The organism is Devosia ginsengisoli (assembly GCF_007859655.1).
Classification (GTDB): Bacteria; Pseudomonadota; Alphaproteobacteria; order Rhizobiales; family Devosiaceae; genus Devosia; species Devosia ginsengisoli.
On the sequence record NZ_CP042304.1, the window covers coordinates 2,203,360 to 2,261,030 of the forward strand.

Below are 57,671 nucleotides of genomic sequence, written 5' to 3' on the forward strand. Positions count from 1 at the left end.
GTCGCGCGCACCCACCACGATGGGGTCGAATTGCCCGACCAGCTCGATATTGTCGGCTTCGCTGGCAGTCGACGCGATGTCTTCCAGCACGGCGTCGAGGAATTCATCGGCGCTGGCGGTCTCCAGGTCGTCCCCCAGCCGCAGCCGGCGATGAGCCGAGGCGACAGCATGCACACGCGATCGCGCCGCTTCCAGCGCCACCCGCACTTCATCGGATTTGGTGCGCAACAATTGCAGCCCGAGCAGCGAGGACACGGTGGCCAGCGAATTGCCGATGCGATGGTTCGCATCCTGCAGCAGAGCCTCGACCCGCTGCCGCTCCCGCTCGGCATGCTCGCGCGCTTCCTCCAGGGCCTGCGTGCGCTCCGCCACATGGGCTTCCAGCACCTCGTTTTCCGTCGCCAGTAACTGCCTGCTCCGCGCCAGCGCGCTGAACTGCCGTTGGGTGCGGGAAAGCAGCATATAGGCCAGCAGCACGGCACCGGCCAAGGCGACGATGATCGCCCCTACCAGCCAGCGCCGGGACTGGTTGATCTGCCTGTTGCGATCGAGCAGCTTGCCGTTTTCCTCGCCGATGAACTGCTCCAGCGTGATGCGCAGGCTGTCCACTGCCCGCTCGCCGGTGCGCGACTGGATCAGCATCAGCGCCTCGCTCACCCGGTTGGCATCGACCAGCTCGATGGTTCGCGCCATCTTGGCGGTCTTGCCGGCGATTTCGCTGGCGATGGCGCTCACCGTCGCCGACTGCTCGCTATCGTCGCGTGTCGCGGCAGCCAGTGAGAGCAAGCGCGTATCGATCGAGGCCACGGCCCGCCGATACGGCTCGAGATAGCGCTTGTCGCTGGTCAGCAGATAGCTGCGCTCGCTGCTTTCCGCCTCGCTGAGCGAAATGGTGAGTTCATGAGCGTGGTTGCGCACTTCATAGGTGTGCAGCACGTCGCCGATCTGCCGGTCGATGCCCTGCACCAGCACCAGCGCCGCCCCGGCCGCCAGCACGACCAGCGTCAACGATACAAGAACCGCCAGGCGCCGGCCGAAGCGCCTCTGCGTATCCTGCACCCGGCTGGCCAATCCGCTCGCAATGCTCATCAAGCTCATCTACCCGGCGCCGCCAGCTGCCCGCGGCCTTTCTCCTGCCCCGCAATGGAGGATGGCGATGGCGGATTTGAGGCTGCAAACCCGCTCATATCAGCGGTCTCCGGCGCTCCGGCGGCCCGTCCCAGCCCGCCAGTTCCATCAGCCCCGATACATCGAGCACCTCGCAGGAGCGATCGAGCCAGCGGATCAGCGAGCGATCGGCAAGCTTGCGCAGCGTCTTGTTGGTATGGACGATGGACAGGCCCAACGTATCGGCCACATGCATCTGCGTGATCGGCAGGTAGAGATTGCGCGACGAGGTCAGCCCCACCGAGGCGGCGCGGTGGTAGAGGAACGCAATCAGATAGGCCGCCCGCTCCATCGCCGTGCGGCGGCCCAGGCTGAGCAGGTGATCGTCCAGCATCCGCTCTTCCTGCGCCGCCAGCCAGGTGATGTCAAAGCCCAGGCCCGGATGATTGCGGAACAGGTCGTTCAGCCGGTCACGCTGGAACACGCACAGCACCAGCGGCGACAGGGCCTCCACCGAATGCTGCATCTCCCCGATCACCGAGCCCTGCAGGCCGACCAGGTCGCCGGGCAGCATGTAGTTCAGGATTTGCCGGCGCCCATCCGGCAGGGTCTTGTAACGGAATGCCCAGCCCGACAGCAGGGTGTAGAGATGAGCGCTGTGGCTCCCCTCGGACAGCAGCGTCGTGCCGCTCTCGGCGACCAGTTCGCCCGTCTTGAACGAGGAAATGAAGGTCAGTTCCATCGGTTCGAATGCGCGGAACCCGGGCATGGCCCGCAGCGGGCATTGCTCGCAGGGCACCCTGCGTCCGGAACTGGGAAGAACGAGGCTCAAGCAGCACCATCGACGCTGAAATGGATGTCACCACGCCAACGCAATGCGACACAACCCGTTCCCGGACATGTCAAACTTAAATGACAGTTGCCTCGATTGAGCGCCATCAGTGGCCAAAAGGTTGCGGAAACACATGCTCAACGGCCGGACTGCGCTTATCGTTGAAGAAGAGTTCCTGATCGCGCTGGATGTTCAGCGCATGCTCGAAACGCTGGGCGTGGGCCAGACCCTGTTCGCCCGCATGCCGGCCGAGGCCGAACAATTGCGCGCCCGTTGGCCCGAAATCGCCATTGCCATCATCGAAGCCCGCATGGGTGATCCCCTGGCCATGCAACTGGCAAAGGACCTGGCGGCCGCGCGCATCCCGATCGTGCTCGTCACCGGCGACCTTGACGTGCAGCATAGCTTTGCCGACCGGCCTGATCTGCCGGTCGTCATCAAGCCGGTGCCGGAAGGCGCCCTGGCGGACGCTGTCCGCCAGGCGCTTGCCGTTCACTCCTAGAACGAATGATTATTCGTGGTGACCTGCGCCGAGACCGCGTCCGGGCCGTAATCGGCCTCGCCGCTGATCTTGAGGATATCCTGCAGTCGCGTGCGGGCCCGGCTCACCCGGCTCTTCATCGTGCCCACGGCACAATCGCAAATCTCCGCCGCCTCTTCATAGGAAAAGCCGGAGGCGCCGATGAGGATGACCGCTTCGCGCTGGTCGTCGGGCAATTGGGCCAGGGCTTTCTTGAAGTCCTGCATGTCCATCGAGCCATACTGTGCCGGATGCACCGACAGCCGCTCGGTGAAGATGCCGTCGCTATCCTGCACCTCACGGCCGCGCTTGCGCATCTGGCTATAGAATTCGTTGCGCAGGATGGTGAAGAGCCAGGCCTTGATATTGGTGCCCATTTCGAAGCTGGACTGCTTGGCCCAGGCCTTCATCACGGTGTCCTGCACCAGGTCGTCTGCCTTGTCATGCTTGCCGGTCAGCGACACGGCGAAGGCGCGCAGGCTGGGCAGCGTCGCCAGCATCTCGCGCTTGAACGTCGTTGGTTCTCCGGTCACGCCGTCACTCCCCGTCACGGCCAGCATTCTTGGTCTTTTGCGCCTGCTCGGCGCTATCAAGCTTTTCCAGCAGATCGAGCAGTTGATCGGGGACGCCTTCGTCCTGGACCGCTCCGTATAGCGCGCGCAGCCGTGCGCCAATGTCCGTATTCGGACCCAGCCCGTCGTCTGCCCGCACCGCCTGCGTCCGCATACGTTGCTGGGTCACCAGTTTTTCCTTCATCATGCCGTGTTCTGACCGCCAGAGTGTTGTGCGTTATGCCGTATTTGGCGATCTTAATGCGTGCCAGTCAAAAAAGTTCCGCGAAACCGGGAACTTTTGGTAGCGAAACCTCGTTTTCCGGTTTCGTGTAATCACGAGCCGAAAGCGTCACTGGGAGTTCACTTAATGACTTTGTCCACGCGGATCGCTCCGCACCTGCCGTATCTGCGGCGGTTTTCGCGCGCTGTCACCGGGTCGCAGACATCCGGCGACGCTTATGTGGCCGCCACCCTGGAAGCTCTCATAGCCGATATTTCGCTGTTTCCCGAAGCGAGCAACGATCGTATCGCGCTCTATAAGCTGTTCTCCGCCCTGTTCTCGTCAGCGGCCGTCAAAGTGCCCCAACCCACCTCATCCTATGCGTGGGAAAAGCGAGCTGCCACCAATCTTGCCAATCTGGCCGCTCGGCCGCGCCAGGCTTTCCTGCTGGTCGCCGTGGAAGGCTTTACCCACGCGCAGGCCGCCGAAATCCTCGGCATTCCCGATACTGAATTCGCCGCGCTGCTCGAGGAAGCCTCGATCGAGATTTCCCGCCAGGTGGCGACCGAGATCATGATCATCGAGGACGAACCGCTGATCGCCATGGATATCGAGCAACTGGTCGAGAGCCTGGGTCACAAGGTGGTGAGCGTCGCCCGCACCCATAAGGAAGCGGTCAATCTGTTTGCCCAGACCCAGCCCCGCATGATCTTGGCCGATATCCAGCTGGCCGATGGCAGCTCGGGCATCGACGCCGTCAACGACATTCTCAACCACCATTCGGTGCCGGTGATCTTCATCACCGCCTTCCCCGAACGGCTGCTGACGGGCGAACGCCCGGAGCCGACCTTCCTCGTCACCAAGCCCTTCAACCCCGACATGGTGAAGGCGCTGATCAGCCAGGCGCTGTTCTTCGACGAAGGCTCGCGCGCCGCCGCCTGACCGGTAACGCAAAAGGCATGAAAAAGGTCGGGTTATCCCGGCCTTTTTTGTTGCGCGTCAGGAACCGGAGAACGGCAGAACCGTTGTCACCTCAATAACTTCGCCCAAGGAGAGTGACATGCTCTACTACGCACTCGTCTTCCTCGTGATCGCGCTTATCGCCGGCGTTCTCGGCTTCGGTGGCATAGCCGGGGCCTCGGCCGGCATCGCGCAGATCCTGTTCTTCCTGTTCCTTGCTTTCCTGGTCATCTCTCTCGTCGTGGGCTTCTTCCGTCGTGCCTGATTTCACCCCGACGGCACGGCCCGGCGTTTGACACGGCTTCGCCCCGGCGAAGCCGTTCTCGTTCCTGCCGACTACACGAGTATTTTCCCAATGCCAGCCTCGATGCCCGACCGCCAGACGCAGACAAGGCTACGCGCCTTGTCACTCGGTCTGCGCCATGGGGGCATCTGCGTCCTGCACCAGGATGGCGAACACCACTTCGACTTCGTCGAGAACCTCCCCGCCAGGCTGGCCGCGCCAGGACATGGTCGGCCTGCGTGAAGCCGAGGCCCTGCCGGCGGAGATCGCGGCCGATTTTGCCGCCGCCCATGATCGCTGCCGCCGCGACAACGCCGAACAGCTGCTGGCAATTGAGCTCGGTGAAAGCCCCCATCGACGCCATTTCGAAATACGCCTGCTGCCCGATGACAATAGCGATGGCGTCACCGCCATCGTGACCGATACGACAGACCGGCGCGCCCGCGACCTGGCTGTTGCCTCCCTGCTGCGCGAAGTCAGCCACCGTTCCAAGAACCTGCTCGCCATCGTGCAATCGGTCGCGATGCAGACCGCCCGCCATAGCGCCGGCACCGAGGACTTCCTCGACAAGTTCCGCGGCCGCCTGCACGCCCTGTCCAGCACGCAGGATCTGGTGACTGAGAGCAACTGGCGCGGCGCCTATCTGCAGTCACTGGTGGCTTCGCAACTCGTCCGGCTGGGTCCGTCGGTCCTGGCCAATGTCAGGATTACCGGCGTCAATCCGCTGCTCGGCCCTAATGCCTCGCTCCATATCGGCCTGGCCATCCACGAATTGGGAGCAAATACCGTGCTGCATGGCGCCCTGGCCAATGGCGAGCCGGGCAAGGTCACGATCGATGCCCGCATGGTAGACCGGCCTGGCAGCGCCGCCGATCTCGTCATCGAATGGCGCGAGAGCGGCATTCCCGCCTGGCGCCTCGAGCACCAGCCCCATTTCGGTACGCTGGTTCTCGAACGCATCGTGCCCCTGTCGGTGGGCGGCACTGCCGATTTCGGCATCGAACCCGATGGCGTGCGCTATCGGCTTGTCGTGCCCGCCGATCAGTTCGAGGCCTGACCCGGCAGCAGATCATCCGTCCGCCCGGTCCAGTGATAGACCGCCAGCCCGATCCATTCCTTCATCGCCACGCTTGCCGTCAGCAGATTGGCCATGGGCTCGGCCACGTCGATCCCGAAACTCTCCGTGCCCGTGCTGCGATAGTCGGTCGGCCAAGCCATGGCTGATATGCCGACCTTGCGGAACAGCCCCATCGACCGCGGCATGTGGAAGGCCGAGGTCACCAGCAGCACATTGCCCGGCGCCGGCCCCAGCAGCGCCTTGGTATATTCGGCATTCTCGTCGGTGTTGCGCGCTTCGCCCTCCAGCACCACCCGCTCCGGCGCAATGCCGAAAGCCAGCAGCAGGCGCTGCATCGTCACCGCTTCGGATTCAGTCTCACCCAGGATGGCGGCCACCCCGCCGGTCAGCACGATCCGCGCCGCGGGATAGCGTTGTGCCAGCCAGATGGTCTCGATCAGCCGGTCGCCCGCCTCGCTGGTTTCGGTGACCTGCCGCGCCGTACTGACCCGGGCGGACGTCGCCCCGCCCAGCAGGACGATGGCACCCACGCTTTCGGGCAGTTCGGCCGGGCGCGCGAACCGGGCCTCGAGCGGCGCGATCACCACCGCTCCCACATTGGTGAAACTGGCGACACCCAGTACCAGCAGGCCCAGAACGCCCAGCACCACACCCGACCGCCGCCACCCCACCATGATCAGAACCAGCGCAGCGAGACCGAGCAGGAAGGCCAGGCTCACCGGTTGTGCCAGCAGCCAGAACACCTTGGAAATCGCATAGAACATGCCGCAGCCTCATCAATTTGCGGCGCACCATAAGTCAGACCCGCGGCACTGGCGAGCCGCACCTTCCTCAGTCACGTGCTGCCGAAAACATCATTTCCCTTGCTATATGTCGCGCTTTTGCTTTTCTTGACGGCGGTCAAGATTGCCAGCCTCAAGAAAAAGGCAATCACCGCTCAGGAAGGCGCCCGTTTCGGCGGGCCAGGGATGAATATGGCGCAAGCTGCTGCCGCCGTCGCGGAGAAGTGGCCTGTCGTGGCGATCCGCGACTTGCACAAATCGTTCGGCAAGCTGGAAGTGCTCAAGGGTATTTCATTTGCCGCAAGCGAGGGCGAAGTCGTCTCGCTGATCGGCTCCTCGGGCTCGGGCAAGTCGACCATGCTGCGCTGCATCAACATGCTCGAAGTGCCCGATAGCGGTTCGGTCGCCATCGATGGCGAGGAGATCAAGCTGCACGGCGCGGGGCCACACCGCCAGATTGCCGATGAAGGCCAGATCCGCCGCATTCGCTCCGAGCTGGGCATGGTGTTCCAGAGCTTCAACCTCTGGGCCCATCTCACCATCCTCGAAAACGTCATGGAGGCGCCGCTCATCGTACAGAAGCGCGCCCATGGCGAAGTGCGGGAAGAAGCGCTCGCCATGCTGGCCAAGGTCGGCATCAGCGAAAAGGCCGATGCCTACCCCGCCCAGCTTTCCGGCGGCCAGCAGCAGCGCGCCGCCATTGCCCGCGCCCTCTGCATCAATCCGCGCGTCATGCTGTTCGACGAGCCAACCTCGGCGCTCGACCCCGAACTCGAAGTCGAGGTGCTGCGCGTCATCAAGGTGCTGGCCGATGAAGGCCGAACCATGATCCTGGTCACCCATGACATGGAATTTGCCCGCTCGGTCAGCGACCGCGTCATCTTCCTGCATCAGGGCATGATCGAGGAAGAAGGCACGCCCGAACAGGTCTTCGGCGCCACGAAATCCACGCGCCTCAAGCAATTCCTCAACGCCGCCAGCCACGAATGAAGGCGCTGATGACAAAGCCCGGACAACGGGCACGACAACAAGAAAAACCAACGGAGAAACAGATGAAGAAGCTCATCCTCGCGGCAGTGGCCACATTGGCCCTCGGCTCTGCGACCCAGGCGCAGGAAACGGTGCGCATCGCCACCGAAGGCGCCTACGCGCCCTGGAACTTCCTCGACGACAGCGGCGCCCCTGCCGGCTTCGAAATCGACCTCGGCAACGCCATCTGCGCCCAGGCAGGCCTTACCTGCGAATGGATCACCAATGACTGGGATTCGATCATTCCGAACCTGCTCGCCGGCAACTACGACGTGATCATGGCCGGCATGTCGATCACCGACGAGCGTCTCGAAACCATCGACTTCACCCAGAACTACTTCCCGCCCGATCCGTCCAAGTTCATCGCCGCTGCCGGCTCCGACATCGACCCGTCCGCCCTTGAAGGCAAGCGCGTTGGCGTCCAGGGCGGCACCATCCAGGCCGCCTATGCCGAGGAAAACCTCGGCGCGACCAATACTGTGGTCTCCTTCGGCACCGCCGACCAGGCCATGGCCGATCTGGCCGCCGGCAATCTGGACACCATCCTGGCCGATGGCGCCTATCTCGAGCCGGTCGTCACCGCTTCGGGTGGCGCGATGGAATTCGTCGGCGAAGACGTGATGATCGGCGACGGCGTTGGCGCCGGCGTCCGCAAGGACGAAGCCGAACTCAAGGCCACGTTCAACGATGCCCTGACCGCGCTCAAGGCCGACGGCACCGTCGACAAGCTGATCGCCCAGTGGTTCGAGGGCCGCGGGCCGTATTTCGCCGAATAATCCGGCTTGCCGGGGTGGGTCGCCCACCCCGGCTTTCTCCTGAAAGACTGCCAATGCCAGCGTCATTGCCCCGGACCGTCAGCCCATGAGCGAAGATATCGCCTTCTGGCTGAGCTATCTCACCAATGGCAAGCACCTCACCTGGTATGCCAGTTTCCAGTTCACCATCTTCGCCGCTTTGTTCGGCGGAACGCTGGCCGTGGTCTTCGGCCTGATCGGCGCCACGCTCAAGAATTCGCGGTTCTTTCCGCTGCGCCTCATCGGCACGATCTATTCCTCGATCGTGCGCGGCGTGCCCGATGTGCTGTTCTTCCTGTTCTTTCCGCTGGCGTTCGAGCAGACGGTGGAATGGTTCATCGCCAGCCAGGTCTGCACGCCCGAGTTGATCGCGGCCCAGTCCGCCGCCTGGCCGCCCTGCAAGGAAGCCAACTGGTTCCTCGGCACGCCGGAATACCTGATCCTCGCTTCGGTCTCGCTCGGCCTGGTCTATGGCGCCTTTGCCACCAATGTCATCCATGGTGCGCTGCGCTCGGTGCCCAAGGGGCAGCTCGAAGCCGCGCGCGCCTATGGCATGAGTGCCAGCCAACTGCTCTGGCGCGTCCATATCCGCCAGATGTGGGTCTATGCCCTGCCCGGCCTCTCCAATGTCTGGATGCTGATCATCAAGGCGACCTCCCTGCTGAGCCTCTTGCAAATCGCCGATATCGTGCTGTGGGCCGATAGGCTCGGCGCGCCCAATTTCCTGCCCGCCGTAGGCCTCGTGCATGAGGACTGGCGCTGGCGCTACTACCTCGTGCTCTTCCTCTTCTACATTCTCGTGACCCTGCTCTCCGAAAAGGCCTTCGAAGCCATCATGCGTCGCGCCGGTCGCGGCATATTGAGCGAGGTGCGCGGCTGATGGAACGCCTCTTCCAGGAAATCGCGCTGTTCGGCCCAGCCGTGGCGTTCAATATCTATTTCGCCGCCGCCTCCATCCCCATCGGCTTCATCTTCGCCGTCTTCCTGGCGCTGGGCAAAGCTTCGCCCAATCCGCTGATGTCGCGGCTGAGCCGTGGCTATATCTACGCCTTCCGCGGCTCGCCGCTCTTCATCCAGTTCTTCATGCTCTATTCGCTGGCGCTCTCGTTCAATGTCAGCATCTGGAAGCCGATGGGCCTGTCCTGGTTCGTGCTGCACCCCTTGTTCATCGGCCCGCTGGTGCTGACCCTCAATACCGCCGCCTACACCGCCGAAATCTTCTATGGCGCACTGCGCGCCGTACCGCGCGGCGAAGTCGAGGCCGCCCGCGCCTATGGCATGAGCCGGAGCCAGCAGTTCCGCCGCGTCATCTGGCCCAATCTCATCCGCCTCGCCTGGCCGGCCTATACCAATGAAGTGGTGTTCCTGTTCCACGCCACGGCCATCGTCTATTTCGCTTTGCCCGTCATCGGCCAGCAGAAAGACCTGATGATAACGGCCAAGGAATTGTTCGAGCGCGACTATAATGCCTTCCTGCATTTCTCCGTCGCCGCGCTCTGGTTCCTCGCCGTGTCGCTGGTGGTTTTCTTCCTGTTCGGGCTGGTCTATCGCCGGCTGATGCGCCATATGCCGGCAGCGCCGGGTCTGCGCTTTGCGCCCAAATGGCTGCGCTGAGAGAAAAGATATGAGCTTTGAACTGCACCGCACGGTATTGACGGGCGATACGCCCGGCACCGCCACCGATCTCTACTGGTACACGGCCGGTCCCGCCGATGCCGAAACCCGCGTGCACCTGCAGGCAGCCCTTCATGCCGACGAACAGCCGGGCACCATGGCGCTACACCATCTGCTGCCCAAGCTGCGCGAGGCCGATGCCGCCGGGCAGCTCAAAGCGCAATTCACCATCTTCCCCTCGGTCAATCCGCTGGGCCTCGCCAACTATTCCCTGCGCCATCACATCGGCCGCTATGACGTCGAGACGGGCGTCAACTACAACCGCCGCTGGCCCGATCTCTATCCCCATATCGCTCAGGACATCGCCGGCAAGCTGACCGACGATCCCAAGGCCAATATCGCCACCATCCGCGCCGCCGTTGCCGCCTGGATCGACAGCCAGCAACCCGGCACCGCCATCCAGCGCCTGCGCCTGGCCGTGCTCAAATCGGCCGTTGCCGCCGATATCGTGCTGGACCTCCATTGCGACGACGACAGCCTCAAGCACATTTTCACCTCGCCCGAGCTGATGCCCTGCCTGCAGGACCTGGCCGACTGGATGGGTGTCGCCGCGACGCTGACCGCCGAGGATAGCGGCGGTGGCTCGTTCGATGAGGTGCTGCCGTCCCTCTATCGCAAGGCGCGCCTCGCCAATCCCGACCATCCGATTCCATCAGGCGCCGAAACCGCAACCCTCGAATATCGCGGCCGCGCCGACAGCTTCGACGCCATCGGCCAGGAAGATGCCGCCGGCCTATACGGCTTCTTTGCCAGCCGCGGCCTCATCGCCGCCGATCCCGGTCGCAAGCCTACCGCGGCGCCGGCACCAACGCCCTTCGAAGCCACCGAAGTGCTCCGCGCCGATGCGCCGGGCCTTTTGGCCTATCGTGTGGAACTCGGCGACCGGGTCAGCAAGGGTCAACCTATTGCCGACCTCATCGCCATGGACGGTCCGGAAGCCTTCGTCGCCCGCCGCCCGATCCTGTCGGGCACCGATGGCTTCGTGCTGTCACGCGTCATGGGCAAATACGTGGTGCGCGGCGGCGCCATCGCCAAGATCGTCGGCAAGGACATACTGCCGGCGCGTGCCGGCGGGTACCTGCTGGAAGACTGAGATATTGGAGTACCCCCTCCTAGCCTCCCCCTGATAGGGGGAGGAATCTGGCCAGTAGATGGAGCAACATCGCGCCGCACGCCCGATCTGTTCCTCCCCCTATCAGGGGGAGGTTAGGAGGGGGTATCCGGCAAGGACTCGTCTTCGCCCTAGCCCGCCAGCGCGGCGAGCTTGGCTTCCGCCTCGGCCTTCAGCGCCGGGGCTTGCGGCAGTACATGCGTCAGCAGGTAATGCGGCAGGTCGATATGGTCGAGCGGCCTGGCAAAGTAGAAGCCCTGCAACTGATGGCAGGCTATCCCGGACAGGAACTCCGCCTGCGCCTGCGTCTCCACGCCCTCGGCGGTGATCTTGAGCTTCAGCGTCTTGCCCAGCGAGGCGATGGCTTTGAGGATGTCGCGCGCCACTTCGTCGTCGCTCGAGGCATCGACGAAGCTCCGGTCGATCTTGATCTTGTCGAAGGGGAATTTGAGCAGGTAGCTCAGGCTCGAATAGCCGGTGCCGAAATCATCCATGGCAATGGTCACGCCCAGCGCGCGGATTTCGCCCAGCTTTTCCACCACCGCTTCCGGGTTCTCCATCAGCAGGCCTTCGGTGATTTCGATCTCCAGCCGCGGCGCGGCCAGCCCCGACATGGCCAGCGCGCGCTTGACCACCACGGAAATGTCCGAGCGGCGGAAATGCTTGGCCGATAGGTTCACCGCGACCGTCAGGTGTTCCGGCCAGTTGACCGCGGCCAGGCAGGCCTGCTCGATCGTCCAGTCGCCGATATCGACGATGAGGTTGGACTGCTCGGCAATCGGAATGAACTCGGCCGGTGCCACCAGCCCGCGGATCGGGTGGTTCCACCGCACCAGCGCCTCGAAGCCCGTCGGCCGCGCATCTTCCGCCGAAACCAGCGGCTGGTAGTAGAGCACCAGTTCATTGTTCTTGATCGCGTCGCGCAATTCCACTTCCAGCAGCCGCCGTTCGCGGGCTTCGGAATCCATCTGGCTCTCGAAGAAGCGATAGACCGACCGTCCATCCGCCTTAGCCCGATAGAGCGCCAGGTCGGCATTGCGCAGGATCTGGTCCGGCCGCGTCCCGTTCATCGGCGCCATGGCAATGCCAATGCTGACCCCGATATTGATCTGCTCGTCATCGATCACATAGACCTGCTTGATCTCCTCGATCATGCGGGCGGCCAGGGGGCCGACACTGTCCACGTTGCAATCATTGGGCAGGATAACGGCGAATTCGTCGCCGCCCAGCCGCGCCACCAGGTCGTTTTCGCGCACCAGCCCCTGGATGCGCCGCGCCACCTGTGTCAGCAACCGGTCACCGGCCATATGGCCACGACTGTCATTGACCGATTTGAACTGGTCCAGATCGAGGAACATCACCGAAAACGGCGTGCCGTAGCGCTCCAGCCGCGCCACGCAGGAATTGAGCTGTTCGGTGAATTTGGTGCGGTTGAGCAGGCCCGTCATCGGGTCGTGATGCGCCAGCATGGTAATGCGGCGTTCCGCCAGCTTGCGCTCGGTCACGTCCGAGCCGGTGCCGATATAACCCAGATAGTTGCCGCCCTCGTCGAAGGCCGGCTTGCCCGTCAGGCTCCACCAGCACTCCCTACCATCGGCAGTCACCTGCAATTCGATATCCTGGAAGGTCTGTTGCTCCAGCACATCCTGCTCCAGATGCGCCATCAGCGGATCATTGGGCGGCGTGATGCAACGCAGGAAATGCACGAAATCGGCGCCCACCAGCGCCTCCTCGGCCACGCCGGTCGCCGTGGTGAAACCCGCCGACATACGGTTGATGGCGCCATCGGCATCAAAGCCCCAGATCCAGTCCGATTTGCTCTGCTCGAATTCGCGCAGCAGCAGGCCGATGATCTCCCCCCTCTCCTTGAGCTGGGTTTCCGAGGCACGATGCGCCACGAAGCCCGCCGCATGGTTGAGCGAGATGACCACCATGACGAAGGTAAAAACCGTCAGCAGCGTGCCATACATCCAGATTTCGCGCGTGGAATCGAGCCCGGGTACCATGCTCAGCGCACCGACGATGAGCGGGACGGAGAACGCCGCCAGGGCCTGTGGATAGACCATCAGGGCCATCATCGAGATGCAGAGCAGGCCGCCCGTACCAACAGTGGCGGCGCTGCGAATGGCCGGGTCCTGCCCCAGCGGCAGCACGTTCAATATGAAGCCCCAGAGGGCGCCCAGCGCCATGGCATAGATAATGGTGCGAATGACCGCATTGCGCGGCGGGCCTTCAGCTTGTTTCCGCGGATGCACGAAAGCCAGGTAGGAACCGTGCAGCCCGATGGCGATGATGATGCTGGTCGCCGCAAGGATCGACCAGAACTGTGCCGTCTGCCAGGTCAGGGCCAGGAACACCGCCGAGACCGCCAGCGAAGCCGCCAGTACGGCCGGCGCCATCTGCGTCACCGACCCGAGCTGCTGGCGCAGCAGCTTGTCGCGCACATGCGGTGACAGATCGTCCGCCCCGATGGCGCGATCGACAAAGCCGTTGATACGAGAAATCAGGCCCCAGACCGGTATGACACTCATACCTTAACCTGCAGCGATACCACTTAATTTTGCGTATGTAGCGCCACCTATTCGCAAGAATACTCCAGTATTACTGTTCATTAAGCTCAAATCTGAAGAAACGCAGGTTACTCAAAATAAACCGAGACGATTAAGTCGTTTTTTAAATGACATCAGTAGTTTTTCATACCGAAGAGGCGAAAAGTCTCATTTGGAGAGCGTCCATGACTATCAAGACCAATTTGGTCCCCGAAGCCGCACTGACCGGCAGCCTGCGTGACTTCCGCAGCCCCGAGGGCCCGGACCTGATCGCCCGGACCGACGGCTTCTATGACTGGCAGAACCTGCGGCGCGAGCATGAGCTCTGGCCCTATGCCCGTTCGACCTCCACCGCTCCCCAAGCGCGCTGCGAAGCCCGCAGCGACACCGGCGAAATTTTTGCCGGCATCAATTTCGCCAGCCAGGACTATCTGAGCCTGTCATCCCATCCCGCCGTCAAGGCCGCCGCCATCGAGGCGATCAACGAATACGGCGTCCATAGCGCCGGCTCGGCCGCCTTGCTCGGCAACACCGCCAATTCACTACTGCTCGAACAGGGGCTGTCCGAATTCCTCGGGGGTCGCGAGATCGTGCTCTACCCCACCGGCTGGGCTGCCGGCTACGGCTCGGTACAGGGCTTCGTGCGCGGCAACGACCATGTCGTGATGGATATCCTGGCCCATTCCTGCCTGCAGGAGGGCGCCAAGGCGGCCACCCAGAACATCCACTATCACGGCCATCTCAACCTCGAAGCTCTGGCCCGCAAACTGCAGCGCATCCGCGCCAGCGACCAGGTCAACGGCATCCTGGTGGTCACCGAGAGCCTGTTCTCGATGCATTCCGACACGCCGGACCTGCTGGCCATGCGCGCGCTGTGCAACGAATTCAGCGCCACGCTGCTGGTCGATTGCGCCCACGACCTGGGCTCCATCGGCGAGGACGGCCTGGGCCATCTCGGCCTGCAGAATGCGCTCGACGCCGCCGATATCATCATCGGCAGCTTCTCCAAGACCTTCGGCTCCAATGGCGGCTTCATCGCGGTCAAGAGCCGCGCCACCGCCGAATATCTCAAATATTACAGCGCCACCCACACCTTCTCGAACGCGCTTTCGCCGGTACAGGCGGCGTCGGTGCTCTGCGCACTCAATATCGTGCGTTCCGAAGAGGGCCGCCTGCTGCGCCGCAAGCTGATGGACAACATCCTCTACCTGCGCGCCGAAATGACCCGGGCGGGCCTCCAGACCCTGGGCGACCCCTCGCCCATCGTGCCGGTGAGCCTGGGGCTCGAAGGCGTCGGGCGCTTTGCCAGCCGGCACCTGATGGCCATGGGCGGCATCGCCAATCTGGTGGAATATCCCGCCGTGCCGCAGGGCGGCGCCCGCTTCCGCTTCCAGGTCATGGCCGCCCATACGCGCGACGATATCGACCAGGTCGTGGCCATTCTGGCCAGCGCCATGCGCGAAGCCGATCTCGAATACCGCCTCGGCCACGAGGGCCGGCAGGATACGGGTCCCGCCCGTGCAGCGACCGCTGCGGCCTGACACGGAGATTGCGATGGCCCCTAAGCTCTTAGCCGTCGATGACGACGCCCCGTCAGCCGAACTGATCGTTCGGGTGGCGGAGCGTTGCGGCTATGACGCCTTTGCTACTTCCGACTCGCGCGGGGTGATCAATCTCGTCGCCGCCCTACGCCCCGATGTCATGGCGGTGGACATTTCCATGCCCCATGTCGACGCCATCGAGCTCTTCCGCCTGCTCGCAGAGGCGCGTTACCCCGGCGACCTCATCATCGTCAGCGGCCAGGACGAGCAGACGCTGAGCATGGTGCAGCGCACCGCCGAACTCATGGGCCTCAACCGCCCGCATGTGCATCAGAAGCCGCTCGACTTCGCCCACCTGCGCGAAACGCTCACCATAAGGCTGGCCAAGGCGGGGTGATCTCTCTTCACCTCTCTCCCAAAGGGAGAGGTGAAGATCCCTAGCCGAAATTCATCGCGGCTTCGGGCATCTTCGGACCGAGCACGGCCTGCATCTTGCCCAGGAGGCGCGGCAGATCCACCGGCTTGGTGTCAAAGTCGATGCAGCCAGCCGCCAGCGCCTTGGCGCGATCGCTTTCGAACGCACTCGCCGTCAGGGCAATGATCGGCAAGGCCGCCGTTTCGGGGTCGGCGTGGATACGGCGCGTGGCCTCGCAACCATCCATTTCGCCCAGCCCGATATCCATGAGGATCACATCAGGCATCAGCGTCCTGGCCGCGGCAATGCCACTGGGGCCGTCTTCGGCGAAGCGGATGGAAAAGCCGCGCCGCTCCAGCCGCCGGCCGAGCACGTCGCGATTGATCGGGTTGTCTTCGACAATGAGAACCAGCGCCATATTGATATTCCCTATGCGTTGGCAGCCTTGGCGCGCGGCTGGCCACGCACCGCCTTGAGCCCCGCCAGCGCCGCCTTGACCTTGCTGGCGTCGAACGGCTTCATCACGATGCCATCAGCTCCCGCCGCCAGCGCCTTGGCGCGTTCGCTGAGGATAGAGATCATGAAAACCGGAATATCTGATGTCACCGGATCGGCCTTGAGCGCCGCCAGCACGTCCCAGCCGTCGAAACCGGGCATCAGGATATCGAGGAAGATCGCCGCCGGCTTGACGGTGCGGGCAATCTGCAGCGCTGATTGCGGGGCGTCCGTGCAGATCGGGGTATAGTCTTCCTTCATGAACAGCCGCTCGGCCAGTTCGAGGAAAGCGCGGTCGTCATCCACCACCAGCAGGCGCGGGCGCCGCTCGTGGTCCGGCATATGCCCGCTCATCGCTGCAAAACCGGCCTTGCGCTGATCGGCCTCGGCCTCGCTTTCAGCCAGAAACGCCTCGTCCTGCACCGCTGCCCGCGCTATCGGAGCCGCCTGCCCTGCTGCGGACTGCTCTGAAGGCGCCGGCAGGCGAATGGTAAAGCGGCTGCCCTTGCCCAACTCGCTTTCGATCTCGATCTGCCCGCCCATCAGCCGGCACAGATTCTGGCTCAGCGACAGGCCCAGCCCCGTTCCGCCATAGACCGCAGCAATCCTGGAATTGGCCTGGGTGAAATTGGAGAACAGCGCATTCTGCTGCTCACGCGAAATGCCGATGCCGCTATCGATCACGGCGATTTCCAGCCATTCCGCGTTCCGCGATGCGGCCAGGGTGATCTGCCCGTTCTGCGTAAACTTGGCGGCGTTGGAGAGCAGGTTGAAAATGGCCTGGCGCAGCTTGGTCGCGTCGGCCCTGACGGTGCCCAGTTCCGATCGCTTTTCGACCGAGAAACTGTTGGTATTCTTGGCCGCCAGCGGCCGCGCCGTGGCTTCGACGTCGTCGATCAGCTTGTCGAGATCGACGTTTTCCAGATGCAGGGCCATCTTGCCCGCCTCGATCTTGGAAATGTCGAGAATGTCGTTGACCATGGCCAGCAGGTGCTTGCCCGCCGCGCTGATCTTCTGCAGGTCCGCGATCTGTTCGCCGCGCCCGTCGAGCTCGGCATCTTCCAGCAGGATTTCCGAATAGCCCAGCACCGCATTGAGCGGCGTACGCAGTTCATGGCTCATCTTGGCGAGGAATTCCGACTTGGCGCCATTGGCCCGCTCGGCCTCGTCCTTGGCCTGGGTCAGCGCCTTGAGCGTATATTGGTGCCGGTCGATTTCCTTGATCAGCTCGGACTGGCTGTCCACCACGCTCGAATAATAGGCGGCCATCATGAACACGTAGATGTTCGAGCCCAGCGCCGACAGCACCCCGGCGACAACCATGTTTTCGACCGGAATATGGGTCGGGAAGTCGCCATAGAGATAGAAGCCATACAGCGCGACAATGCCCAGCGTGATCTGGCTGAAAACGAAAACGCGCGCCGTCCAGGTCGAGCCCAGATACATGAAGGCGAGCAGCGGCACGAGCACCAGCCACACCAGGAAGGGCGAAGAGGTGCCGCCGTAATTGTAGGTGCCCCACATGATGCAGAAGGTCAGGTTCAGCACCGAGGCCATGGCCAGCGGCGTATAGGCGCGCGGAAACAGCTTCACCAGCGCCAGGAACGGCCAGAAACCGTAGATGGATGCCGCCAGGATCGGCACATGCCACAGCGGCTGCGGATCGGCGAACCACAGGAAAAGCGGAATGGGCGTGGCGATGATCGGCCCGAAAATGTGGCTGATGATGAACATCTGCACCCGCTTGCGCGTATGCAGGTCGCCACTGAGATGCGCGGGGATGAACCAGTTCATCACCCCCTGCAGAAAGGTCAGGATAGCCACGGCCGGCCTCGCGCGAGAGTACTGGCTCAACTCTGGCCGCAACACTTTGAGAAGTCGTAAACTATCGTTCGGAAGGTGAAGGTAAGCGAGGGCGAAACGCCCTCAGCACGCCGGGCCCCACCCCACCCTCAATCCCTCCCCATCAAGGGGAGGGAGGCGCATGGGCGAGGCCAGTGGTCCAATATTGTCTCATCCACCAAACAGGCTTCCCTCCCCCTTGTGGGGAGGGAATGAGGGTGGGGGTGAGCCACAAGCAAAAAAAGCAGCCGTAGCCGACTACCGCAGCCCCAGCTCTTCATGCTCCAGCGCCATCATCACGCCGCGCAATTCGGCCAGTCCCTTCATCCGCCCGATGGTCGGATAGCCCGGCTGCGAGCGCCGGCCGAGATCGTCGAGAATGTCCTGCCCGTGATCGGGGCGCATGGGAATGATGTGGTCCTTGCGGCCCGCCGCCTTGCGCTTCTTCTCCTCGCGTACCACGGCCGCGATCAGCGCGACCATATCGGTATCGCCGGCGAGATGCTCGGCCTCGTAGAACGAGCCGACAATGTCGTCATTGTCGCGCTTGACGTTGCGCAGATGCAGGAAATGTACCTTGTCGCCCAGCCGCTCCATCATGCCCGGCAGGTCATTGTCCGGCCGCGCGCCGAGGGAGCCCGAGCACAGCGTCATGCCATTGGCGGGGCTCTCCACCGCATCGAGAATGTACTTGTAGTCCGCCTCGGTCGACATGACGCGCGGCAGGCCGAGCAAAGCGAACGGCGGGTCGTCCGGATGGCAGCAGAGCCGCAGGCCCAGGTCTTCTGCCGTGGGCACGACCGCATCGAGGAAGTCGACGAAATTGGCGCGCAGCCGCTCGCGGGTGATGGCGCCATATTCGTCGAGATGGCTCTGCACATCCTCCAGCGTCATGGACTCCGTCGAGCCCGGCAGGCCCATCGTGACATTGCGCGCCAACTGCTTGCGGGCCGCATCGTCCATATTGGCAAAGCGCCGCTCCGCCTCGTCGGCAATGGCATTGGTATAGTCAGTGGCAGCGCCCCGGCGCTGCAGCACATGGATGTCGAAGGCAGCGAAGTCGTTGATGTCGAAGCGCATGCACGAGCCGCCATTGGGCACGTTCCAGCGCAGGTCGGTGCGCGTCCAGTCCAGCACCGGCATGAAATTGTAGCAGATGACCTCGATGCCACTATCGGCGAGGTTCTTCATCGAGACCTTGTAGTTCTCGATATGCTCGCTCCAGCCGTCCTTCTGCTTCTTGATGTCTTCGGAAACCGGCAGGCTTTCCACCACGTCCCAGGTCAGGCCCGACGGCGTGCCATCCTTGCGCGTGCCGATCTCGGCATGGCGTTTGGCGATCTCCTCGGGCGTCCACACCGCGCCATTGGGCACATGATGCAAGGCGCTGACCACGCCCACGGCACCGACCTGGGTGATATCATCGATGCTGCACAGGTCTTTGGGTCCGAACCACCGCCAGGTCTGTCGCAAATCAGGCACTCCACTCTTCTTGTATGGTAGAGGCCATGCCACATCCCCGCCCCTGGGAAAAGCCCTATTCGCTCGCGGGCAGCAACCAGGTGTCGAACCCGGCCCGGTACGACGGCACGATGCGGCCGGGTTTCATTTCCGCATCTCCCGGTCGTAGACGAATTTCGGCATTTCCCAGCGGAAGATCAGGGCCAGGACACGCAGGACAAAACCGATGGCGATGGCAATAATGGCCATCAGGTCGCCCGGCAGCCCGCCGATCAGGCCGACGTAGTAGACGCCACCGGTCACCATGGAGACGGTGGCATAGAGCTCGCCCTGGAAAATCAGCGGAACGTCATTGCACAGCACGTCGCGCAGGATGCCGCCCGCCGTCCCCGTCACCATGCCGGCCACGATGACGATGATGGGATGCACGCCCGCCTCGATGCCAATATTGCAGCCGATGACGGTGAAGACGACGAGCCCCAGCGCATCGAGCAGCAGGAACGGCCAGCGCAGGCGATCGACCAGCCGCGCCAGCGGAATGGTGATCAGGGCCGCAGCACAGACCTCCAGCAGGAGATAGGGGTTTTCGACCCAGACCAAAGGATAGTGATCGAGCAGAATGTCCCGCAAGGTTCCTCCGCCCAAAGCCGTGACGCAGGCGATAAGGCAGACGCCAAACCAGTCCATGTTCCGTCGGCCTGCCGCGAGCGCCGCAGTCATCGCTTCGGCGGCAATGGCTATGTAGAAGGCAATGAGCAGCATGCTCCGTCCTGACTTGTCGAAACCGGGTTGTCTTGCGCCACGTTATCGCAAGAGATTGCCGCGTCCAGTGAGAGCCAGCATGCGCCAGCCCAAATCCGTCAAAAGCCTCGAGGATCTCGGCCGCGTCCGCCTCAGCAAGAACTTCTTCCTGCGCGATTTCCTCTATTCGGAAATCGCCGTCATGCATGGCTTCCAGAACATTCCTAATGATCCCGACCTCGCCATAGCAGCCGGCAAGGCGCTCTGCGAAACCCTGCTCGAGCCGCTGCAGGCGCGCTTTGGCAAGATTTCCATCCGCTCCGCCTATCGCTCGTCCGAGGTCAACCATTTCGGCAATGTCCACAAGCTCAATTGCGGGCGCAACGAAACCAATTTCGCTGGCCATATCTGGGACCGTCGCGATGCCGAAGGTCGCATGGGCGCCACCGCCTGCATCGTCGTCAACCGTTTCGTCCCCTACTACGAGCGCACCGGCGACTGGGAAGCCATGGCCTGGTGGGTGCATGACCACCTGCCCTATCACGACATGGAATTCTTCCCCCGCTACGCCGCCTTCAACCTGCAATGGCGCGAGGAGCCGGAGCGCCGTATCTACAGCTTCATCCCGCCAAGGCGGGGACGGTTGACCGAGCCGGACAACTGGGGCGGCAGGCACGACGCGGCCTATGCGGCGATGCTGGCGGAAATCGGCTAGACGAAATCCGCCCGCATGGGCGTGAACACATCCACCAGCCGCCCGCGCGTCAGGGCCACCACGCCATGCACCAGCCCCGACGGCACGATGAAGCTGCCGCCCTGCTCCACCACCTGGCTTTGCCCGTCGATGGTCACCTCGAACCGCCCCTCGGCCACATAGCTCACCTGGATATGGGGATGGCTGTGCGGCGCGCCGACAGCGCCCTGCTCGAAGCCGAATTCGACCTGCATCAGCTCCGGCGTATGGATCAGCACGCGCCGCGTATTGCCCGGCGCCAGTTCGGTCCAGTCGGTTTCGTTGGGCTGCGCGAACAGCTTCTGCTCACTCATCTCGTTACCTCGCCAGCCACCCGCCATCCACCGGGATGACGGCGCCATGCATATAGTTGGACGCTTGCGACAGCAGGAATACCGCCGCATCGCCAATGTCGGACGGGGCGCCCCAGCGTCCCGCCGGAATGCGTCCGAGGATCGCGGCCGACCGATCCGGATCGGCCCGCAACGCCTCGGTATTGTTGGTCTCGATATAGCCGGGGGCAATCGAATTGACGTTGATGCCCTTGGCCGCCCATTCGTTGGCCAGCAGCCGCGTGATCCCCAGCACACCGCTCTTGGAGGCGGTGTAGCTGGCGACGCGAATGCCGCCCTGGAAGCTCAGCATCGATGAGATATTGACGATCTTGCCGGTCCGCCCCGCCGCCATGGCGCGCTTGCCGAGCGACTGGCACAGGAAGAACATCGTCTTGAGGTTGATGTCCATCACCTGGTCCCAGTCGGCCTCGGTGAAATCCACCGCATCGACCCGCTTGATGATGCCGGCATTGTTGACCAGCCCATCAATGGGACCATGCTGCTCCCAGGCGGCATCGAACATCGCCTGCGCCGCAGCGGTCGAGCCCAGATCGGCCTTCACCGCCACGAATTCTGCTCCGAGACCCGCCAGCAGCGCAGCCGTCTCGTCCATGTCCGAACGGCCAACGCCGATCACCTTGCCACCAGCCCGGCCGATGCCGAGCGCAATACCCTGCCCGATGCCGGTATTGGCCCCGGTCACCAGGACTGTCTTGCCAGCAAGGCTGAATGCGGAAAGATCGGTCACAGCAGCTCGTCCATGCCGACCTTCTCGGCGTCGGTATAGTCGATATTGTCGCCGGCCATGGCCCAGATGAAGGTGTAGGAACCGGTGCCCGCGCCGGCATGGATCGACCAGGGCGGCGAGATCACCGCTTCCTCATTGCGCATGATGATGTGGCGCGTCTCGTCCGGCTCGCCCATCAGATGCACAACGAAGGCGTCGGGCTTGAGGTCGAAATAGAGATAGGCCTCCATGCGCCGGTCATGCACATGCGCCGGCATGGTGTTCCACACCGAACCGGGGGCGAAGCTGGTCAGGCCCACCACCAGCTGGCAGGTCTTGACGCTGTCGGCATTGACGAACTGGAAGATCGTGCGCTCATTGGCCGTTTCCTGGCTGCCCATTTCCAGCCGCTTGGCGTCGCCCTGCCGGATCAGTTTCGTCGGATGGCTGGCATGGGCCGGCGCGCTCAGCAGGTAGAATTTGGCGCCCTTGCCCGAGAAGCGCACATCCTTGGCGCCCATGCCCACATAGAGCATGTCGCGCGAGCCCACGGCATAGTCCTGGCCATCGATCGAAATCGTCCCGGCTTCGCCGATATTGGCGGCGATCAGCTCGCGGCGGTCGAGGAAATTGGCCGTGCCCGTCGGCTTGATCGCTTCGAGCACGAGCGCTCCGCCGGCAGGCACGGCACCACCCACCGCCATGCGGTCATAATGGGTATAGGTCCAGTTGACGGCGCCCGGCGCAAACAGGTCATCGATCAGGAAATGCTCGCGCAATTCCTCGGTATTCATGGTCGCGGCCGATACGGGGTCGATGGCAAAACGGATGTCGAAATCGGTAGTCATAAAATAATCCTGTAATCTACTTGCGCGGGTCCGAAGCCGGCCCGCTGTCCCGAAGGCGTTGACGATAAAGTTCCTGGCTACGCACCAGATGACGGCGCATCGCGGCCCGCGCCGTTTCGATATCCTGCTCGCTGATCGCTGAAATGATCGTCCAGTGCTCGGCCTGCACGGCCCGCTGGTATTCGCGTGACAGGACGGTTTCGATGGGCCAGGGCGCCTGGACATCGCAGGGAATGGCGCGGGTGCCCAGCGCTTCCAGCACCTCGACATAGAAGGGGTTGCTGGTTGCCGCCGCGATGGCGTGATGCAGGTTGAAGTCGGCCCGGCCGGTCGGTTCGTCCCGTTCGAGCAGCCGGTCGAATTCGTGGAATGCCTCGTGGATCGCGGCATCCTGCGAATTGGTGCGCCGCTGCGCGGCGAGCCCGGCGCTCTCGATTTCGATGCCCATGCGCACTTCGAGCACGTTGATCGCGTCCGAGATGCGGTTGCCGCTATCGATAGCGCGCATGCCGGCCCGCGCCAGCACGAAGACGCCCGCGCCCTGTCGGGCCTCCACGATGCCGTCGGCCGCCAGCGCCGCAATGGCCTCGCGCACCACCGTGCGGCTGACCCCGAAAATCTTGGTCATCTGGCTTTCGGTGGGCAGCTTGCTGCCGGTGTCGTATTCCCCCGTGACGATGCGCTTGCGCAGCGTCTGCACCACCAGTTCAGCCAGCTTGGGCTTGCGCCCGCCGGGCGCTGCCCCGATGTCGGGCATGCTCATGACTAGCCCCGGAACAGAGCCGGCAGCCACAGCGACAGCGCCGGAATATAGGTCACCAGGGCCAGCACGATGATCCCGGCCAGGTAGAATGGCCAGACGCTCTTCATCGCTTCCATGACGGTGATCTTGCCCACCGCCGCGGCCACGAACTGCACCGGCCCGAGTGGCGGCGTGTTGAGCCCGATGCCCAGGTTGAGGATCATGATGACGCCGAAATGCACCGGATCAACGCCGAAGGCCTTTACCATGGGCAGGAAGATCGGCGTGGTGATGATGATCAGCGGCCCCATATCCATGAAGGTGCCGAGCAGCAGCAGCACGATGTTGATCATGATCAGCACCAGCAGCGGATCGCTGGAAATCGCGGCCATGCCGGCGGTGAGGATGGTTGCCACCTTGAGATAGGCCATCAGCCAGCCGAACGAGGCGGCCGCGCCGATGATGAACAGCACCATGGCCGTGGTCCGCACCGCGCCCAGCACGGAGTGGACGAATTCGCTCCAGCTCAGCGAGCGATAGACCAGCAGCGTCACCAGCAGCGCATAGATCACTGCGATACACGAGCTTTCCGTCGCCGTGAAAATGCCAGAACGCACGCCGCCGAAGATGATGGCGATCAGCATCAGGCCGGGAATGGACACGAGCAGGAAATAGCCGGCCCGGCGAAAACCGGGAAATTTCTCGGTGGGATAGCCGCGCTTCACGGCCACCCAATAGGCGGTGACGCTCAGCGCCGCAGCCAGCAGCAGGCCGGGAATGATGCCCGCGGTGAACAGGTCGGCAATCGAGATATTGCCGCCCCCGGCGAGCGAATAGATGATCATGTTGTGGCTGGGCGGCAGCAGCAGCGCGATCAGCGCCGCCATGGAGGTGACGTTGACGGCATAGTCGGCGCCATAACCGCGCTCTTTCATCTGCGGGATCATGATGCCGCCCACCGCAGCCGCCTCGGCCACGGCCGAACCGGAAATGCCGCCGAACAAGGTCGAGGCCGCGATATTGACCTGCCCCAGCCCACCGCGCACATGCCCGATCAGCGCCCCGGCAAAGGAGATGATCCGCGCCGCGATACCGCCGCGCATCATCAGGTCGCCGGCGAAGATGAAGAAGGGAATGGCCAGCAGCGTGAAGGCGGAAACACCCGAATTGAGCTGCTGGAACACCACGATGGCCGGACGGCCGAGATAGATGATGGTGGCGAAGCTGGCGATACCCAGGCAGTAGGCGATCGGCGTGCCGATCACCATCAGCAGGGTGAAGACACCGAAAAGAATCCAGTATTCCATAGTCTCAGGCCTCGGTGATCGTGGGATCGACGGGGATGTCGTCAATCGGCTCGCCCGCAGCCCGCAGCAGCAGGCGCTCCAGCGAGAACAGGCACATCAGGATGCCCGAGACCACGATGGGGAAATAAGTGAAAGCGGTGGGCAGGCCCAGCACCGGAATACGCGTCGACCAATAGCGTATGGCCAACTCGCCGCCATAGAACACCATGCCGAAGGCAAAGGCGAAGATGCAGATATCGCTGATGGCGCGCAGCCACGGCTTCGCGCCTGGCGGCAGCACATAGATCAGCACGTCGAACCCCATATGGAAGTTCTCGCGCACGCCGACCGCCGCGCCCAGAAAGATGAACCAGGTCATGATCATGATCGCGCCGGACTCGGTCCAGGCAGGCGACGAATTGATCACGAAGCGCATGAACACCTGGTAGGCGACGATCGCGGTCATGGCCACCAGGCCCGTTCCGGCCACCCACAATGCGGCGTTTGAAACCTGACCCAGCACACGGCTGGTCGCCAGAAGCCTGTCTTTCATGATTGTCCTCCGGCAAGCAGAACGGGCCGGCGTGGAGACGCCGGCCCGCAACGCGCAAGATTATTCGGTGGCCTGAATGCGGGCAACCAGGTCCTTGAGCTTGGGATCGGTGACATACTTGTCATAGACCGGGCCCATTGCTTCGATGAAGGGAGCCTTGTCGACTTCGTTGATGACAGCGCCCAGCGCTTCCACGGCAGCCTTGGATTCGACTTCCTTGGCGGCCCACAGCTCGCGCTGCTTGGCCACGGATTCCTGGGCGGCTTCACGGAACAGCACCTGGTCTTCCGGCGTCAGGCCATCCCAGACGACCTTGGAGATCACCAGGACTTCCGGCACCATCAGGTGTTCGTCGAGCGAGTAATACTTGGCGACTTCGGCATGGCCGGCGGTGTCGTAGCTCGGATAATTGTTCTCGGCGCCATCGATAACGCCGGTCTGGATACCCGAATAGACTTCGCCATAGGGCATCGGGGTGGCATTGCCGCCAAAGGCCGCAACCATGTCCACGAAGATGTCCGACTGCATGACGCGCAGCTTCATGCCCGCCATATCGGCCGGCGTATTGATCGGCTTGCCGCTATTGTAGAACGAGCGGGCGCCGCCGTCGTAATAGGCCAGCGCAATCACGTCCACGGCGTCGAAGGCCTTGAGGATTTCCTCGCCGATCGGGCCATCGAGCACATGGTGCATGTGGTCGGCCGAGCGGAAGATATAGGGCAGCTGGGTGACGGTGGCTTCCGGCACCTGGGTACCGAAGGCGCCGATCGAGATGCGGTTGAGGTCGATCACGCCGAACTGGGTCTGCTCGATCGTGTCCTTTTCTTCGCCGAGCTGGGCGGAGTGGAACACTTCGACCGAATAGCGGCCATCGGTCTTCTCGCTCAGCAATTCGCCGAAATACTTGACCGCCTCGACGGTCGGATAACCATCGGGATGGGTATCGGACGAGCGCAGCACGGTCTGGGCGCTGGCCGTCGAAGCCATCATTGCAGCAGCGACGAGTGCGGTCGCCGCCAGTTTAGGCAGATGAAACATGGAAATGTCCTCCCAAAGGTGACATCGGTCCGGCCTTCTCGTGCCGTCCGTCGATGCCGTTGATCCGCGCCGGGACTTCCCTCCCGCCGCTCAAGCCGCTTGAGGTCTTCTGGACTCCATGCAAGCTTGGTGAAGAACTGGTATGGAAGACGAAAACGGAAGTCAACATACAATAATTCGTAACTTGTATGATGAATTTTGACCCGAATTTGCCCCTATGGGGATAAGTTTTCCGGCGCTGCCGCACACCTGATCAGGCCAGGATTTCCATTATAACAACAGAAACGCCGCCGGGGATAAGCCGGCGGCGCAATGACTTAGCTCTGATATCAGATCAGATATGGATGGCGCCGTCGCCGAGCGACAGGGCCGCTTCGCGCACCGCTTCCGACAGGGTCGGATGGGCATGGGTCGAGCGGGCCAGGTCCTCGGAAGAACCCGAAAATTCCATCAGCACGACAAGTTCGTGGATCATCTCGCCGGCATTCTTGCCGACGATATGCGCGCCCAGCACCCGGTCGGTCTCGACATCGGCGAGGATCTTGACGAAGCCCTGCGTCGCCAGCATGGCCTTGGCGCGACCATTGGCGGTGAAGGGAAACTTGCCAATCTTGTAGTCCACGCCTTCAGCCTTGAGCTCGTCCTCGGTCTTGCCGACCGAGGCGATTTCCGGATTGGTATAGACCACCGCCGGAATGGCGGCATAGTTCACATGGCCGGCCTGGCCATTGAGAATTTCGGCCACGGCAATGCCCTCGTCCTCGGCCTTGTGCGCCAGCATCGGCCCGGCGATGACGTCGCCAATGGCATAGATGCCGTCGACCGAGGTCTTGTAGTGCTGATCGACCCGCACGCGGCCGCGCTCATCCAGCGCCACGCCCACGATGTCGAGGCCCAGCCCCTCGGTGAAGGGCTTGCGGCCGATAGCGACCAGGGCCACATCGGCGTCGAGAATTTCCATATCGCCGCCCTTGGCCGGCTCGACCCGCACCTTGAGCGAACCGTCGTCCTGCCTGTCGATGCCGGCGACCTTGCTGGAGAGCTTGAACTCCATGCCCTGCTTCTGCAGCATGCGCTGGAACTGGCGGGCCACTTCGCTATCCATGCCGGGCAGGATGCGGTCGAGATATTCCACCACCGTCACCTGGCTGCCCAGCCGCGCCCAGACCGAGCCCAGCTCGAGCCCGATGACGCCGGCACCGATGACCAGCAGCTTGCCCGGCACCTTGTCCAGCGTCAGCGCGCCGGTGGAGGTGACGATCTTCTTTTCGTCGATCTCGATGCCCGGCAGGCCGGCCGATACCGAACCGGTGGCGATGACGATATTCTTGGTCTCGATCTCGGTGGGTGCGCCGGTCTGCGGCGTCACCAGCACCTTGCCGGGTGACACGATGGTGCCGATGCCGCGCAGGGTGGTGATCTTGTTCTTCTTGAACAGGTAATCGACCCCGCCGACATTGGCCGCAACCGTTTCGGTCTTGTGGTTCATCATCTGCGGCAGGTTCAGCGTCGGCGCGGGAATGTCGATGCCCAGCGCCTTGAAGCCGTGCCCGGCCTCTTCGAACAGCTCGGAGGCATGCAGCAGGGCCTTGGAGGGAATGCAGCCGATATTGAGGCAGGTGCCGCCCAGCGTCGCCCACTTTTCCACCACCGCAACCTTCATGCCCAGTTGCGCCGCCCGGATCGCCGCGACATAGCCGCCCGGACCCGAGCCGATGATGGTGAGATCGAACGCGTCTGCCATTTGTAGCCCCGAAAACCTGTTAGTGTTGCTGCGCTATCGCCACGCGGACGGCCAGCACAAGGAATGTAATGCCGGTAACCCGATTAAACCACCGGCCGAAACGGAAAAAGCCCTGCCGTACCGAAGGTGTCGTAAAGAAAACCGACACCAATGCGAACCAGGCAAAAAGCATGAGGCTCATGCACAGCACATAGAGCACCTTGATGTCACCGCCCGTATGCGCCGAAACCAGCGTGGTGAAAAGCGCGAGGAAAAACAGCACGGCCTTGGGATTGAGCAGGTTGGTGAGGAAGCCCAGCGCAAAGGCGGCGAAATCGCCCCGCTTCGCCGCAGTCAGGTCATCTTCCGCCGGCGGCTTGGGCGCCGGACTGCGCAGAGCCGAAATGGCCAGCCACACCAGATAGGCCGCGCCGATCCACTTGATGATGTTGAAGGCCAGCAGCGACTGGCTGACGATGACGCCGATCCCCAGCAGCGTATAACTGCCGTGAACCAGGATCGAGGTGGCAATGCCCGCCGAGGTGAGCAGGGCGGCTCGCCGCCCATGGGCGATGGACTGGCGCAGCACCATGGCGAAATCGGCGCCGGGAATGACCGCATTGATGCCGAAGGCCAGCATCAGCGCGGCAAATTCGAACCAGGGAAAGCTCATGCCATGCCACCGCAATTGTTGCGGTTCAGCAGTTACACTAGGCACAGGCCTGCGGCAATGTGGTCAGTCGCATCCCACAAGGGTAAAGGCGTCCCCGATGTCGATACCGTCCATCCACTCGGTCTGCCGGTAGTTGGAATACCACAGGCTTGCCGCCAGGTTGGGCAGGATGACCTGCTCGGGTGCCACGGCGCCGGCATCGGTATCGAGGAACCGCACCTTGCCGTCATACTCGCCGTAGATGGCCGGATACTGGGTATTGTCGAGGAAGCCGCAGAATTCGACCGGCGCGCCTTCCTCGGCAAATTCGGGCGGCGTGCACGGCCCCTCTATGGACCAGAGCGGCGAGCCGAAGCCATTGGGAATGCTGACCCCGCCCTGCATCTCGACGCCCGAATTGGGCAATTCGAGATAGAAGGCGGCCATCTGGTTGGGCGCGGCAAACTGCGGCACCCGCTTGAAGGTCAGCCACCACGGCGCGTCCGGCTGCTTGTAGCGCGCATTGGTCAGCGTGCAATCCGCGGCCTGGGCAGGAACCACCAGCAATAGTGAAGCCAGGAAAATCGACCGCCACATAATACGCCCCTCTCCAATAGCGGGGACAGGTTAGCGCAATGGCGTCGGCCGCCAACCCGCATGTGGGGGTGGCGTTACTGCGCCGCGATGTCCTGGGCCTTGGCCAGGGCGTCGGGCAGGCTTTTGTCGATATCGAGCGCCCCGCTATCGACCTGTTCAAGGAAGGCGCGGCAGAAGCCATCCTTGTCGCCGGCCTGATTGTAGGCGCTCATGATCTCGGCGCCGCCATAGGTTTCGGCGGCCTTCTGCTGACCTTCGGCGCCCCCGCCCAGCCGCTCGATGACCCGGTTGGCCAGGTCGAGGAAACCGATATTGCGCAGGTACCAGTTGTCGCTGGCGGTCTTGTAGGCGGAGTCGAGCCCGGTGGTTTCGTAGCAATGGGTGGTCATCACCGAAACGATGGCGCGCGAGCCGTGGAAGGCCATCAATTCGCCGATCAGTTCGGCATCCGCGGCATCCTGTGCGGAAGCGGGGACAAGTGTGGCGAGCCAGATGACGACGGGAAAAATCAGGGGACGCAACAGGCGCACTACTCCGGGAAAAACGCGTTAGCATCTGGACCACTGACGTTAACAGACTGTTAGCATCTGGCGTCACCGACATCACGAAAACGCTAGCGAACGCGTTAACGAAAAGGGCCCGCCGAAGCGGGCCCTCAAACTGTCATCGCTTTGCGGCGAACTAGAGGTCGAGCACCAGGCGTTCCGGCGCTTCGAGGCTTTCCTTGACGCGGACCAGGAAGGTCACGGCTTCCTTGCCGTCGACGATCCGGTGATCGTAGGAGAGGGCAAGATACATCATCGGGCGGATGACAATCTGGCCACCGACCACGACCGGCCGTTCCTGGATCTTGTGCATGCCAAGAATACCAGACTGCGGCGCGTTGAGGATAGGTGTCGACATCAGCGAGCCGTAGACGCCACCATTGGAGATGGTGAAGGTGCCACCCTGCATGTCAGCCATGGAGAGCTGGCCGTCGCGGGCCTTCTTGCCCAGCGCGTTGATCGACTTCTCGATATCGGCAATCGACATCTGGTCGGCATTGCGCACCACCGGGACCACGAGGCCCTTGTCGGTACCCACAGCCACGCCGATATGGGCATACTGCTTGTAGACCAGGTCATCGCCGTCGATTTCGGCATTGACCGAGGGGATCTCCTTGAGCGCGTGCACCACGGCCTTGGTGAAGAAGCCCATGAAGCCCAGCTTGACACCATGCTTCTTCTCGAACAGCTCCTTGTAGGACGCGCGCAGGTCCATCACCGGCTTCATGTCCACCTCGTTGAAGGTGGTCAGCATGGCGGCAGTGTTCTGCGCATCCTTGAGGCGGCGGGCGATGGTCTGGCGCAGGCGAGTCATACGGACCCGCTCTTCGCGGGCGGCATCGTCTGCGGCAACCGGGGCACGCGGAGCGGCCGGGGCCTTGGCCTCGACAGGCTTGGCGGCGGGAGCGGCAGCAGGAGCCGCCTCGGCCACAACAGGAGCCGGCTTGCTGGCAGCAGCCACCACATCTTCCTTAAGCACCTGGCCGCGCTTGCCCGAACCCTCGATGTCAGAGCCGTTGAGGCCGGTCTCGTTGAGCATTTTCTGCGCGGATGGCGCCGGCGGCATGGACGTACCGCCAGAGGGTTTGACCGGCTCGGGGCCGGCAGCATTGGCGGCAGGCACTTCGGCCTTGGCGGGCGCGGCAGCGGCAGGGGCCGGTGCGGCGGCAGCGCCGGCCCCTGCCCCGCCGATGGCGCCGAGCAGCGCGCCCACATCCACCGTCTCGCCCGGCTGGACGGCAATGGCTTCGAGCACGCCGGCGGCCGGCGCGGGCACTTCGATGGTCACCTTGTCGGTTTCCAGCTCGACAATGGGCTCGTCGGCGGCGACGGTGTCGCCCACCTTCTTGAACCACTGACCGATGGTCGCTTCGGTGACGCTTTCGCCCAGCGTCGGCACGCGGATTTCAGTCGACATTGGCTTGTCCTTTTATTGGCCGAGGGCTTCGTCGAGGAAGGCCTGCAATTGGGCTAGATGGGTCCGCATCAGACCCGTGGCAGTGGAAGCGGAGGCCGGGCGGCCGGTATAGCGCACGCGCTGGCCGGTCCGTCCCATCTGGTCGAACACCCATTCAACATAGGGCTGAATGAACGCCCAGGCACCCATATTCTTGGGCTCTTCCTGGCACCAGATGATCTCGGCATTCTTGAATCGGCTCAACAGGTCGAGCAGGGCCTTGGCCGGGAACGGATAGAGCTGCTCGATGCGCAGTAGATAGACATCGTCGATGCCCTTCTTCTCGCGATCTTCCAGGAGGTCATAGTAGACCTTGCCGGTGCAGAGCACGACGCGGCGGATATTGTCGTCCGCAGCCAGCTTGATCGTGGTCTTGGGCACGCCCGGCGCCTCGGCATCGTCCCACAACAGGCGATGGAAGCAGGAATCCGGCCCCATTTCAGCCAAGCCCGACGTGGCCCGCTTGTGGCGCAAGAGGCTCTTGGGCGTCATCAGGATCAGCGGCTTGCGGAAGTCGCGTTCCATCTGGCGGCGCAGCACGTGGAAGTAGTTGGCCGGCGTCGTGCAGTTGGCGACCTGCATATTGTCTTCGGCGCAAAGCTGCAGGAAGCGCTCGGGACGGGCCGACGAGTGTTCCGGCCCCTGCCCTTCATAGCCATGCGGCAACAGCATCACCAGGCCCGACATGCGGAACCACTTGCGCTCGCCCGAAGAGATGAACTGGTCGATCACCACCTGCGCGCCATTCACGAAATCGCCGAACTGGGCTTCCCAGATGGTCAGCGCCCTGGGTTCGGCGAGCGAATAGCCGTATTCGAAACCGAGCACGGCCTCTTCCGAAAGCATCGAATTGATGACCTCGAAACGGCTCTGCTCGGGATCGAGATTGTTGAGTGGCGTATAGGTCTTGTTGTCGACCTGCTGGTCGTTGAGCACCGAATGGCGCTGGCTGAACGTGCCGCGCTCGACGTCCTGGCCGCTGAGGCGGACCGGATGACCATCGGTCACCAGCGTACCGAAGGCCAGGGCCTCGGCCGTGGCCCAGTCGATGCCCTCGCCGGATTCAATCGCCGCCAGGCGATTGTCCATGAAGCGCTTGACCGTCTTGTGGACGTTGAAGCCTTCGGGAATGCGCGTGAGCGCCGTGCCGATGCCGGTCAGGCGGTCGATCTCGACGCCGGTCTGGCCGCGACGCGGGCCTTCCTGCTCGGCCTGCTTGAAATCCTTCCAGGCGCCATCGAGCCAGTCGGCCTTGTTCGGACGATAGTCCTGCCCGGCCTCGAACTCGCTTTCCAGATGCGCGCGCCAGCCGGCCTTGAGCTTTTCGACTTCTTCGGCCGTCAGCAGCCCTTCGGCCACCAGCTTTTCCGAATAGAGCTCGAGCGTGGACTTGTGGCTGCGGATGCGGGAATACATCAGCGGCTGGGTGAAGCTGGGCTCGTCGCCTTCATTGTGGCCGAAGCGGCGATAGCAGAACATGTCGATGACGACGGGCTTGCCGAACTTCTGCCGGTACTCCACCGCCACCTTGGCCGCGAAGACCACGGCTTCCGGATCATCGCCGTTGACGTGGAAAACCGGTGCCTCGATCATCTTGGCAACATCGGTCGGATAGGGCGAAGAGCGCGAATACATCGGGCTCGTGGTGAAGCCGATCTGGTTGTTGATGACGAAGTGGATCGAGCCACCCGTACGATGCCCCTTGAGGCCACTCAGCCCCAGGCATTCGGCAATGACGCCCTGCCCGGCAAAGGCCGCATCGCCATGGATCAGCAGCGGCAGCACGGTGGAGCGGTCAGGCTTGCCATCGACCGCGATATTGATCAGCTTGCCATCGGGCGCGATATGCTGGTCCTGCTTGGCGCGGGCCTTGCCCAGCACCACCGGATCGACGATTTCCAGATGCGACGGGTTCGCCGTCAGCGACAGATGAACCTTCTTGCCGTCGAATTCGCGGTCGGAGGACGCACCGAGGTGGTACTTCACGTCGCCCGAACCCTCGACGTCGTCAGGGTAGAAGGCGCCGCCCTTGAATTCGTGGAACAGGGCGCGATGCGGCTTCTGCATCACCTGGGTCAGCACGTTCAGGCGACCGCGGTGGGCCATGCCCAGCACGATGTCCTTGATACCCAGGGCACCGCCGCGCTTGATGATCTGCTCGAGCGCCGGAATGGTGGATTCACCGCCATCGAGGCCGAAGCGCTTGGTGCCGGTATACTTGACGTCGATATACTTCTCGAAGCCTTCGGCCTCGATCAGCTTGGCCAGGATCGCCTTCTTGCCTTCGGCGGTGAAGGTGATTTCCTTGTCCGGGCCCTCGATGCGTTCCTGAATCCACTGCTTGGCTTCAGGATCGGAGATATGCATGAACTCGATGCCGACAGTGCCGCAATACGTGCGCTGCAGGATCGCCAGCATTTCCGGAATGGTCGCGTATTCGAGACCCAGATAGTTGTCGATGAAGATCTTGCGGCTGAAATCGGCCTCGGTGAAGCCATAGCTGGCCGGATCGAGCTCGGGGGCCGGCTCTTCTTCCATCAGCTTCAACGGATCGAGATCGGCATGCAGGTGGCCGCGCATGCGATAGGCACGGATCATCATGATGGCGCGGATCGAATCGCGCGTGGCCTGCAGCACATCGGCGACCGACGACTTGGCGACGCCCAGAGCCTCGGCCTTCTTGGCCACGGCCTTTTCGGTCTTGATGGCGATTTCGCCCCAATTGCCGTCCAGCGCGCTGACCAGTTCGCCATTGGCGGTCTGCGGCCAGTCCTTGCGGCTCCAGCTCGGCCCTTCGGCATTCTGCTGGGCCACCCCTTCGCCATCGTCGAGCTTGGAAAAGAAACTCTTCCACGTCTCGTCGACACTGCCAGGGTCGGTCTTGTAGCGGGAATAGAGTTGTTCGATGTAGTCGGCGTTCCCACCATAGAGGAACGAAGTCAGCAAGAACGTGTCGTTCTTTTCCTGTCGTGTCATCGCTTTTTCATGCGAGGCCCACGCCCCGCCATCCTTCTCAACGAACCGGCCACCGGCCGGTTTCATGGGCGGTCAAAGTTTCGGGGATATTGACCGCTTTTCCTTTGTATCTTGTTAAGACTTGCGGCGCTGTTTGGCGCCGCGGCTCACTTGATTGTGTACCCACCGCAGACATTGAACGGGTAGCACCGTTCTGTGTCCGAAGCGCGACCGACATTGGTCGCATCCGGCACGCTTAGATACCCCCTCCCTAGCTGCGCCAGGGCCTCGCGGCCCGGCTTCGCTACCCTCCCCCTCAAGGGGGAGGGTGGAGGCGGTGGGCACGGCAAGCGAATGCCACGTCCACCACTGTCACCCTCCCCCTTGAGGGGAGGGTATCGGAGCTAGGCCCACCGGGCCGTAGCGCAGATAGGGAGGGGGTGACCTGACAATCTCACCCCTTCAGCACTTCCGCCAGCGTCGCGCCGATGCGGGCCGGCGAGGCCGAGACGCGAATCCCTGCCGCTTCCATTGCCGCGATCTTTTCCTCGGCGCCGCCCTTACCGCCGGAAATTACGGCGCCAGCATGGCCCATGGTGCGGCCCGGAGGGGCCGTGCGCCCGGCGATGAAACCGGCCATCGGCTTCTTGCGGCCGCGCCTGGCCTCGTCGATCAGGAACTGGGCAGCATCTTCTTCGGCCGAACCGCCGATTTCGCCGATCATGATGATCGACTTGGTGGCTTCGTCGGCAAGGAACATTTCGAGCATGTCGATGAACTCGGTACCCTTGACCGGATCGCCGCCGATACCGACGGCAGTGGTCTGGCCGAGGCCTTCATTGGTGGTCTGGAACACTGCTTCATAGGTAAGCGTGCCCGAGCGGGAAACAATGCCCACGCTTCCCTTGGAGAAGATGGAGCCCGGCATGATGCCGATCTTGCATTCTTCCGGCGTCAGCACGCCCGGGCAGTTCGGCCCGATCAGCCGCGACTTCGACTTGTCGAGCTTGGCCTTAACCCGCACCATGTCGAGCACAGGCACGCCTTCGGTGATGCAGACGATGAGCGGAATTTCCGCATCGATCGCTTCCTCGATGGCCGCAGCGGCGCCAGCGGGGGAACATAGATCACCGAGGCATTGGCGCCGGTGCGCTCCTTGCCTTCGGCCACCGAGGCAAAGATCGGAAGCTCCGTCCCATCCACGCCGGAGGACCAGGTCTCGCCACCCTTCTTGGGGTGGGTGCCACCGACCATCTTGGTGCCGAAGTAAGCCAGCGCCTGCTCGGTATGGAACGTGCCGGTCTTGCCGGTCAGGCCCTGTACGAGAACGCGGGTGTCTTTGTTGACGAGAATGGACATCTATTTCTCTTTCGTCTCTGGGCGCGCGGCGCCATTCGCCTGCCGGGGCAAGGCGCCGTTGAACTAGTCGGCCGTTTCGGCCTTGGGGGTGATGATGGATAGCTGGATCACGAAGGTATTCTGGGCCAGGTGGGTCAGCAGCAGCCGGTTCTTGTCATCCGTACCGGCGAGGCTGGCAAAGATGCCGTCGCCATTCTGGATCGACTCGCCTTCGTAGCGGTCCAGGTTCTGAATGGCCTGCACCTGGCCATCGGCATTGCCGGTGACATCGCTGACATCGACACGGCAATAGCCGAAGGTGAGGTTGGGATAGCTTTCGATCAGCGCGAACATGGTGGCGTAGCCGATGCCCGGCAAATCCTTGCTGCCCGAATAGGAGCGCACATAGGGGCTTTCCCCGCCATCGTCATAGGCATCCCAGCCCTTTTCGATGGCCGCTTCCACCGCCAGCACGTCGCCGGCAGCAAAGGTCTCGCACATTTCGAGCGCCGCAACACTCTGCGGCACGGCGCCCGGCTTGGTCTTGCCCTGCGCCGCCACCGGGGTGACGCAGAGGGCAAGAACAGCGATGGCGGCGAGACCGGCGCGCATCGCGCTAGCCCTGCACCGCCTTGACGATCTTCTGGGCGGCATCGTCGAGGTCGTCGGCCGAGATGACGTTGAGGCCGGACTGATTGAGGATGGCCTTGCCTTCCTTGACATTGGTGCCTTCGAGGCGAACCACCAGCGGCACTTGCAGGCCCACTTCCTTGACCGCGGCAATCACGCCCTCGGCGATGACGTCGCAGCGCATGATGCCGCCGAAAATGTTGACCAGGATGCCCTTCACCGCCGGATCGGCCGTGATGATCTTGAACGCGGCTGTGACCTTTTCCTTGGAGGCGCCACCGCCCACGTCGAGGAAGTTGGCCGGCTCGGCGCCATAGAGCTTGATGATGTCCATGGTGGACATGGCAAGACCCGCGCCATTGACCATGCAGCCGATATTGCCGTCGAGCGCCACATAGGCGAGATCGAACTTGCTGGCCTCGATTTCCTTGGCGTCTTCCTCGGAGAGGTCGCGCAGGCCCTTGAGCTCGTCATGGCGGAAAGCGGCATTGTTGTCGAAGCTGACCTTGGCGTCGAGCACGCGCAGATGCCCGTCGGTCATCACGATCAGCGGGTTCACTTCCAACAGGCTCATGTCGGTTTCGGTGAACGCCTTGTAGAGGATGGGGAACAGCTTGGCGGCATCGACCTTGGCATCGCCGTCGAGCTTGAGGGCCATCACGATCTCATCGACATTGGCGGCGGTGACGCCGGCCATCGGATCGATATCGACCGCAATGATCTTTTCGGGCGTGTCATGCGCAACGGCCTCGATATCCATGCCGCCTTCGGTGGAGACGACGAAGGAGACGCGGCCGGTGGTGCGATCGACCAGCAGCGAGCAATAGAGCTCGCGGGCGATATCGGCGCCGTCTTCGATATAGAGGCGGTTGACCTGCTTGCCGGCCTCGCCGGTCTGCTTGGTTACCAGCGTATTGCCCAGCATTTCCTTGGCATTGGTCACCACGTCCGCGATGGACTTGGCGAGGCGCACGCCGCCCTTGGCGTCGGGACCCAGTTCCTTGAACTTGCCCTTGCCACGCCCGCCGGCATGGATCTGGCTCTTGACCACATAGAGCGGGCCGGGCAGCGATTTCGCCGCCGCTTCGGCTTCATCCGCAGAAAAGATCGCGACGCCTGCCGCAACCGGCGCGCCATACGACTTCAGCAGCTCTTTGGCCTGATGTTCATGGATATTCATGTCTGGTCCCCTTGGATGGGTATGCGCTGCACCGACAACACCCTATCACCGGGTCATTCCCGCGAAAGCGGGAACCTCTGTTTGCGGCGCAAGAAACGGAGGTCCCCGCTTTCGCGGGGATGACTCCGCGGTTTGTTACGCCAGCTTCGGCGCGATCTTCTTGCAGGCCTCGATCAGGCCTTCGACGGCGCCGACCGACTTGTCGAACGCCTTCTGTTCAGCAGAGTTCAGTGAAATCTCGATGACCTTCTCGGCGCCACCGGCACCGATGACCACGGGCACGCCGACATAGGTGCCTTTGACGCCATACTGGCCGTCGAGATAGGCCGCGGCGGGCATGACGCGCTTCTTGTCCTTGAGATAGCTCTCGGCCATGGCAATGGCGGAAGCCGCCGGCGCATAGAAGGCCGAACCGGTCTTGAGCAGGCCGACGATCTCGGCGCCGCCGTCGCGGGTGCGCTGCACGATGGAATCGAGCTTTTCCTTGCTCATCCAGCCCATCTTGACCACGTCGGTCAGCGGAATGCCGGCAACGGTGGAATAGCGGGTCAGCGGCACCATCGTGTCGCCATGGCCGCCCAGCACGAAGGCGGTGACGTCTTCGGTGGAGACGCCCAGTTCTTCGGCGATGAAGTGGATGAAGCGCGAGCTGTCGAGCACGCCGGCCATGCCGATCACCTTGTTGGCGGGCAGGCCGGAGAACTTCTGCAGCGCCCAGACCATGGCGTCGAGCGGGTTGGTGATGCAGATCACCAGCGCATTCTTGGCATATTTGGCAATGCCCGCGCCCACCTGCTCCATCACCTTGAGGTTGATTTCCAGCAGGTCATCGCGGCTCATGCCCGGCTTGCGCGGCACGCCGGCCGTGACGATGACCACGTCGGCATCCTTGATGTCCTTGTATTCGGACGTGCCCTTGAGCGATGCGGCCAGGCCCTGGGCGGGTGCGGACTGGGCAATATCGAGCGCCTTGCCCGGCCCGATGCCTTCCTGCACGTCGAACAGGACCACGTCGCCGAGTTCCTTCTGGGCTGCCAGCAGCGCCAGCGTGCCACCGATCTGACCCGAGCCAATAAGAGCGATCTTCTTGCGCGCCATAAGTCCTCATCCCAGACTGCGTTGAATTGGCGCACGTCTTAACCCCGTCGATCATGAGGGGCAAGTGAACCGTTCGTCTAAACGGGATTTAGGCCCTTGCTGATGGGCGAAGGGGGCGTGCCGGATGGGCACCTCTTCCCTTCTCCCCTTGAGGGAGAAGGTGCCCGAAGGGCGCATGAGGGGTATCGAGCTATCCAAGGACATTGAAGCATAGGCGAGCGCAAGACCCCTCACCCGGTTTTCCGCTGAACGCGGAAAACCACCCTTCCCTCAAGGGGAGAGGGGAGGCTCAGTGGCCTCCCGCAGCCCCTTGCCCAGATATTCCTCCGACTGCATCTCATCGAGTCGCGACACGGTGCGCTGGAATTCGAACGCCGTCCTGTCATCCTTGCCCAACTGTTCCAGCGGCACGGCGAAGCTGGCGCCGAGCTTGACGCCGCGATCGTAGAGATTGTCGATCAAAAGGATGAAACGCTTGGCGGCGTCGGACATGGTGCGACCCATCTGCGGCACATCGTCGATGATGATGGAATCGAACTGGTGGGCGATGCGCACGAAATCGCGCGAGCCCAGCGGCTTCTGGCAGAGGTCGGCAAAGCCGAATCGCGCCGCGCCCATGGCCATAGATGGCACCGGGATTTCCCGGCCGATGCTTTCGACCACGCCGGGATGGCCGGGCTCGCCCCCGGTGATGCGCAGCCAGAGCCGGTCCATCTCGGCGCGCACGTCCGGGCCGGTGCCGAAGGCATAGACATGCTGGCCGGCAAATTTCATGCGCCGGTAGTCCCGCGCCGCCGGCAGGGCCGCCACGGTCACATGGCTCTTGAGCAGGTCGATGAAGGGCAGGAAGAGCTGGCGGTTGAGACCGTCCTTGTAGAGCTCGTCCGGCACGACATTGGACGTCGCCACCAGCGTCACGCCATTGGCGAAGAGCTTTTCGAACAGGCGATAGAGCAGCATGGCATTGGTGATGTCATGCACATGGAATTCATCGAGGCAGAGCAGGCGCAGGCCGGATTTGACGATGGGCTTCACCACGGCCTCGACCGGGTCGGCATCCTTGCCCTTCTTGCTTTTGCGGAAGGCGGCCATGCCGGCATGGATCTCGTCCATGAATTCATGGAAATGCACGCGCCGCTTCTGCCGGATCGGCACGGCGTCGAAGAACAGGTCCATCAGCATGGTCTTGCCGCGCCCCACCTCGCCATGGAGGTAGAGCCCGCGCACCGGCTCGCCTTTGTCGAAGAGCTTGCCCAGGAGGCCCTTGGGGCGTTCGGCCGAAACCCCGGCCAGTACGGCATCGAGCAGCATGGCGGCCTCGTGCTGCGCTGGATCGGCCAGCAGCGCGCCACGCGCCGCCAGGCCCTCATAGGCTGAGGTGACGGGGCCGGTTTTCTTGGAAGGGCGGACGCGCGAAGGGCTCAAGTGACGCAGATTCTTTCAGTAGACCTCATGGTGAGCTTGTCGAACCACGAGGTCGTGCCGCCAATCGTGCCACGACCTCGTGGTTCGACAAGCTCACCATGAGGTCTACCGGCGGAATGGAAACGCCTGGAATAAAGCCGGCCATTTTGCGGGCCGGCTTCACTGAAACTTACCTGGACATCGAGATGGCCTGGCCACCGCCCATCGTGCCGATATAGCGGCCGCCCGACGGGGCGAGGAAGGCGGCGATGTTGCCGTTTTCATCATAGAGCTGGAGCTGGCTGCCCACCTGCTGCCAGCCGGTGACCGAGGCGATCTGCGGCACGGTGCAGCCCGGCGCCGAGGCGCGGTAGTAGCTGGTGCCGGTCTTGGCGGTCATCGGCAGGTTGATGCGGCAGGTCGCGGCGCCGGCAACGACGTTCCACACGCCTTCAGGACCGGCGCTCATGCCGCCGGCAACCGGCTGGGCCAGCGGATCGAGCGACACGATGGAGGGCAAGGTGCCCGGCGCGGTCGCAGCCGTCTGGGTGGCGGGAACCCCGCCCAGCACCGGCTGGCCGGAAAGGCCCGGCGCCGGCGTACCGGTTGCGCCAATGGCGGGCAAAGTGCCCTGCTGTACTGTGGAATTCTGCACCGGCTGCAACTGCTGTGGCTGGCCGATCGTGTTGAGATTGGCCGTATTGGACCCGGTGGACTGGCATGCGGCCAGCACAACGGCGATTGCCGCCACGCCCACCGCGGACAACGATCCGCGCATCCAATCCGTCATAGGTTTCCGCTCCTGCCCCAGGGGGCTTAACAAAGGTTAACAGCTTGTTTGGCTTATAACCAAACACCACGCTGCGTTCAACCGCCCGGCCCGCACTGTCAGCAGGACTGAGCAATGTGGCGTTTTAGCGGTCGGAGGCCGCCATTTCCTTCAACAGATCTTCTGCCAAAGCCGTTGCATCGCGCGCTTCTTCTTCGGGCACCTGCACCGGAACGCCTTCCGGCCCAAACAGATTCGTCACCCCCGGCAGGCCGCCATCGCCCTGCTCCAGCGGATTGAAACCATAGGCCCGCAACGCCACCACCAGCGCCCGCGCCTGCGAGGGATTTTTGACATGGGCGATGATCTGGTAGGTCATGGGCTTCTCCCGCGGTTGGGGCGATCCTGACTGCGTATGCCCGATCCGGCAAGCACCCAGCACATAACCACCCCCACCCTTGCCAAGCCGTCACCAAAGTGTTGCACTTGCGATAAGCCGCTTCACTTCATGGTGATTTGCCGGCCTGGACGGCCCAGCGCCTAAACTCCACGCAAACTCGTCTGCCCGGAGACCCGATGGGCGCCTATATTCTCCGCCGCCTGCTGCTGATGATCCCGACCGTGTTCGGCATCATGGCCATCTCGTTCCTGATCACCCAATTCGCCCCCGGCGGCCCCGTGGAACAGGCGCTGGCCAACCTGTCGGGCCAGAATGTCTCCATGGCTACGCGCATTACTGGCGACGCGGCGGGCGATTTCGCCGCCCAGCCCGGCCAGGGCGGCAACAAATCGGCCTATCGCGGCAGCCAGGGCCTGTCGCCCGAACTGGTCGCGCGCATCGAAAAGCAGTTCGGCTTCGACAAGCCGCCGCTCGAACGCTTCGGCATGATGTTGTGGAACTATCTGCGCTTCGATTTCGGCGACAGCTATTATCGCGATATCTCTGTCATCGACCTGATCAAGGAGAAGATGCCGGTTTCCATCTCGCTCGGCCTGTGGATGACGCTGATCGCCTATGGCATCTCCATTCCGCTCGGCATCAAGAAGGCCGTGACCGACGGTTCGCGCTTCGATGTGTGGACCTCGACCGTGGTCATCATGGGCTATGCCATTCCCGGCTTCCTGATCGCCATCGCGCTGATCGTGCTGTTTGCCGGCGGCAGCTTCTGGTCGATTTTCCCGCTGCGAGGGCTGACCTCACCGGGCTTTGACAGCTTTCCCTGGTGGCGGCAGATCATCGACTATTTCTGGCATCTGGTGCTGCCCATCATCTCGATGGGACTGGGCGCCTTCGCCACCACGACGCTGCTCACCAAGAATTCGTTCATCGACGAAATCGGCAAGCAATATGTCACCACGGCCCGGGCCAAGGGGCTGACGGAAAACCAGGTGCTCTACCGCCACGTCTTCCGCAACGCCATGATGCTGATCATCGCCAGCTTTCCGGCCGCCTTCATCGGCGCCTTCTTCGGCGGCTCGCTGCTGATCGAGACCATTTTCTCGCTCGACGGGCTGGGCCTGCTCGGCTTCGTCTCGGTCAGCAACCGCGACTATCCGGTGGTCTTTGCCACGCTTTATATCTTCAGCCTGCTCGGCCTCGTCATCGCGCTGATTTCCGACCTCGCCTATATGTGGGTCGATCCGCGCCTCGATTTCGAAAGCCGCGAAGTATGAGCGAGTTGATGCAACAGGAAGCGGCAATCGCGGCCTCGCGCCGCCCCATGCTCAGCCCGCTCAATCGGCGGCGGCTCGACAATTTCCGCCGGAACCGCCGGGGCTATTGGTCGCTGTGGATTTTCCTCGTGCTGTTCCTCGCCGCGCTCGGCTCCGAATTCATCGCCAATGACCGGCCTATCGTCGCCTCCTACAAGGGCGAATTGCTGTTCCCGGCCTTCGTCAACTATCCCGAAGCCAAGTTTGGTGGGTTTCTCGCCACCACCAATTATCGCGACGATTTCATCGCTTCCGAAATCGAGGCCAATGGCTGGATGGTCTGGCCGCCGGTGCATTTCAGCTACAACACGGTCGACCGCTACCAGCCCGGCTCGGGCGCCACGCCGCCAACCTGGCTGCTCACGCGGGACGCGGCCTGCGAGCGCTATCCGCTGCAAACCGCCGACCCCGGCTGCAACTGGGGCAATGTCCACTGGCTAGGCACCGATGGCGAAGCCCATGACGTCCTGGCGCGGCTGCTCTATGGCGTGCGCATCTCCATCCTGTTCGGCTTCACGCTGACCATTCTTTCCTCGGTCATCGGGCTGGTGGCCGGTGCGGTGCAGGGCTATTTCGGCGGCTGGGTCGACCTCGTCGCCCAGCGCGTCATCGAAATCTGGACGTCGGTGCCCGCGCTCTACCTGCTGCTGATCGTCTCCAGCGTCATCGCGCCCAGCTTCTGGGTGCTGCTCGGCATATTGCTGCTGTTTTCCTGGGTGTCGCTGGTGGGCATCGTGCGCGCCGAATTCCTGCGCGGCCGCAATTTCGAATATATCGCCGCCGCCCGCGCCCTCGGCGTTTCCAACATCACCATCATGTTCCGACACCTGCTGCCCAATGCCATGGTGGCAACGCTCACCTTCATGCCCTTCATCCTCTCCGGTTCGGTGGTGACGCTGACCTCGCTCGACCTGCTCGGCCTGGGCCTCGAAGTGGGTACACCCTCGCTGGGCGACCTGCTTTATCAGGGCAAGGAAAACCTGCAGGCGCCCTGGCTCGGCCTCACCGGCTTCCTCGCCATCGCGGTGCTGATGACGCTGCTGGTGTTTATCGGGGAAGCCGTGCGCGATGCCTTCGATCCGCGGAAAGCCATGGGATGACCGCGCCCCTGCTCTCCATCCGCGACCTGACCATTGCCTTTGGCGCCAACGAGGCGACGCGCGGCATCTCCTTCGATATTGCGCCCGGCGAGACCGTGGCTTTGGTGGGCGAAAGCGGCTCGGGCAAGTCGGTCACTGCCCTGTCGGTGCTGAAACTGCTGCCGGCGACGGCCGCCCTGTCGGGGCAAATCCTGTTCAAGGGCAAGGACCTGATCACTGCGCCGCCGGCCGAATTGCGCGCCGTGCGCGGCAATGACATTTCGATGATTTTCCAGGAGCCGATGAGCTCGCTCAACCCGGTCCACACTGTGGAGCGGCAGATCGGGGAAGTGCTGGCCGTGCATCGCGGCTTGCGCGCTACCGCCGCCCGCAAGCGGACGCTCGAACTGCTCGACGCCGTCGGCATTCCCGATCCGGCCAGCAGGCTCGGCGCCTATCCGCACCAGTTGTCGGGCGGGCAGCGCCAGCGCGTCATGATCGCCATGGCGCTGGCCAATGAACCGGACCTGCTGATCGCCGACGAACCGACCACGGCGCTTGATGTGACTGTGCAGGCGCAAATCCTGACCCTGCTCAAGGAATTGCAAAGCCGGCTTGGCATGGCCATGCTGTTCATCACCCATGATCTGGGCATTGTGAAGCGCATCGCCGATCGCGTCTGCATCATGACCAAGGGCGAAATCGTCGAGACCGGTCCGGTCGACACCATCTTCGCCGATCCGCAGCACGCCTATACCAAGCATCTGCTCGCCGCCGAACCAAGCGGCGCCCCGCCGCCATCGGACCCGGCTGCCCCCTCCATTGTCGATGTGGCCAACCTCAAGGTGTGGTTCCCGGTCAGGCGCGGGCTGCTGCGCCGTACCGTGGGCCATATCAAGGCCGTCGATGGGGTCGACCTCTCCATCCGTCGCGGCGAAACGCTGGGCGTGGTGGGGGAATCAGGCTCGGGCAAATCGACACTGGGCTATGCCTTGCTGCGCCTGCTTCCTTCGGACGGGCGCATTGTCGTGCTGGGCAATACCATCCAGTCGCGCTCGTGGAAGGCCATGCGGCCCTTGCGCAAGGACATGCAGATCGTGTTCCAGGACCCGTTCGGCTCGCTCAGTCCGCGCCTGTCGGTCGATGCCATTATCGGCGAGGGCCTGGCGGTTCATGCGCCGCATATCGGCGCGGCAGAACGCGATGCACGCGTGGTCAAGGCGCTGGAGGAGGTGGGGCTCGCCCCGGAAACCCGCTTCCGCTACCCGCACGAGTTTTCCGGCGGCCAGCGCCAGCGCATCGCCATTGCCCGCGCCATGGTGCTGGAGCCCAAATTCGTCGTGCTGGACGAGCCCACTTCGGCACTCGATGTGTCGATCCAGGCCCAGGTCATCGACCTGTTGCGCGATATCCAGCAGCGGCACGGCCTGACCTATATGTTCATTTCCCACGATCTCAAAGTGGTCCGCGCGCTGGCCAACCAGCTCATCGTCATGCGCGATGGGCGCGTCGTCGAACAGGGCGCCGCGGCCGATATCTTCGCCGCCCCGCAATCGGACTATACCCGCGCGCTGCTGGCCGCGGCCTTTGCCGAACCAATGCTTCCGGCCGGGCCCGAAACGGTCTAGCCTCGTGTCACAATTCGTCAATTTCGGAGCCGTCCGATGAAACTCGCACCCCTCCTCGCCATCCTGCTGCTGGCCATGGTGGCCCCCGCTTTGGCCCAGACCCCGACCGACGTGTGGAGCAATTCCTTCACGCTGGAAGGCGAGCCCAAATACGGCCCCGACTATGCCCATTTCGACTATGTCAATGTTGACGCGCCCAAGGGCGGCGTCGTGCGCCAAGGCGCGCTAGGCGGCTTCGATACGTTCAACCCCATCCTGCCAAAAGGCGAGACCGCCGGCGGCATTGGCCTGCTCTACGAGACGCTGATGACGCCCTCGATGGATGAGCAGAACACCTATTATGGCCTGCTGGCCAAGGAATTGAAGATCGCACCGGACTATGGCGCCGTCACCTTCCGCATCGACCCGGCAGCCCATTGGAACGATGGCGAGCCTGTCACCGCCGAGGATGTGGTTTGGACCTTCAACAAGCTCATCGAGGTCAATCCCGACCGCCAGCAATATTACCTCAATATCGAAACGGCCGAGGTGACGGCGCCGGGCGAAGTGACCTTCACCTTCAACCAGACCGGCAATCGCGAATTGCCGCTCATTCTCGGCCAGCTCATGGTACTGCCCCAGCACTGGTGGGAAGGCACCGACGCCAATGGCAAGCAGCGCGATATCGCCCAATCCACGCTCGAACCGCCTTTGGGCTCGGGGCCTTATGAACTGGCCAGCTTCGACGCCGGCCGCAGCCTCACCTACAAGCGCGTGGAAAACTACTGGGGCGAGAACCAGCCGACCCAGGTGGGCCACAACAATTTCGACGAATATCGGCTCGAATATTTCCTCGACCTGACGGTGCAGTTCGAGGCTTTCAAGGGCGACCAGTTCGACTGGTGGTGGGAAAACACCGCCCGCCGCTGGGCCACCGCCTATGATTTCCCGGCGGTCAACGAGGGGCGCATCATCAAGGAATTGTTCCCGCAGGACTATGCCGGCTCGGGCATCGGGCTGGGCTTCGTGCCCAATCTGCGCCGCGAGAAATTCCAGGATATTCGCGTACGCAAGGCGCTCAACTATGCCTTCGATTTCGAGGAGTTGAGCAACACCCTGTTCTACAACCAGTATGAGCGCATCGACAGCTACTTCTTCGGCCTGCCCTTCAAGTCCACGGGCCTGCCGGAAGGCGAGGAACTCGAAGTGCTGGAGTCCGTCCGCGACCTGGTGCCATCCAGCGTCTTTACCGAGCCCTATGCCAACCCGGTCAGCGGCGATCCGCAGAAGCTGCGGGACAACCTGCGCACCGCTTTGGGCCTGTTCAACGAAGCCGGCTATACGCTCGACGGCAACCGGCTGGTCGATGCCAATGGACAGCAATTCAGCTTCGAAATCCTGCTCAATGGCCCGACCATCGAGCCGGTGGCGGCGAACATGGTCACCAACCTCGCCCAGATCGGCGTGGCGGCGACCATCCGCTCGGTGGACAGCCCGCAATATATCAACCGCTCGCGCAGTTTCGATTTCGATGTGATCTATACCGGCTGGGCGCAGAGCTTCTCGCCCGGCAACGAGCAGCGCTTCTTCTTCGGCTCCGCTGCCGCCAATGAGGAAGGCAGCCAGAACTATGCCGGCATCGCCAATCCAGCCATCGACGCGCTGATCGACAAGCTGGTGGTGGCCGACGACCGCGACACCCAACTGGCGATCACCGCAGCCATCGACCGCGTGCTGCTGCACAATTACTACATGGTCCCCAGCTACAGCCTGCGCAATTCCCGCATCGCCCACTGGAACCGCTTCAGCCACCCGGAAAACCTGCCGGACTTTTCCAGCGGGTTCCCCACGATCTGGTGGTGGGACGCGGAAAAGGCGGCGAAGACGGGCGGGGTGAGCCGGTAGGGAGACGCCTCTTTCCCTCTCCCCTTGAGGGAGAGGGACGACCTGACGCGTTCAGCGGAAGGTCAGGGTGAGGGGTGCTGCGCTCTCCCATGCCAGACGCACGCAAGAGACCCCTCATCCGCCCTTCGGGCACCTTCTCCCTCAAGGGGAGAAGGCCACCTCCCAACATCGGAAGCTAGTAATCCCGCTCGTAGAACACACCCAGGCTCGAATTGCCGTCCTGGCTGGTGGCGCCGGTGACTTTGAGGTCGCTGGTGACGTCGAGGTTGATGGTCACCTTGCTCTGGCCGTTGGCACCGGCCTGGACGCCGAGATAGACATTGTCCTGGATATAGGTGCCCGCCTGCACCGCGACATTGCCGTCGTCGTCGGTGACGAGATCGAGATCGGCGAGGCCCGCCGCGCCGCGCAGGCTGTCGACCAGGCCGTTGCCGCCACCGCCCACCAGTTCGGCCGCGGCACCGGCCAGCTTGGCCAGTTGCAGCGGCGAGAGTTCGCCCATGGAGCGGTTGAAGATCAGCCGGCTCAGCACTTCGTCCTGCGGTAAGGCCGGGCTTGAGCTGAAGCTGACATCAATATCCGAGGCGCGGCCGGACACCGTGACGAAGACGGTGATCCCCCTCGCCCTCGGTGCGGGCAACGAGGTTGAGGAAGGGGTCGAGATCGCCCACCAGCGTCACCGTGCCGCTTTCGAAGGTCACGCGCTGGCCGAGAATGGCCAGACGCCCGCGATTGAGTTCGAACCCGCCCACAGGCTGGATATTGTTGATCGGTCCGGTGAGGCGCACCGAGCCACCCACTTCCGCGTCGAGCCCGCGGCCGCGGATGAAGATCTGGTTGGGCGCGTTGACATTGATGTCGAGCACCACGCCGGCCGGTCGCGTCTGCGGGATCGGCGCGCCGCTGCGGTCATCGATCTTGGCGCGTTGGAGGGTCTGTTCCACGGCGACAGGGGTGCGTACGTGATTGACGTCGATCAGTTGCGCCCCGCCGCCGAAATTCTCCGGGATGGAAATATTGGCTTCTTCGACGAACACATCGCCGGCCAGCAGCGGCGAGCCGGTGAGATTGCCCGTCAGCGCCAGATTGCCCGATACTGTGGCGACGAAGAGATTGCCATCGGCATAGCGCGCCGAATTGAGTGCCACGCGAATATTGGCCGGGAAGCCGGCATTAAGGCCCACAGAGCCCGAAGCCGAAACCGAGCCGCCGGTGGCCAGATTGGTCGACAGGCTGTCGATCACCAGATTGGTGCCGTTGAGGCTGGCCGAGCCGGTAATGCCCTGCAGCCGCAGGTTGAGTTCGGGGTCGATATAGCCGGCATTGCTGGTGGAGACCCGGCCGCCGAATTGCGGGCTGGCCAAGCTGCCGCTGACCCGCGCATCCAGCGTCACCACGCCGCTCAACTGCCCGCCACGATCGGCGACGAAACGATTGCCCAGCACCAAAGGCGCCGAGCCGGTGACGGCGATATTGAGCCCATTGCCTTCCAGCGGGACCGTGCCCGAGCCGCGGAGGGTCAGCCCGCCCGAGCCATTGGCCGTCAGTGAAGCCAAGCTTACCATGCCGTTGCGGAAGCTGCCGCTGGCCGTGACGCCCAGCGGGGCGATGCCGAATTCGCTGATCGCGGCGGCATTGATGCCCTCGGCCCGCGCCTCGAAACTCACCTGCGGGTCGCTGCCCGTGCCGGAAATGCTGGCGCGGCCATTGACCGCGCCGGCCAGACCCAGATCGGGTGCAATGGCATTGGCGATGGAGAGCGGCAGCGCGTTGATATCGAGGGTAATGCCCAGCGTCTCGCCGGCTGAACCGGTGGCGGTGATCGAACCCGAGCCGACGTCGAAGCGCACCGCGTCGAGCGCCACGCTGGAGCCGGCAACCTGGATCACGGTGGGGCGCGCCAGCCGCGCCGATAGCTGGCCCTGCTGCAACTGCGCCCGGTCCACGGCCAGGCGATAGCCGCCATCGACCGGCGTCAGCGCGCCGGCAATGTCGATATCGGTGCCGGTAGCAAGCGCTGCCTGCGCATCGAACGATGTCGTCCCGGCGCTCTGGGTCGCGTCTGCGGTCAGCGTCTCAACATGCGTGCCCGCAGCAACCACATCCGTCGCGCGGATCGTTCCGGTGATTGCCGGTACGCCGAACAGGTCCTGCACGGCGCCTTCGATATCGGCCGATCCAACAGTGATGTCATTGACATCAAGCTCCCGCACAGCGCCCCTGATCGAGGCCAACTGCCGCCCGTCCACGTTGCTCAGCCCAATCTCGGCATTGACAGTGCCCGTGGCATCGAGCAGCGCCAGGGCGGCCGGCACCGACACGTCGGGGGAGACAATTGTCAGCCCTCCATCGATCAGTCCGGTCTCCACCGCGCGCGCCAATCCGCCCGTGATCCGCGTGCCAGCCGCCTGGAAGTCGAGATCGGCCAGTTGCTGGGTCTCTGATGTCACGCTGACATCGGCAGCCAGGGTGGTGCGATAACCATCCAGCGCCGCCGCGCCGGAAATATTGCCGTCGAGCCGGTCGGTATCGTAGCGGCCGTCGAAGCGCAGTGCGGCATCGCGCAAGGCGCGGCCGGCCAGGGTACCGCTGACCACGCTGGCATCGAGATCAAGGTCGATGACGCTGTCCTGCCCCTTGGCGGTGCCGACTACCTTGAGCGCGCCGCTGGCCTGCTCGGACAGCAGGCCGAGATCAACAAGGTCGAGATTGAAGGCGAAGTCGGCCAGCGCATTGGAATAGGTGCCGTCGGCCAGCATCTGCACCTGATTGTTGGCGATGCGGAAATTCTCCGCCGTCAGTCCCGCCTCGGTGCGCGCCACGCGGCCGGACAGGTCCACCGTGCCGGCGAGCAGGCCATCGGCAATCTCGTCGTCTATGGCCAGATTGGTGCCCGTGCCATCCAGCGTCAGGTCAAACCCGCCGCTCAGCGGCATAAGCGCGCCACTGGCCTTGAGTGACAGTGCGCCCCGGAGTTCTCGTCCGGCAAGACCGGAGAACGGGGCGATGCTCGATGTTTCCAGCGCGATATCGCCGTTGAAATCCAGCCCATCGAGCTGTCCGCTCAGCGCCGCCGTCAGCGCCTGTCCAGCCACGCGGAATTCTGCCAGTTGCACCGGCTCGCCGGCATTCCACAGGCCGGCAATACCCAGGCCAATGCCATCGCCCAGGGCCGTCTCGATCTCTTCGGAGCCGGAAATGCCCGACAGCGTGCCATCGCCATTGAAGGTCACCCGGCGCGTCGCGGGATCGCTGAGATTGGCGGCCACGCCGCCCACGGTCAGATCAAGGTTTTCCGCGGCAAAGCCCGGTGTCTCGAACCCGGCCATATCGAGCCTGGCCGTCCAGTCCTCATTTGCTTCGCCGCCGAAGGCCACGGCCAGTTGCGCCGAGCCGACACGGGTGGCGCTGCCCGGCACCGGCAGCACGACCTGCCCGCCGGCGGGATCGGCGATGACGGCATTGAGATCGAGCGACTTGAGGAAATTGTCTGGCGTGGTTTCAGCAGACGCGTCCAGCGACAATTGCCCGCCGGTGAGCCGTAATCCGGTGACGGAAATACCGCCTTCCGTGCGGATCAGCGCATTGGCCACCAGCGCCGTCTCGGCGCCGAAGAAGGGGCGATAGGGCTCGGCGATCAGGGTGGCCAGCGGCCCATGCAGATCGGCGGCCACAGCTATGCCTTCGGCCTGCTGGTTCACCACCGCCACGCCGGAAAGCGCCGTCTGGCCATTGGCCTGCAGGGTGAGGTCGGTCCGCAAATCGCGCACCGGCCCGCTGCCATTGATGGTCAGGGTGACCGCGGGGCGGTTTTCGATATTGAGCAGGTTGGCGATGACGCCATTCTCGGGTTCGACCAGCGCCAGCCCCAACTCGATACTGTCGTCGTCGTTGCGGAACACCACGTCGAGATCGAGCGTGCCGCCCGGTCCGTCGAGGCGGACAATAGCAAGATTGGCATCGAGACTGCCGCCATCGAGCGTCATCGCGCCATCAAGCGAAATCTCCGAACCCAGTCCGAAGACGCCAGCGCCGAACGTCACCTTGGGCACGCTAAGCTGTTCGAGGATGACCGCCACCGGTAATTCGGGCACCTGGAAGCCGCCGGCTTCGGGCGAAGGCAGGTCCACCGCGCCTTCGACCGGCACGGCATTGCGGATATATTCGATGGAATCGGCAGCCAGCGAGCGCACTTCCAGCCGGCCGGTGAACAGGGCCGCCTGGTTCCAGTTGAGCCGCGCATTGTTGACGCGCAGCCACACGCCCTCGGCATCGGAAATAGTGATCTCGCGGATCGCCACATCAGAGCCCAGCGCACCCTCGATATTGGAGAGCCTGATCTGCCGTTCGGGCGTCGACAGGCGATCCTGCACGAAGCTGGTCAGCCAGTCCTTCTGCTCCTCATTGCCCATCGTCAGCACATCCTGCGCGACGATAACCGCCGGCACGGCCAGGCCAAGGCCGAGCAGCACGAGGATGAGGACGACGAAGCGCCGCGGAAGAGACATCAGCCGGGCCATCAGAAGGACTGCCCTATGCCGACGTAGAGCGCATAATCGGGATCGCCCGGACGTTTGTTGAGCGGAATGGCGAAATCGGCACGGATCGGGCCGAGCCCGGTATAGTAGCGCACGCCGACACCGGCCCCGACGCGCAGGTCGGTCAATGCCGGAAATACGTCGGCCGCCACATAGCCGCCATCCACGAACCCGACCACGCCGATATCCTGGGTCACCTTGACCCGCGCCTCGAGCGAGGCTTCGAGCAGGTAGCGCCCGCCGGTTATGATGCCGGAGCCGTCATCGACGCCGATGGACTTGAAGCCATAGCCGCGCACCGAACCGCCACCGCCGGCAAAGAACAGCTTGTCGGGCGGGATTTCCGACAGGTCAGGGCCCAGCAGCGCTCCGGCCTTGAGACGGCCGGCCAGCACGAAGGGATCGTCCTCTCCGAAGCCGAAATAGGTGCGGCCCTCGACGGTGAGCTTGGCGCCCGCATTGCCGTAATTGAGCTCGTAGAACGGCTCGAGATTGACCTGTCCATACCAGCCTTCGGTGGGGTCCACGCTGTCGTCACGGAAATCCAGCGTCGCGCCGGCATAAAGACCCACGGTCTTGAAGTCGCGCGTGCCGAAATCATCATCGAACCGGCTGAGCTCGAACTGCGCCCCACCCTCGATGGTGATCTGGTCGGAGAGGATATGGGTCAGTCCGACCCGGCCACTGGCCGAGGTTTCGGTGAAGGTGGGGTAGATGGTGCGCTCGGCCGAGACGGCGGCCACCAGATCGGTATCGGGTGTGAAAATACCTGGCTTGGTGAAGGTGCCGCCGAAGAAATAGTCGAATTCCGCCGTATCGATCGGATAGGCAATACTGGCCACGCGCGCATCGAGGCGCAGCCGCTCGGCCTGGCCGAAGAGGTTGCGCCACAGGTGGAAGGCTTCGACGCCGAGACCATCAATGGTCGAATAGGTGGCGCCGACGCCGAAACGGCGCCCCGGCAGTTCCTGCACGATGAGATTGTAGGGCAAGAGCCCATCGGCGCCGACCGCGTCGCCCGCTTCCAGCCGCGCCGCCCGGAACACTTCGAGCCGGTCGAGGCGCTTTTGCGCCAGCGCCAACTCGTCGGGGTCGTATTCCTCGCCCTCGGTCAGCCCGGTCTGCCGCCGCACGAATTCGGGGTCGAGCGTTTCGGTGCCGCTGACGGTCACCGCGCCAAAGGCGGCCTTGGGGCCGGGATTGACCGTGATGGTGACGTCGACCGTGGTCGTCGCATGATCGGCCACCACGTCACGGGTAACGATGACAGCCTTGGCATAGCCCTGCTGCCGCCAGGCCTCCAGCGCCAACTGCTCGGCCCTCAGGATGACAGAGGACTTGGCGATCTCGCCGGCACCGAACCCGGCATGGACGGGCGGCTCGACATAGTCATAGGGGTCGGAGGTCGGCAGCGCCTGGTTGACGATATTGACGCTGTTGAAGCGGAATTGGGGGCCGGGATCAACGACAATGGCCACATCCACCGGATCGGGCAGGTTGACGTCGGGCGCCAGATTGGCCGCCTCGACCCCGCCGACACGGATGGAGGCCGTGCCGCCATAATAGCCTTCATTGTAAAGCGCCGCGACGATACGGCGATAATCGCCGCGTGCCTTGGCCAGCAGACCCGCGGCGCCCGAGGCCGGCTCATTCTGATCGGCAACCAGCGCCGAGGCATTGCGCACCGCGCTTTCCACCGCGCCGGTGGCATTGACGGTGACGACGACGGTATAGGGCTGCGGATCGGCGATGACAGCCGCGGCGTCTTCCTCGCTCTGATCCTCGAACAGTTTCAGCCCGAAAATTTCGAATGCAGAAGCAGGCGCCACCGCCAGACAGGCGGCAACGCACAAGGCGCTAAAACTCGTTACCAGACGCGCGATATGCAGTGACCCGTTCCCGCCCGTTACGCTTCAACCAATTGAGGCAGAAGCAGAAGTTTGCCCTTTGGAGCGGAAAGATTCGGTTAAGCCTCTTTCGCCCCCGCCGCGCCGACGCTGCACGCCTGCCCAACAGGCGGACATTTCATGGCCAGTTTAGGGCTGCCCGATGGCAGGGACAACCTTTGGGCACATTTGTTGCGAATTGCGCTTATGGATCGTGGCCGATGGGCAACGGTGCCACGCCCTCATGGGGAGGCGGGAGCACAGCGACTCTCGAACCAGGAGGGCGTGGCACATCACTCCCGTGCCAGTGCCTCCACCGGGTCCAGCCTTGCCGCTGAGCGGGCCGGCATGAAGCCGAAAATCACCCCGATTAGGCTGGCCGAGGCAATGGCCAGCAGGATCGATTCTGCTGAATAGGCCAGCCGCGCGCCCTCCACCAGCGTGGTGAGCAGGCTCCCCAGGCCAAAGCTCAGCCCGACCCCGGCGGCGCCGCCGACAAAGCAGACCAGCACCGCCTCGATGAGGAATTGCCGGAGGATATCGCCCCGCCTGGCCCCGACGGCCATGCGGATGCCGATCTCCTTGGTGCGCTCGGAGACGCTGACCAGCATGATGTTCATCACCCCGATGCCACCCACGACCAGCGAGATGACGGCGATGGTGGAGATCAGCAGCGTCAGCGTCGCCGAGGTCGATTCGATGGTTTCGCGGATGGTCGCGGTGTTCTGCAGGAAGAAATCGGTATTGCCGTCATGCAGCCGCGTCAGCAGCTCGGTGATTTCCGCCTCGGCCTGCGCCATATCGAAGCTGTCGCTGACCCGCACGGCGATGGAGCCGAGATATGACTGGCCCAATATGCGATCCATCGCCGTGGTATAGGGCACATAGACATTGGCCTGGTTGCCGCCCGGCCCGAAACCGGTGACGTTTTCCACCACGCCGATTACCCGCACCGGCACCTTGCCCAGCATGATGACCTGCCCCACCGGGTCCTCGCCATTGATGAAGATGGCGTCGCGCGCATTACCGTCGATGACGGCTTCCTGCGTGCGCTGGGTCATGCTGGTTTCGGTAAAGCCCACGCCTTCGGCAAAGGTGCGGCCATTGACCTGGAAATAGCCCTCGCCGACCCCGGTGACCGAGGCATTGGACGAGGTATTGCGGAACAGCACCGTGGCATTGGAGCTGACCTGCGGCGAGACGCTGTCGGCATAATCCTGCGCCGCCAGCGCCTCGGCATCCGATGGCAACAGGGTCTGGATGCGGCTACTGCGCCGGTCGCCGAACCCGCTACCGGGATAGATATTGATCGTATTGGTGCCGATGGAGGCGATGTTTTCCAGCACCATCTGCTGGCTGCCCTGCCCCAAAGCCACCACGCTCACCACCGAGGCAATGCCGATGATGATGCCGAGCATAGTGAGGAAGGTTCGCAGCTTATGCGCCACCATGGAGCGCAAGGCCATGCGCAGGGCTTCGAGCCCGCTGTCGAACCATTCGCGCCAACGCGCCGTGCGGCGCATGCTTTCCCTGGTCCTGTCGACCCGCGTATCCACCCCGCTGCGCTTGTCGCCGATGATGACGCCGTCGGAAATCTCGATGACCCGCTCGGTCTGTTCAGCGATCAGCGGATCATGCGTCACGATGATGATGGTGTGACCGTCCTTGTGCAGCTCGTGCAGCAGGGCCATCAGTTCCTTGCCGCTCTTGCTGTCCAGCGCTCCGGTCGGTTCGTCCGCCAGGATCACCTCGCCGCCATTCATCAGCGCCCGCGCCACGCTGACTCGCTGCTGCTGACCGCCCGACAGGGCATTGGGCCGATGGTCGAGCCGATCGCCCAGCCCCAGCCTTGTGAGCAGATCAATGGCTCGCTTGCGCCGCACGCCGCCATCGACGCCGGCATAGATGGCTGGAATTTCCACATTCTCGACCGCGTCGAGATCGGGGAGCAATTGATAGCGCTGGAAGATGAAGCCGAAATGCTCGCGCCGCAGCTCGGCCAAGGCATCGGGCGCCAGCTTGCCGACCGGGCGGCCGGCAAAAGCGTAGCTGCCCGACGAGGCCCGGTCGAGGCAACCGAGCACGTTCATCAGCGTCGACTTGCCCGAGCCCGACTGGCCGATAATGGCGACCAGTTCACCCCTGTGGATATCGAGGTCGATATCGCGGAGCACGGTCACCGTTTCGGCGCCGGCCTGGAACTGCCGGGTCAGGCCGCGCAGCGAAATGATCGGATCGCTCATGGCTAGCCGCCGAAGCGCACGGGGCCGCCGATGCGCATGGCGCCACCGCCCGGACCACCCGGCCCGCCCTGCTGGCCGCCGGCCGGTCGCACGATGGTCGCGCCGCCGCTCACCACCTGCTCGCCTTCGCTGAGCCCACCTTTGATTTCGGCCATGACATTGTTGTTGAGGCCAACTTCGATGCGCCGCGGGGTGATCGTTTCGGTCGCCGGATCGTAGACGGCGACCATTGTATTGCCCTGCGGGTCCTTGCGCGACACCAGCCCGGAGGACAGCACCAGCACATCCGCGACCTCATCGAGCACGATGGTCACCTGCGCCGTCATCGAGATGCGCAGCTTATGGTCGGGATTGGGGACGTCGAACAGCCCATTGTAATAGACCGCGCTGTCGCTCGCCGCCGTGTCCGAACTGATCGAGGTCGGCGCCGGCTCGACCTCGCGGAGCGTGGCGTCGATCTTGATGTCGGGCTCGCCCAATATGGTGAAATAGACCCGCTGCCCGGCCGAAACCCGCACCACGTCGGCCTCGGAAATCTCGGCCTTGATCACCATCGTGTCGAGATCGGCGATCTTGACTATGGTGGGGATGCTGGAGCTGGCATTGACCGTCTGCCCCTCATCCACCAGCAGGGCGACGATGGTGCCATCGTTCGGCGCCACGATTTTGGTCCGCGCCAGGTTGAGCTCGGCCGATTCCACGCTGAGCTGGGATTGGGCAATCTGCGCATCGAGTTGGTCGATCTGCGCCTGTGCCGAATCCACCGCCGCCTGCGCGGTTTCGAGATCGGTCTGCGAGACGAGGCTATTGGCGTTGAGCTGCTGATTACGCGACAGGGCCGCCTGCGCCTTGAGCAAGCTCGCTTCCTGGCTGCGTTTCTGCGCCTCGATGCCGGCCAATACCGCCAGCGCCGTCTTGACCGCATTCTCCTGGTCGAGGCTGTCGATCTCGGCGATCAGGTCGCCCTTTTTGACATCCTGCCCCAAAGCCACATGCACGGCCTCGATACGACCGCTGACTTCCGCACCGACGCTGACCAGAGAATTGGCCTCGAGCACGCCCGACGCCAGCACGGTGCGCTCGATATCGCCGCGCCCCACCACAACCGTATTGGGCACGGTCGCCGCTTCCGGCGCCGCCAGGAAATACCACCAGGCCCCAAAGCCGGCGCCACCCAGCACCACCAGCGTCACCAGCCATTTCGTCCACGTCTTCAAGCCGCATTATCCCCTGATATCAGTTCGCCCCAACATAATGTGCCCGGCGGCCCGGATCACGTTAGGACTTGGTAAGGTTCCGATGCCTTTCGGTAATCCGCCGGTAACGCACTACGCCTCGCGGCAAAGGACGGTTGACCTCCCCTCCCTACCCGGTCCACCCTGCCGGCCTCCCACTGACTCCAGGACTGTCCGCACCATGTATTCGCTGCTCGATCCCAGCCGTTTCGTCGTCTTCATCACCGGCGCCACTTCCGGCTTCGGCGCCGCCGCGGCCCGCCGCTATGTCGGCGCCGGCGGCAAGGTGATCGCTACCGGCCGCCGGGTTGAGCGCCTGCAGGAACTCCAGGCCGAGCTGGGCGTCGAAAACTGCCACATCATCGAGCTCGATGTGCGCGATCGCGCTGCCATCGATGCCGCCATTGCCGGCCTGCCGGCGCCGTTCGATGCCATCAATATCGTGCTGGCCAATGCGGGGCTCGCTTTGGGCCTGCAGCCCGCGGCCGAAACCGACATCACCGACTGGGAGACCATGATCGCGACCAATGTCACGGGCCTGGCCTATACCGTGCGGGCACTGCTGCCCGGCCTTATCGCCCGCGGCGGCGGCCATGTGGTGACGCTGGGCTCGGTGGCCGGCGACTATCCCTATCCCGGCGGCTCGGTCTATGGCGCCACCAAGGCCTTCGTGAAGCAGTTCGCGCTCAATATCCGCTCCGATGTGCAAGGCAAGAATATCCGCGTCACCAATATCGAGCCGGGCCTGACCGAAACCGAGTTCTCGCTGGTCCGTTTCAAGGGCGACGAGGGCAAGGCGTCCAAGCCCTATGAGGGCACAGCGGCGATGAATGCCGACGATATTGCGGAGTCGATCTTCTGGGCCACG

At 63.4% G+C, this 57,671-nt stretch carries 51 protein-coding genes and 1 pseudogene (2 of these 52 only partly in view); 17 read left to right on the forward strand and 35 right to left on the reverse strand.

Going from position 1 to position 57,671, the window contains the following annotated elements:
- Both FPZ08_RS10785 and FPZ08_RS10790 read right to left on the reverse strand, forming a co-directional pair.
- On the reverse strand, positions 1 to 1,089 hold the 5' portion of the coding sequence (locus FPZ08_RS10785; RefSeq protein ID WP_186767300.1) for a sensor histidine kinase. 315 nt of this gene lie to the left of the window's left edge; only the first 1,089 of its 1,404 coding nucleotides appear in the window; it begins with the start codon at positions 1,087 to 1,089; the stop codon falls past the left edge of the window.
- 94 nt (positions 1,090 to 1,183) lie between these two features.
- The gene (locus tag FPZ08_RS10790; protein WP_425457586.1) at positions 1,184 to 1,939 is read right to left on the reverse strand and encodes a Crp/Fnr family transcriptional regulator; all 756 of its coding nucleotides are present in this window, start codon (positions 1,937 to 1,939) and stop codon (positions 1,184 to 1,186) included.
- Between the two features lie 133 nt (positions 1,940 to 2,072).
- Here FPZ08_RS10790 and FPZ08_RS10795 point away from each other — a divergent pair, with 133 nt between their 5' ends.
- Entirely contained in the window at positions 2,073 to 2,441 is a 369-nt protein-coding gene (locus FPZ08_RS10795) for a response regulator (RefSeq protein ID WP_146290027.1), read from the forward strand.
- Here FPZ08_RS10795 and FPZ08_RS10800 read toward each other — a convergent pair.
- Positions 2,438 to 2,959: an RNA polymerase sigma factor gene (locus FPZ08_RS10800; protein WP_246132900.1), complete on the reverse strand. Its 522-nt coding sequence runs from the start codon at positions 2,957 to 2,959 to the stop codon at positions 2,438 to 2,440. The two genes, FPZ08_RS10795 and FPZ08_RS10800, sit on opposite strands and share 4 nt — an antisense overlap.
- Positions 2,960 to 2,996: 37 nt before the next feature.
- Complete coding sequence (locus FPZ08_RS10805) at positions 2,997 to 3,200, reverse strand: NepR family anti-sigma factor (RefSeq protein WP_425457587.1); 204 nt, start codon at positions 3,198 to 3,200, stop codon at positions 2,997 to 2,999.
- 180 nt (positions 3,201 to 3,380) lie between these two features.
- Between FPZ08_RS10805 and FPZ08_RS10810 the strand changes: the two genes are divergently transcribed.
- From FPZ08_RS10810 to FPZ08_RS10820, 3 genes are all read left to right on the forward strand, one after another.
- Complete coding sequence (locus tag FPZ08_RS10810) at positions 3,381 to 4,175, forward strand: response regulator (RefSeq protein WP_146290030.1); 795 nt, start codon at positions 3,381 to 3,383, stop codon at positions 4,173 to 4,175.
- 118 nt (positions 4,176 to 4,293) lie between these two features.
- Positions 4,294 to 4,458, forward strand: a complete 165-nt coding sequence (locus tag FPZ08_RS10815; RefSeq protein WP_146290031.1) for a DUF1328 domain-containing protein — start codon at positions 4,294 to 4,296, stop codon at positions 4,456 to 4,458.
- Between the two features lie 244 nt (positions 4,459 to 4,702).
- Entirely contained in the window at positions 4,703 to 5,533 is an 831-nt protein-coding gene (locus FPZ08_RS10820) for a sensor histidine kinase (RefSeq protein ID WP_186767301.1), read from the forward strand.
- Here the strand turns inward: FPZ08_RS10820 and FPZ08_RS10825 are convergent.
- A complete protein-coding gene (locus tag FPZ08_RS10825; RefSeq protein WP_146290033.1) occupies positions 5,518 to 6,318 on the reverse strand; it encodes a YdcF family protein in 801 nt (266 codons plus the stop codon). The two genes, FPZ08_RS10820 and FPZ08_RS10825, sit on opposite strands and share 16 nt — an antisense overlap.
- 204 nt (positions 6,319 to 6,522) lie before the next feature.
- On the opposite strand from FPZ08_RS10825, the gene FPZ08_RS10830 reads away from it, so the two are divergent.
- The 5 genes from FPZ08_RS10830 (at position 6,523) to FPZ08_RS10850 (ending at position 10,926) form a co-directional block, all read left to right on the forward strand.
- The gene (locus FPZ08_RS10830) at positions 6,523 to 7,326 is read left to right on the forward strand and encodes an ABC transporter ATP-binding protein (protein WP_146293079.1); all 804 of its coding nucleotides are present in this window, start codon (positions 6,523 to 6,525) and stop codon (positions 7,324 to 7,326) included.
- A gap of 62 nt (positions 7,327 to 7,388) precedes the next feature.
- On the forward strand, positions 7,389 to 8,141 hold the full coding sequence (locus FPZ08_RS10835; RefSeq protein ID WP_146290034.1) for a transporter substrate-binding domain-containing protein: 753 nt from the start codon (positions 7,389 to 7,391) through the stop codon (positions 8,139 to 8,141).
- Between the two features lie 85 nt (positions 8,142 to 8,226).
- Entirely contained in the window at positions 8,227 to 9,039 is an 813-nt protein-coding gene (locus FPZ08_RS10840) for an ABC transporter permease subunit (protein ID WP_146290035.1), read from the forward strand.
- A complete protein-coding gene (locus tag FPZ08_RS10845; RefSeq protein ID WP_146290036.1) occupies positions 9,039 to 9,773 on the forward strand; it encodes an ABC transporter permease in 735 nt (244 codons plus the stop codon). Before FPZ08_RS10840 ends, FPZ08_RS10845 begins: the two co-directional genes overlap by 1 nt.
- A gap of 10 nt (positions 9,774 to 9,783) precedes the next feature.
- The gene (locus tag FPZ08_RS10850) at positions 9,784 to 10,926 is read left to right on the forward strand and encodes a succinylglutamate desuccinylase/aspartoacylase family protein (protein ID WP_146290037.1); all 1,143 of its coding nucleotides are present in this window, start codon (positions 9,784 to 9,786) and stop codon (positions 10,924 to 10,926) included.
- A 149-nt stretch (positions 10,927 to 11,075) separates the two neighbouring features.
- Here FPZ08_RS10850 and FPZ08_RS22610 read toward each other — a convergent pair whose 3' ends face one another.
- A complete protein-coding gene (locus tag FPZ08_RS22610; RefSeq protein WP_146290038.1) occupies positions 11,076 to 13,475 on the reverse strand; it encodes a putative bifunctional diguanylate cyclase/phosphodiesterase in 2,400 nt (799 codons plus the stop codon).
- Between the two features lie 203 nt (positions 13,476 to 13,678).
- On the opposite strand from FPZ08_RS22610, the gene FPZ08_RS10860 reads away from it, so the two are divergent.
- Together FPZ08_RS10860 and FPZ08_RS10865 are read left to right on the forward strand one after the other, a co-directional pair.
- Positions 13,679 to 15,034, forward strand: coding sequence for an aminotransferase class I/II-fold pyridoxal phosphate-dependent enzyme (locus FPZ08_RS10860; RefSeq protein ID WP_146290039.1), 1,356 nt, complete (start codon positions 13,679 to 13,681; stop codon positions 15,032 to 15,034).
- Between the two features lie 13 nt (positions 15,035 to 15,047).
- Positions 15,048 to 15,431, forward strand: a complete 384-nt coding sequence (locus FPZ08_RS10865; RefSeq protein ID WP_146290040.1) for a response regulator — start codon at positions 15,048 to 15,050, stop codon at positions 15,429 to 15,431.
- Positions 15,432 to 15,471: 40 nt separating this feature from the next.
- Here the strand turns inward: FPZ08_RS10865 and FPZ08_RS10870 are convergent, their stop codons facing one another.
- From FPZ08_RS10870 to FPZ08_RS10885, 4 genes are all read right to left on the reverse strand, one after another.
- Complete coding sequence (locus FPZ08_RS10870; protein ID WP_146290041.1) at positions 15,472 to 15,867, reverse strand: response regulator; 396 nt, start codon at positions 15,865 to 15,867, stop codon at positions 15,472 to 15,474.
- A gap of 11 nt (positions 15,868 to 15,878) precedes the next feature.
- Positions 15,879 to 17,768 (reverse strand): ATP-binding protein, encoded by a 1,890-nt coding sequence (locus tag FPZ08_RS10875; protein ID WP_146290042.1) that lies wholly within the window; start codon positions 17,766 to 17,768, stop codon positions 15,879 to 15,881.
- A gap of 276 nt (positions 17,769 to 18,044) precedes the next feature.
- Positions 18,045 to 19,259, reverse strand: coding sequence for a mannonate dehydratase (gene uxuA / locus FPZ08_RS10880; RefSeq protein ID WP_146293081.1), 1,215 nt, complete (start codon positions 19,257 to 19,259; stop codon positions 18,045 to 18,047).
- Positions 19,260 to 19,391: 132 nt separating this feature from the next.
- The gene (locus tag FPZ08_RS10885; RefSeq protein ID WP_146290043.1) at positions 19,392 to 20,009 is read right to left on the reverse strand and encodes a trimeric intracellular cation channel family protein; all 618 of its coding nucleotides are present in this window, start codon (positions 20,007 to 20,009) and stop codon (positions 19,392 to 19,394) included.
- 79 nt (positions 20,010 to 20,088) lie between these two features.
- On the opposite strand from FPZ08_RS10885, the gene FPZ08_RS10890 reads away from it, so the two are divergent.
- Positions 20,089 to 20,703: a hypothetical protein gene (locus FPZ08_RS10890; RefSeq protein WP_146290044.1), complete on the forward strand. Its 615-nt coding sequence runs from the start codon at positions 20,089 to 20,091 to the stop codon at positions 20,701 to 20,703.
- On the opposite strand, the gene FPZ08_RS10895 is transcribed toward FPZ08_RS10890, so the two are convergent.
- The 20 genes and pseudogenes from FPZ08_RS10895 to FPZ08_RS10990 all read right to left on the reverse strand — a co-directional run bounded on the left by FPZ08_RS10895 (position 20,700) and on the right by FPZ08_RS10990 (position 40,976).
- Positions 20,700 to 21,035, reverse strand: coding sequence for a cupin domain-containing protein (locus FPZ08_RS10895; RefSeq protein ID WP_186767302.1), 336 nt, complete (start codon positions 21,033 to 21,035; stop codon positions 20,700 to 20,702). The two genes, FPZ08_RS10890 and FPZ08_RS10895, sit on opposite strands and share 4 nt — an antisense overlap.
- A gap of 4 nt (positions 21,036 to 21,039) precedes the next feature.
- On the reverse strand, positions 21,040 to 21,804 hold the full coding sequence (gene kduD / locus FPZ08_RS10900) for a 2-dehydro-3-deoxy-D-gluconate 5-dehydrogenase KduD (RefSeq protein WP_146290045.1): 765 nt from the start codon (positions 21,802 to 21,804) through the stop codon (positions 21,040 to 21,042).
- Complete coding sequence (kduI, locus tag FPZ08_RS10905) at positions 21,801 to 22,631, reverse strand: 5-dehydro-4-deoxy-D-glucuronate isomerase (RefSeq protein ID WP_146290046.1); 831 nt, start codon at positions 22,629 to 22,631, stop codon at positions 21,801 to 21,803. The genes kduD and kduI overlap by 4 nt, the downstream gene beginning before the upstream one ends.
- A gap of 16 nt (positions 22,632 to 22,647) precedes the next feature.
- A complete protein-coding gene (locus FPZ08_RS10910; RefSeq protein ID WP_146290047.1) occupies positions 22,648 to 23,394 on the reverse strand; it encodes a FadR/GntR family transcriptional regulator in 747 nt (248 codons plus the stop codon).
- A 2-nt stretch (positions 23,395 to 23,396) separates the two neighbouring features.
- Positions 23,397 to 24,680 carry a TRAP transporter large permease gene (locus tag FPZ08_RS10915; RefSeq protein ID WP_146290048.1) on the reverse strand — a complete coding sequence of 428 codons (1,284 nt, stop codon included), beginning with the start codon at positions 24,678 to 24,680 and terminating at the stop codon, positions 23,397 to 23,399.
- Positions 24,681 to 24,684: 4 nt separating this feature from the next.
- Positions 24,685 to 25,212: a TRAP transporter small permease gene (locus tag FPZ08_RS10920; protein ID WP_146290049.1), complete on the reverse strand. Its 528-nt coding sequence runs from the start codon at positions 25,210 to 25,212 to the stop codon at positions 24,685 to 24,687.
- Between the two features lie 60 nt (positions 25,213 to 25,272).
- Entirely contained in the window at positions 25,273 to 26,250 is a 978-nt protein-coding gene (locus tag FPZ08_RS10925) for a TRAP transporter substrate-binding protein (protein WP_146290050.1), read from the reverse strand.
- 334 nt (positions 26,251 to 26,584) lie between these two features.
- Complete coding sequence (gene lpdA, locus FPZ08_RS10930; protein ID WP_146290051.1) at positions 26,585 to 27,994, reverse strand: dihydrolipoyl dehydrogenase; 1,410 nt, start codon at positions 27,992 to 27,994, stop codon at positions 26,585 to 26,587.
- 19 nt (positions 27,995 to 28,013) lie between these two features.
- Positions 28,014 to 28,646, reverse strand: a complete 633-nt coding sequence (locus FPZ08_RS10935; protein ID WP_146290052.1) for a LysE family transporter — start codon at positions 28,644 to 28,646, stop codon at positions 28,014 to 28,016.
- Positions 28,647 to 28,709: 63 nt separating this feature from the next.
- The gene (locus FPZ08_RS10940; protein WP_146290053.1) at positions 28,710 to 29,222 is read right to left on the reverse strand and encodes a hypothetical protein; all 513 of its coding nucleotides are present in this window, start codon (positions 29,220 to 29,222) and stop codon (positions 28,710 to 28,712) included.
- Between the two features lie 74 nt (positions 29,223 to 29,296).
- Complete coding sequence (locus FPZ08_RS10945; protein ID WP_146290054.1) at positions 29,297 to 29,743, reverse strand: hypothetical protein; 447 nt, start codon at positions 29,741 to 29,743, stop codon at positions 29,297 to 29,299.
- Positions 29,744 to 29,903: 160 nt separating this feature from the next.
- Entirely contained in the window at positions 29,904 to 31,184 is a 1,281-nt protein-coding gene (odhB, locus tag FPZ08_RS10950; protein WP_146290055.1) for a 2-oxoglutarate dehydrogenase complex dihydrolipoyllysine-residue succinyltransferase, read from the reverse strand.
- Positions 31,185 to 31,196: 12 nt separating this feature from the next.
- On the reverse strand, positions 31,197 to 34,199 hold the full coding sequence (locus FPZ08_RS10955) for a 2-oxoglutarate dehydrogenase E1 component (RefSeq protein WP_146290056.1): 3,003 nt from the start codon (positions 34,197 to 34,199) through the stop codon (positions 31,197 to 31,199).
- 433 nt (positions 34,200 to 34,632) lie between these two features.
- Positions 34,633 to 35,537: pseudogene (gene sucD / locus FPZ08_RS10960) on the reverse strand (succinate--CoA ligase subunit alpha).
- Between the two features lie 63 nt (positions 35,538 to 35,600).
- Positions 35,601 to 36,128 (reverse strand): hypothetical protein, encoded by a 528-nt coding sequence (locus tag FPZ08_RS10965; protein ID WP_146290057.1) that lies wholly within the window; start codon positions 36,126 to 36,128, stop codon positions 35,601 to 35,603.
- Between the two features lie 4 nt (positions 36,129 to 36,132).
- A complete protein-coding gene (gene sucC / locus FPZ08_RS10970) occupies positions 36,133 to 37,326 on the reverse strand; it encodes an ADP-forming succinate--CoA ligase subunit beta (protein WP_146290058.1) in 1,194 nt (397 codons plus the stop codon).
- A gap of 135 nt (positions 37,327 to 37,461) precedes the next feature.
- Positions 37,462 to 38,424 carry a malate dehydrogenase gene (gene mdh / locus FPZ08_RS10975; RefSeq protein WP_146290059.1) on the reverse strand — a complete coding sequence of 321 codons (963 nt, stop codon included), beginning with the start codon at positions 38,422 to 38,424 and terminating at the stop codon, positions 37,462 to 37,464.
- A 270-nt stretch (positions 38,425 to 38,694) separates the two neighbouring features.
- Positions 38,695 to 39,849, reverse strand: a complete 1,155-nt coding sequence (gene zapE / locus FPZ08_RS10980; protein ID WP_146290060.1) for a cell division protein ZapE — start codon at positions 39,847 to 39,849, stop codon at positions 38,695 to 38,697.
- Between the two features lie 169 nt (positions 39,850 to 40,018).
- The gene (locus FPZ08_RS10985) at positions 40,019 to 40,618 is read right to left on the reverse strand and encodes an AprI/Inh family metalloprotease inhibitor (protein WP_146290061.1); all 600 of its coding nucleotides are present in this window, start codon (positions 40,616 to 40,618) and stop codon (positions 40,019 to 40,021) included.
- A gap of 124 nt (positions 40,619 to 40,742) precedes the next feature.
- Complete coding sequence (locus FPZ08_RS10990; protein WP_146290062.1) at positions 40,743 to 40,976, reverse strand: hypothetical protein; 234 nt, start codon at positions 40,974 to 40,976, stop codon at positions 40,743 to 40,745.
- 197 nt (positions 40,977 to 41,173) lie between these two features.
- On the opposite strand from FPZ08_RS10990, the gene FPZ08_RS10995 reads away from it, so the two are divergent.
- Genes FPZ08_RS10995 through FPZ08_RS11010 form a run of 4 tightly spaced genes read left to right on the forward strand, consistent with a single transcriptional unit; the run spans position 41,174 to position 46,901 of the window.
- Positions 41,174 to 42,271 carry a microcin C ABC transporter permease YejB gene (locus FPZ08_RS10995; protein ID WP_146290063.1) on the forward strand — a complete coding sequence of 366 codons (1,098 nt, stop codon included), beginning with the start codon at positions 41,174 to 41,176 and terminating at the stop codon, positions 42,269 to 42,271.
- A complete protein-coding gene (locus tag FPZ08_RS11000) occupies positions 42,268 to 43,410 on the forward strand; it encodes an ABC transporter permease (protein ID WP_146290064.1) in 1,143 nt (380 codons plus the stop codon). The genes FPZ08_RS10995 and FPZ08_RS11000 overlap by 4 nt, the downstream gene beginning before the upstream one ends.
- Positions 43,407 to 45,017, forward strand: a complete 1,611-nt coding sequence (locus tag FPZ08_RS11005) for an ABC transporter ATP-binding protein (RefSeq protein WP_146290065.1) — start codon at positions 43,407 to 43,409, stop codon at positions 45,015 to 45,017. Before FPZ08_RS11000 ends, FPZ08_RS11005 begins: the two co-directional genes overlap by 4 nt.
- A gap of 36 nt (positions 45,018 to 45,053) precedes the next feature.
- Positions 45,054 to 46,901: an extracellular solute-binding protein gene (locus FPZ08_RS11010; RefSeq protein ID WP_146290066.1), complete on the forward strand. Its 1,848-nt coding sequence runs from the start codon at positions 45,054 to 45,056 to the stop codon at positions 46,899 to 46,901.
- 175 nt (positions 46,902 to 47,076) lie between these two features.
- On the opposite strand, the gene FPZ08_RS23090 is transcribed toward FPZ08_RS11010, so the two are convergent.
- The 5 genes from FPZ08_RS23090 to FPZ08_RS11035 form a co-directional block, all read right to left on the reverse strand.
- Positions 47,077 to 47,499 (reverse strand): translocation/assembly module TamB domain-containing protein, encoded by a 423-nt coding sequence (locus FPZ08_RS23090; RefSeq protein WP_186766947.1) that lies wholly within the window; start codon positions 47,497 to 47,499, stop codon positions 47,077 to 47,079.
- Positions 47,474 to 51,421 carry a translocation/assembly module TamB domain-containing protein gene (locus FPZ08_RS22620; protein ID WP_146290068.1) on the reverse strand — a complete coding sequence of 1,316 codons (3,948 nt, stop codon included), beginning with the start codon at positions 51,419 to 51,421 and terminating at the stop codon, positions 47,474 to 47,476. Before FPZ08_RS22620 ends, FPZ08_RS23090 begins: the two co-directional genes overlap by 26 nt.
- Positions 51,421 to 53,292, reverse strand: coding sequence for an autotransporter assembly complex protein TamA (locus tag FPZ08_RS11025; RefSeq protein WP_246132623.1), 1,872 nt, complete (start codon positions 53,290 to 53,292; stop codon positions 51,421 to 51,423). Before FPZ08_RS11025 ends, FPZ08_RS22620 begins: the two co-directional genes overlap by 1 nt.
- 326 nt (positions 53,293 to 53,618) lie before the next feature.
- Positions 53,619 to 55,568 carry a MacB family efflux pump subunit gene (locus tag FPZ08_RS11030; protein ID WP_146290070.1) on the reverse strand — a complete coding sequence of 650 codons (1,950 nt, stop codon included), beginning with the start codon at positions 55,566 to 55,568 and terminating at the stop codon, positions 53,619 to 53,621.
- 2 nt (positions 55,569 to 55,570) lie between these two features.
- Complete coding sequence (locus tag FPZ08_RS11035; protein WP_146290071.1) at positions 55,571 to 56,785, reverse strand: efflux RND transporter periplasmic adaptor subunit; 1,215 nt, start codon at positions 56,783 to 56,785, stop codon at positions 55,571 to 55,573.
- A gap of 199 nt (positions 56,786 to 56,984) precedes the next feature.
- Here FPZ08_RS11035 and FPZ08_RS11040 point away from each other — a divergent pair, with 199 nt between their 5' ends.
- On the forward strand, positions 56,985 to 57,671 hold the 5' portion of the coding sequence (locus FPZ08_RS11040) for an SDR family NAD(P)-dependent oxidoreductase (protein WP_146290072.1). 90 nt of this gene lie beyond the right edge of the window; only the first 687 of its 777 coding nucleotides appear in the window; it begins with the start codon at positions 56,985 to 56,987; the stop codon falls past the right edge of the window.

Coding starts and splice junctions, on each gene's coding strand:
- FPZ08_RS10795 (WP_146290027.1), top strand. CDS start 2,073: ATGCTCAACGGCCGGACTGCGCTTATCGTTGAAGAAGAGTTCCTGATC.
- FPZ08_RS10800 (WP_246132900.1), bottom strand. CDS start 2,959: ATGCTGGCGACGCTGCCCAGCCTGCGCGCCTTCGCCGTGTCGCTGACC.
- FPZ08_RS10810 (WP_146290030.1), top strand. CDS start 3,381: ATGACTTTGTCCACGCGGATCGCTCCGCACCTGCCGTATCTGCGGCGG.
- FPZ08_RS10815 (WP_146290031.1), top strand. CDS start 4,294: ATGCTCTACTACGCACTCGTCTTCCTCGTGATCGCGCTTATCGCCGGC.
- FPZ08_RS10820 (WP_186767301.1), top strand. CDS start 4,703: ATGGTCGGCCTGCGTGAAGCCGAGGCCCTGCCGGCGGAGATCGCGGCC.
- FPZ08_RS10825 (WP_146290033.1), bottom strand. CDS start 6,318: ATGTTCTATGCGATTTCCAAGGTGTTCTGGCTGCTGGCACAACCGGTG.
- FPZ08_RS10830 (WP_146293079.1), top strand. CDS start 6,523: ATGAATATGGCGCAAGCTGCTGCCGCCGTCGCGGAGAAGTGGCCTGTC.
- FPZ08_RS10835 (WP_146290034.1), top strand. CDS start 7,389: ATGAAGAAGCTCATCCTCGCGGCAGTGGCCACATTGGCCCTCGGCTCT.
- FPZ08_RS10840 (WP_146290035.1), top strand. CDS start 8,227: ATGAGCGAAGATATCGCCTTCTGGCTGAGCTATCTCACCAATGGCAAG.
- FPZ08_RS10845 (WP_146290036.1), top strand. CDS start 9,039: ATGGAACGCCTCTTCCAGGAAATCGCGCTGTTCGGCCCAGCCGTGGCG.
- FPZ08_RS10850 (WP_146290037.1), top strand. CDS start 9,784: ATGAGCTTTGAACTGCACCGCACGGTATTGACGGGCGATACGCCCGGC.
- FPZ08_RS22610 (WP_146290038.1), bottom strand. CDS start 13,475: ATGAGTGTCATACCGGTCTGGGGCCTGATTTCTCGTATCAACGGCTTT.
- FPZ08_RS10860 (WP_146290039.1), top strand. CDS start 13,679: ATGACTATCAAGACCAATTTGGTCCCCGAAGCCGCACTGACCGGCAGC.
- FPZ08_RS10865 (WP_146290040.1), top strand. CDS start 15,048: ATGGCCCCTAAGCTCTTAGCCGTCGATGACGACGCCCCGTCAGCCGAA.
- FPZ08_RS10870 (WP_146290041.1), bottom strand. CDS start 15,867: ATGGCGCTGGTTCTCATTGTCGAAGACAACCCGATCAATCGCGACGTG.
- FPZ08_RS10885 (WP_146290043.1), bottom strand. CDS start 20,009: ATGCTGCTCATTGCCTTCTACATAGCCATTGCCGCCGAAGCGATGACT.
- FPZ08_RS10890 (WP_146290044.1), top strand. CDS start 20,089: ATGCGCCAGCCCAAATCCGTCAAAAGCCTCGAGGATCTCGGCCGCGTC.
- FPZ08_RS10895 (WP_186767302.1), bottom strand. CDS start 21,035: ATGAGTGAGCAGAAGCTGTTCGCGCAGCCCAACGAAACCGACTGGACC.
- kduI (WP_146290046.1), bottom strand. CDS start 22,631: ATGACTACCGATTTCGACATCCGTTTTGCCATCGACCCCGTATCGGCC.
- FPZ08_RS10910 (WP_146290047.1), bottom strand. CDS start 23,394: ATGAGCATGCCCGACATCGGGGCAGCGCCCGGCGGGCGCAAGCCCAAG.
- FPZ08_RS10915 (WP_146290048.1), bottom strand. CDS start 24,680: ATGGAATACTGGATTCTTTTCGGTGTCTTCACCCTGCTGATGGTGATC.
- FPZ08_RS10920 (WP_146290049.1), bottom strand. CDS start 25,212: ATGAAAGACAGGCTTCTGGCGACCAGCCGTGTGCTGGGTCAGGTTTCA.
- FPZ08_RS10925 (WP_146290050.1), bottom strand. CDS start 26,250: ATGTTTCATCTGCCTAAACTGGCGGCGACCGCACTCGTCGCTGCTGCA.
- lpdA (WP_146290051.1), bottom strand. CDS start 27,994: ATGGCAGACGCGTTCGATCTCACCATCATCGGCTCGGGTCCGGGCGGC.
- FPZ08_RS10935 (WP_146290052.1), bottom strand. CDS start 28,646: ATGAGCTTTCCCTGGTTCGAATTTGCCGCGCTGATGCTGGCCTTCGGC.
- FPZ08_RS10940 (WP_146290053.1), bottom strand. CDS start 29,222: ATGTGGCGGTCGATTTTCCTGGCTTCACTATTGCTGGTGGTTCCTGCC.
- odhB (WP_146290055.1), bottom strand. CDS start 31,184: ATGTCGACTGAAATCCGCGTGCCGACGCTGGGCGAAAGCGTCACCGAA.
- FPZ08_RS10955 (WP_146290056.1), bottom strand. CDS start 34,199: ATGACACGACAGGAAAAGAACGACACGTTCTTGCTGACTTCGTTCCTC.
- FPZ08_RS10965 (WP_146290057.1), bottom strand. CDS start 36,128: ATGCGCGCCGGTCTCGCCGCCATCGCTGTTCTTGCCCTCTGCGTCACC.
- sucC (WP_146290058.1), bottom strand. CDS start 37,326: ATGAATATCCATGAACATCAGGCCAAAGAGCTGCTGAAGTCGTATGGC.
- mdh (WP_146290059.1), bottom strand. CDS start 38,424: ATGGCGCGCAAGAAGATCGCTCTTATTGGCTCGGGTCAGATCGGTGGC.
- FPZ08_RS10985 (WP_146290061.1), bottom strand. CDS start 40,618: ATGACGGATTGGATGCGCGGATCGTTGTCCGCGGTGGGCGTGGCGGCA.
- FPZ08_RS10990 (WP_146290062.1), bottom strand. CDS start 40,976: ATGACCTACCAGATCATCGCCCATGTCAAAAATCCCTCGCAGGCGCGG.
- FPZ08_RS10995 (WP_146290063.1), top strand. CDS start 41,174: ATGGGCGCCTATATTCTCCGCCGCCTGCTGCTGATGATCCCGACCGTG.
- FPZ08_RS11000 (WP_146290064.1), top strand. CDS start 42,268: ATGAGCGAGTTGATGCAACAGGAAGCGGCAATCGCGGCCTCGCGCCGC.
- FPZ08_RS11005 (WP_146290065.1), top strand. CDS start 43,407: ATGACCGCGCCCCTGCTCTCCATCCGCGACCTGACCATTGCCTTTGGC.
- FPZ08_RS11010 (WP_146290066.1), top strand. CDS start 45,054: ATGAAACTCGCACCCCTCCTCGCCATCCTGCTGCTGGCCATGGTGGCC.
- FPZ08_RS22620 (WP_146290068.1), bottom strand. CDS start 51,421: ATGGCCCGGCTGATGTCTCTTCCGCGGCGCTTCGTCGTCCTCATCCTC.
- FPZ08_RS11030 (WP_146290070.1), bottom strand. CDS start 55,568: ATGAGCGATCCGATCATTTCGCTGCGCGGCCTGACCCGGCAGTTCCAG.